Origin of the sequence: Pseudogulbenkiania sp. MAI-1 (genome assembly GCF_000527175.1) — a bacterium.
Taxonomy (GTDB): domain Bacteria; phylum Pseudomonadota; class Gammaproteobacteria; order Burkholderiales; family Chromobacteriaceae; genus Pseudogulbenkiania.
The window spans coordinates 1,589,748-1,646,330 of record NZ_AZUR01000001.1 but is presented as its reverse complement, the minus strand read 5'-3'; the positions used below and the strand labels follow the sequence as shown (position 1 = coordinate 1,646,330).

At 63.7% G+C, this 56,583-nt stretch carries 52 protein-coding genes and 2 pseudogenes (2 of these 54 running past the window's edge); 13 read left to right on the top strand and 41 right to left on the bottom strand.

What is annotated here, in order from left to right:
• The 3 genes from speA to PSEMAI1_RS0107640 all read right to left on the bottom strand — a co-directional run.
• Positions 1-608, bottom strand: the 5' portion of a protein-coding gene (gene speA, locus PSEMAI1_RS0107650; protein ID WP_024302309.1) for an arginine decarboxylase. It extends 1,282 nt beyond the left edge of the window; the window shows 608 of its 1,890 coding nt (coding positions 1-608); its start codon is at positions 606-608; its stop codon lies off the left edge, out of view.
• 414 nt (positions 609-1,022) lie between these two features.
• Positions 1,023-1,868, bottom strand: a complete 846-nt coding sequence (locus PSEMAI1_RS0107645; RefSeq protein WP_029770550.1) for a CPBP family intramembrane glutamic endopeptidase — start codon at positions 1,866-1,868, stop codon at positions 1,023-1,025.
• A gap of 64 nt (positions 1,869-1,932) precedes the next feature.
• Positions 1,933-2,568: a LysE family translocator gene (locus tag PSEMAI1_RS0107640; protein WP_024302307.1), complete on the bottom strand. Its 636-nt coding sequence runs from the start codon at positions 2,566-2,568 to the stop codon at positions 1,933-1,935.
• A gap of 538 nt (positions 2,569-3,106) precedes the next feature.
• Between PSEMAI1_RS0107640 and can the strand changes: the two genes are divergently transcribed.
• Positions 3,107-3,754, top strand: a complete 648-nt coding sequence (gene can, locus PSEMAI1_RS0107630; RefSeq protein ID WP_024302306.1) for a carbonate dehydratase — start codon at positions 3,107-3,109, stop codon at positions 3,752-3,754.
• Between the two features lie 61 nt (positions 3,755-3,815).
• On the opposite strand, the gene PSEMAI1_RS0107625 is transcribed toward can, so the two are convergent.
• The 21 genes and pseudogenes from PSEMAI1_RS0107625 to PSEMAI1_RS0107520 all read right to left on the bottom strand — a co-directional run bounded on the left by PSEMAI1_RS0107625 (position 3,816) and on the right by PSEMAI1_RS0107520 (position 25,402).
• A complete protein-coding gene (locus tag PSEMAI1_RS0107625) occupies positions 3,816-4,412 on the bottom strand; it encodes a hypothetical protein (protein WP_024302305.1) in 597 nt (198 codons plus the stop codon).
• Positions 4,413-4,568: 156 nt separating this feature from the next.
• Entirely contained in the window at positions 4,569-5,456 is an 888-nt protein-coding gene (locus tag PSEMAI1_RS0107620) for an ABC transporter permease subunit (protein ID WP_024302304.1), read from the bottom strand.
• Positions 5,449-6,369: an ABC transporter permease subunit gene (locus PSEMAI1_RS0107615; protein WP_024302303.1), complete on the bottom strand. Its 921-nt coding sequence runs from the start codon at positions 6,367-6,369 to the stop codon at positions 5,449-5,451. Before PSEMAI1_RS0107615 ends, PSEMAI1_RS0107620 begins: the two co-directional genes overlap by 8 nt.
• Before the next feature lie 10 nt (positions 6,370-6,379).
• Positions 6,380-7,525 (bottom strand): ABC transporter ATP-binding protein, encoded by a 1,146-nt coding sequence (locus PSEMAI1_RS0107610; RefSeq protein WP_024302302.1) that lies wholly within the window; start codon positions 7,523-7,525, stop codon positions 6,380-6,382.
• A 694-nt stretch (positions 7,526-8,219) separates the two neighbouring features.
• Positions 8,220-8,465, bottom strand: a complete 246-nt coding sequence (locus PSEMAI1_RS0107605; RefSeq protein WP_024302301.1) for a DUF2274 domain-containing protein — start codon at positions 8,463-8,465, stop codon at positions 8,220-8,222.
• Positions 8,462-9,754 carry a TrbI/VirB10 family protein gene (locus PSEMAI1_RS0107600; protein WP_024302300.1) on the bottom strand — a complete coding sequence of 431 codons (1,293 nt, stop codon included), beginning with the start codon at positions 9,752-9,754 and terminating at the stop codon, positions 8,462-8,464. The genes PSEMAI1_RS0107605 and PSEMAI1_RS0107600 overlap by 4 nt, the downstream gene beginning before the upstream one ends.
• Before the next feature lie 2 nt (positions 9,755-9,756).
• Positions 9,757-10,770, bottom strand: coding sequence for a P-type conjugative transfer protein TrbG (gene trbG / locus PSEMAI1_RS0107595; protein ID WP_024302299.1), 1,014 nt, complete (start codon positions 10,768-10,770; stop codon positions 9,757-9,759).
• The gene (trbF, locus tag PSEMAI1_RS0107590; protein WP_024302298.1) at positions 10,767-11,471 is read right to left on the bottom strand and encodes a conjugal transfer protein TrbF; all 705 of its coding nucleotides are present in this window, start codon (positions 11,469-11,471) and stop codon (positions 10,767-10,769) included. The genes trbG and trbF overlap by 4 nt, the downstream gene beginning before the upstream one ends.
• Positions 11,472-11,495: 24 nt before the next feature.
• Positions 11,496-12,875, bottom strand: a complete 1,380-nt coding sequence (trbL, locus tag PSEMAI1_RS0107585; RefSeq protein ID WP_024302297.1) for a P-type conjugative transfer protein TrbL — start codon at positions 12,873-12,875, stop codon at positions 11,496-11,498.
• A gap of 11 nt (positions 12,876-12,886) precedes the next feature.
• On the bottom strand, positions 12,887-13,615 hold the full coding sequence (gene trbJ / locus PSEMAI1_RS0107580; RefSeq protein WP_024302296.1) for a P-type conjugative transfer protein TrbJ: 729 nt from the start codon (positions 13,613-13,615) through the stop codon (positions 12,887-12,889).
• Entirely contained in the window at positions 13,612-16,062 is a 2,451-nt protein-coding gene (gene trbE, locus PSEMAI1_RS0107575; protein ID WP_024302295.1) for a conjugal transfer protein TrbE, read from the bottom strand. The genes trbJ and trbE overlap by 4 nt, the downstream gene beginning before the upstream one ends.
• Positions 16,063-16,072: 10 nt before the next feature.
• Positions 16,073-16,342 carry a VirB3 family type IV secretion system protein gene (locus PSEMAI1_RS0107570; RefSeq protein ID WP_024302294.1) on the bottom strand — a complete coding sequence of 90 codons (270 nt, stop codon included), beginning with the start codon at positions 16,340-16,342 and terminating at the stop codon, positions 16,073-16,075.
• Positions 16,339-16,716 carry a TrbC/VirB2 family protein gene (locus PSEMAI1_RS0107565; RefSeq protein WP_024302293.1) on the bottom strand — a complete coding sequence of 126 codons (378 nt, stop codon included), beginning with the start codon at positions 16,714-16,716 and terminating at the stop codon, positions 16,339-16,341. The genes PSEMAI1_RS0107570 and PSEMAI1_RS0107565 overlap by 4 nt, the downstream gene beginning before the upstream one ends.
• On the bottom strand, positions 16,713-17,753 hold the full coding sequence (gene trbB / locus PSEMAI1_RS0107560) for a P-type conjugative transfer ATPase TrbB (RefSeq protein ID WP_024302292.1): 1,041 nt from the start codon (positions 17,751-17,753) through the stop codon (positions 16,713-16,715). The genes PSEMAI1_RS0107565 and trbB overlap by 4 nt, the downstream gene beginning before the upstream one ends.
• Positions 17,750-18,214: a ribbon-helix-helix protein, CopG family gene (locus PSEMAI1_RS0107555; RefSeq protein ID WP_024302291.1), complete on the bottom strand. Its 465-nt coding sequence runs from the start codon at positions 18,212-18,214 to the stop codon at positions 17,750-17,752. Before PSEMAI1_RS0107555 ends, trbB begins: the two co-directional genes overlap by 4 nt.
• A complete protein-coding gene (locus PSEMAI1_RS0107550) occupies positions 18,211-20,214 on the bottom strand; it encodes a conjugal transfer protein TraG (protein WP_024302290.1) in 2,004 nt (667 codons plus the stop codon). Before PSEMAI1_RS0107550 ends, PSEMAI1_RS0107555 begins: the two co-directional genes overlap by 4 nt.
• 220 nt (positions 20,215-20,434) lie before the next feature.
• A complete protein-coding gene (locus PSEMAI1_RS0107545; protein WP_024302289.1) occupies positions 20,435-20,710 on the bottom strand; it encodes an EexN family lipoprotein in 276 nt (91 codons plus the stop codon).
• Positions 20,707-21,273 (bottom strand): annotated as a pseudogene (locus PSEMAI1_RS21185) (LysR family substrate-binding domain-containing protein); the annotation flags it as partial. The gene PSEMAI1_RS0107545 and the pseudogene PSEMAI1_RS21185, both read right to left, overlap by 4 nt.
• A gap of 33 nt (positions 21,274-21,306) precedes the next feature.
• A protein-coding gene (locus PSEMAI1_RS21180; protein ID WP_156943102.1) for an IS3 family transposase occupies positions 21,307-22,472 on the bottom strand; the annotation gives its coding sequence in 2 pieces (ribosomal slippage) (positions 21,307-22,208 and positions 22,208-22,472; 1,167 coding nt in all).
• Positions 22,473-22,532: 60 nt separating this feature from the next.
• Positions 22,533-23,408 (bottom strand): annotated as a pseudogene (locus tag PSEMAI1_RS0107525) (tyrosine-type recombinase/integrase); the annotation flags it as partial.
• A 227-nt stretch (positions 23,409-23,635) separates the two neighbouring features.
• On the bottom strand, positions 23,636-25,402 hold the full coding sequence (locus PSEMAI1_RS0107520; RefSeq protein ID WP_024302285.1) for a GGDEF domain-containing protein: 1,767 nt from the start codon (positions 25,400-25,402) through the stop codon (positions 23,636-23,638).
• 228 nt (positions 25,403-25,630) lie between these two features.
• On the opposite strand from PSEMAI1_RS0107520, the gene PSEMAI1_RS0107515 reads away from it, so the two are divergent.
• The 3 genes from PSEMAI1_RS0107515 (at position 25,631) to astE (ending at position 28,482) form a co-directional block, all read left to right on the top strand.
• Complete coding sequence (locus tag PSEMAI1_RS0107515; RefSeq protein ID WP_024302284.1) at positions 25,631-26,419, top strand: alpha/beta fold hydrolase; 789 nt, start codon at positions 25,631-25,633, stop codon at positions 26,417-26,419.
• Positions 26,420-26,444: 25 nt separating this feature from the next.
• The gene (locus PSEMAI1_RS0107510) at positions 26,445-27,230 is read left to right on the top strand and encodes an enoyl-CoA hydratase-related protein (protein WP_024302283.1); all 786 of its coding nucleotides are present in this window, start codon (positions 26,445-26,447) and stop codon (positions 27,228-27,230) included.
• A gap of 238 nt (positions 27,231-27,468) precedes the next feature.
• Complete coding sequence (gene astE, locus PSEMAI1_RS0107505) at positions 27,469-28,482, top strand: succinylglutamate desuccinylase (protein WP_024302282.1); 1,014 nt, start codon at positions 27,469-27,471, stop codon at positions 28,480-28,482.
• A gap of 72 nt (positions 28,483-28,554) precedes the next feature.
• Here the strand turns inward: astE and flgL are convergent, their stop codons facing one another.
• From flgL to PSEMAI1_RS0107445, 12 genes are all read right to left on the bottom strand, one after another.
• Positions 28,555-29,469 carry a flagellar hook-associated protein FlgL gene (gene flgL, locus PSEMAI1_RS0107500; protein WP_024302281.1) on the bottom strand — a complete coding sequence of 305 codons (915 nt, stop codon included), beginning with the start codon at positions 29,467-29,469 and terminating at the stop codon, positions 28,555-28,557.
• 21 nt (positions 29,470-29,490) lie between these two features.
• Positions 29,491-31,287, bottom strand: a complete 1,797-nt coding sequence (flgK, locus tag PSEMAI1_RS0107495) for a flagellar hook-associated protein FlgK (RefSeq protein WP_024302280.1) — start codon at positions 31,285-31,287, stop codon at positions 29,491-29,493.
• A gap of 48 nt (positions 31,288-31,335) precedes the next feature.
• Positions 31,336-32,310: a flagellar assembly peptidoglycan hydrolase FlgJ gene (gene flgJ / locus PSEMAI1_RS0107490; RefSeq protein ID WP_029770547.1), complete on the bottom strand. Its 975-nt coding sequence runs from the start codon at positions 32,308-32,310 to the stop codon at positions 31,336-31,338.
• A gap of 189 nt (positions 32,311-32,499) precedes the next feature.
• Positions 32,500-33,600 (bottom strand): flagellar basal body P-ring protein FlgI, encoded by a 1,101-nt coding sequence (locus PSEMAI1_RS0107485; protein WP_024302278.1) that lies wholly within the window; start codon positions 33,598-33,600, stop codon positions 32,500-32,502.
• A 36-nt stretch (positions 33,601-33,636) separates the two neighbouring features.
• Entirely contained in the window at positions 33,637-34,320 is a 684-nt protein-coding gene (locus PSEMAI1_RS0107480) for a flagellar basal body L-ring protein FlgH (protein WP_024302277.1), read from the bottom strand.
• 30 nt (positions 34,321-34,350) lie between these two features.
• Positions 34,351-35,133, bottom strand: a complete 783-nt coding sequence (gene flgG, locus PSEMAI1_RS0107475) for a flagellar basal-body rod protein FlgG (RefSeq protein ID WP_024302276.1) — start codon at positions 35,131-35,133, stop codon at positions 34,351-34,353.
• 36 nt (positions 35,134-35,169) lie between these two features.
• A complete protein-coding gene (flgF, locus tag PSEMAI1_RS0107470; protein WP_024302275.1) occupies positions 35,170-35,910 on the bottom strand; it encodes a flagellar basal-body rod protein FlgF in 741 nt (246 codons plus the stop codon).
• 22 nt (positions 35,911-35,932) lie between these two features.
• Complete coding sequence (flgE, locus tag PSEMAI1_RS0107465) at positions 35,933-37,192, bottom strand: flagellar hook protein FlgE (protein WP_024302274.1); 1,260 nt, start codon at positions 37,190-37,192, stop codon at positions 35,933-35,935.
• A gap of 35 nt (positions 37,193-37,227) precedes the next feature.
• Complete coding sequence (locus PSEMAI1_RS0107460) at positions 37,228-37,923, bottom strand: flagellar hook assembly protein FlgD (protein WP_024302273.1); 696 nt, start codon at positions 37,921-37,923, stop codon at positions 37,228-37,230.
• Between the two features lie 17 nt (positions 37,924-37,940).
• Complete coding sequence (flgC, locus tag PSEMAI1_RS0107455; protein ID WP_024302272.1) at positions 37,941-38,351, bottom strand: flagellar basal body rod protein FlgC; 411 nt, start codon at positions 38,349-38,351, stop codon at positions 37,941-37,943.
• Positions 38,352-38,353: 2 nt separating this feature from the next.
• Complete coding sequence (gene flgB, locus PSEMAI1_RS0107450) at positions 38,354-38,764, bottom strand: flagellar basal body rod protein FlgB (protein WP_024302271.1); 411 nt, start codon at positions 38,762-38,764, stop codon at positions 38,354-38,356.
• 218 nt (positions 38,765-38,982) lie between these two features.
• Positions 38,983-39,402, bottom strand: a complete 420-nt coding sequence (locus PSEMAI1_RS0107445) for an OsmC family protein (RefSeq protein ID WP_024302270.1) — start codon at positions 39,400-39,402, stop codon at positions 38,983-38,985.
• Between the two features lie 104 nt (positions 39,403-39,506).
• Here PSEMAI1_RS0107445 and tsaD point away from each other — a divergent pair, with 104 nt between their 5' ends.
• The gene (gene tsaD / locus PSEMAI1_RS0107440; protein WP_024302269.1) at positions 39,507-40,532 is read left to right on the top strand and encodes a tRNA (adenosine(37)-N6)-threonylcarbamoyltransferase complex transferase subunit TsaD; all 1,026 of its coding nucleotides are present in this window, start codon (positions 39,507-39,509) and stop codon (positions 40,530-40,532) included.
• 197 nt (positions 40,533-40,729) lie between these two features.
• The gene (locus tag PSEMAI1_RS0107435) at positions 40,730-42,637 is read left to right on the top strand and encodes an ATP-binding cassette domain-containing protein (protein ID WP_024302268.1); all 1,908 of its coding nucleotides are present in this window, start codon (positions 40,730-40,732) and stop codon (positions 42,635-42,637) included.
• 21 nt (positions 42,638-42,658) lie between these two features.
• Here the strand turns inward: PSEMAI1_RS0107435 and PSEMAI1_RS0107430 are convergent, their stop codons facing one another.
• Together PSEMAI1_RS0107430 and PSEMAI1_RS0107425 are read right to left on the bottom strand one after the other, a co-directional pair.
• Entirely contained in the window at positions 42,659-43,306 is a 648-nt protein-coding gene (locus tag PSEMAI1_RS0107430) for a response regulator transcription factor (protein ID WP_024302267.1), read from the bottom strand.
• Positions 43,307-44,656, bottom strand: coding sequence for a cache domain-containing protein (locus PSEMAI1_RS0107425; protein ID WP_024302266.1), 1,350 nt, complete (start codon positions 44,654-44,656; stop codon positions 43,307-43,309).
• 270 nt (positions 44,657-44,926) lie between these two features.
• Between PSEMAI1_RS0107425 and PSEMAI1_RS0107420 the strand changes: the two genes are divergently transcribed.
• From PSEMAI1_RS0107420 to PSEMAI1_RS0107410, 3 genes are read left to right on the top strand one after another with little or no spacing between them, the layout of a single operon-like run.
• Positions 44,927-46,993 (top strand): carbon starvation CstA family protein, encoded by a 2,067-nt coding sequence (locus PSEMAI1_RS0107420; protein WP_024302265.1) that lies wholly within the window; start codon positions 44,927-44,929, stop codon positions 46,991-46,993.
• Between the two features lie 10 nt (positions 46,994-47,003).
• Positions 47,004-47,207, top strand: coding sequence for a YbdD/YjiX family protein (locus PSEMAI1_RS0107415; RefSeq protein WP_024302264.1), 204 nt, complete (start codon positions 47,004-47,006; stop codon positions 47,205-47,207).
• 50 nt (positions 47,208-47,257) lie between these two features.
• The gene (locus PSEMAI1_RS0107410; RefSeq protein WP_024302263.1) at positions 47,258-48,247 is read left to right on the top strand and encodes a GTP-binding protein; all 990 of its coding nucleotides are present in this window, start codon (positions 47,258-47,260) and stop codon (positions 48,245-48,247) included.
• Between the two features lie 46 nt (positions 48,248-48,293).
• Here the strand turns inward: PSEMAI1_RS0107410 and PSEMAI1_RS0107405 are convergent, their stop codons facing one another.
• A complete protein-coding gene (locus tag PSEMAI1_RS0107405; protein ID WP_232219860.1) occupies positions 48,294-49,250 on the bottom strand; it encodes a LysR family transcriptional regulator in 957 nt (318 codons plus the stop codon).
• Positions 49,251-49,372: 122 nt separating this feature from the next.
• On the opposite strand from PSEMAI1_RS0107405, the gene PSEMAI1_RS0107400 reads away from it, so the two are divergent.
• Together PSEMAI1_RS0107400 and PSEMAI1_RS0107395 are read left to right on the top strand one after the other, a co-directional pair.
• On the top strand, positions 49,373-50,542 hold the full coding sequence (locus PSEMAI1_RS0107400; protein WP_024302261.1) for a M20 aminoacylase family protein: 1,170 nt from the start codon (positions 49,373-49,375) through the stop codon (positions 50,540-50,542).
• 115 nt (positions 50,543-50,657) lie between these two features.
• The gene (locus PSEMAI1_RS0107395) at positions 50,658-51,974 is read left to right on the top strand and encodes an MFS transporter (RefSeq protein WP_024302260.1); all 1,317 of its coding nucleotides are present in this window, start codon (positions 50,658-50,660) and stop codon (positions 51,972-51,974) included.
• A gap of 83 nt (positions 51,975-52,057) precedes the next feature.
• On the opposite strand, the gene PSEMAI1_RS0107390 is transcribed toward PSEMAI1_RS0107395, so the two are convergent.
• The gene (locus PSEMAI1_RS0107390) at positions 52,058-52,798 is read right to left on the bottom strand and encodes an alpha/beta hydrolase (RefSeq protein WP_156943101.1); all 741 of its coding nucleotides are present in this window, start codon (positions 52,796-52,798) and stop codon (positions 52,058-52,060) included.
• Positions 52,799-53,540: 742 nt separating this feature from the next.
• Positions 53,541-54,224, bottom strand: coding sequence for a helix-turn-helix transcriptional regulator (locus PSEMAI1_RS0107385; RefSeq protein ID WP_198019589.1), 684 nt, complete (start codon positions 54,222-54,224; stop codon positions 53,541-53,543).
• Between the two features lie 131 nt (positions 54,225-54,355).
• On the opposite strand from PSEMAI1_RS0107385, the gene PSEMAI1_RS0107380 reads away from it, so the two are divergent.
• Complete coding sequence (locus PSEMAI1_RS0107380; protein WP_024302257.1) at positions 54,356-54,562, top strand: DNA-binding protein; 207 nt, start codon at positions 54,356-54,358, stop codon at positions 54,560-54,562.
• Positions 54,563-54,775: 213 nt separating this feature from the next.
• Positions 54,776-56,583, top strand: partial view of a Mu transposase C-terminal domain-containing protein gene (locus PSEMAI1_RS20515; protein WP_024302256.1) — the 5' portion only. Its footprint extends 382 nt past the window's final position; only the first 1,808 of its 2,190 coding nucleotides appear in the window; its start codon is at positions 54,776-54,778; its stop codon lies off the right edge, out of view.

Genomic DNA, 56,583 nt, shown 5'->3' with positions numbered 1-56,583 from the left:
GAGTTCAGCGACGACAGCCGCACGCGCACGCCGACCAGCGGACGTACGCCGAGCTTCTGCGCCTCCTCGATCACCAGATCGACCTCGACCTCCTTCTCGATCACGATGAACACCTTGTGGCCGAGCTTCTGCCCGATCAGCGCCAGGCGCACGAAATCGCGGTCCTTGTAGCCGTTGCAGGTGATGGTGCAACCCTTGGGCGCCAGCGCCAGCACCGCCATCAGCTCCGGCTTGGAACCGGCTTCCAGGCCAATCGACACATCCGGCGTGGCGATGATGCTCTTGATCACCGCCTCCTGCTGGTTGACCTTGATCGGATAAAGTGCGGTGTACTGGCTACCATAGCCGATCTCGGCGATGGCCTTGTCGAAGGCACCGCACAACCGCGTCACACGGTCTTGCAGGATGTCGGGAAAACGAACCAGCAGCGGCAGATCCAGGCCCTTGTCGGACAGCGCGTGCACCAGTTCGTACAGATCGATTTCGCAATTTTGCTGGCGGGTGTTGGGACGGACCTTGACGTGACCATCATCCCCAACCTCGAAATACCCCGCCCCCCAATGCCGGATGCCGTACAGGCTCCGGCTCTCAGCCACAGACCAAGCCATGAGTTTTTCCTTCAATGATTCGATGGAGAACCCCGCTCCTTAGTGCGCGGCTTTCGGGCTTGCGAGCTTTTATGTGGGCCTGGGATGTCGGAGCGAAACAATCTTTTTGTGCGTTTATGCGTGTTGCTGCATGGCAAAACGAGCGCGGATTTTAGCAACATCACGCTCGAAAACAAGAAGAATTTGCAGTGAAGAACGTCGACGCCAATGCCGTCGCAAACCCCGCGCCGGCACGCCGGGCACAACCTGAACTGTAGTCCCTGTATCACGTGGACCAAAGAAACGCGCCATAGTGCCTTCCGCACTCGATTTTCACCGTCAGAGGGTAGGCCTGTTGGATGTCAGAACGATGAAAGCCGGACGACTTTGCAGCATCCCACCACCCGCCCGTCTCACACGGGAAGCCCGCCGCCCTCACCCTGCCAGCATCGGGTAGGTAAAGAACAGGAAATGCACGACGTTCACGCCGTAGTGGGTCAGTAACGCCGCCTCGATGCGGCGCGTCTTAGCATAGGCCAACCCATACCCCAGCCCGGCGATGGCCGCCAGGAGCACGTAGCGGCTGCCACCGGCAGCATGCACCATGGCAAACAGCACGGCCGACACCACCACCGGCAGCCAGGCCAGACTGCGTCGCCCCCCGACCCAATGCGTCAAACGCTCCTGGATCAGGCCACGAAAAAACGCCTCCTCGGCCACGCAGGTAAACAGCAGGTTGATCGCCAGAAACGCTGGCGCAAAGGAAGGAAACTTGAACTCCGGTTGTACCACCACCATCGCCCACGCCGAACCGATGACGGCGACGGTGGTGCCGATTGCAACCAGCCAGACAGCCCGGACCGCCCGCCCCGCCTCTTGCCACGAGCCGCCGCGCTGGCAATAAAACGCCAGCAAAAACAGCCCGGCCGTCGCCTTGTCGAAGTTGGCGTACAGCGTGAACGGCACCGCATCCGGCGTGATGCGCTGGCCATCCACTACCAGCAGGTTGTTGAAGCCCGGCAGGGCATGCACCGCCAGCAACAAGGCGAGGCCGGACGCCACCAGCGTGGCGAGCCCCCTCAGCCTGCCCGCCTCTAGGCGAACCGACAGCAGGCATGCCAGGGTCAGTGCCGCGAGACTGACCAGAGCAGCCGGAGCCAGCACACCTTCGGCCACAGCGACCACAACTGAGGCGGCGAACAAGACACCCCACAGCGGCAGCCTTAGAGCCGAAGGCCACAGGTGAGCCGGCCACCAGACGGCCAGGATGGCGATGCCCATTATTACGAAAGCCGCTATGACAACCCCTCCGATGGCAGCGAAGAGGTACAACGCACCAGTCCAATCATGGCCGACTAGTGGACGAAACCAGCTTCAGCCCCAAAGCCACCATCACACCCCCTGCGGCTCGATCAATCCAGGCCTTGTAGCGCAAGTAAGCGCTGCGGGGGCCGTGCGAGGAAAGAGCCAAGGCAACCATGGTGTACCACCCGGCCTCAATGACAAAGACGAGGCCCGCGACCCCGAGATTGAAGGCCAGTGATGACGTAGCGGGGAGAAAGGCAGCAAAGACACTTGCATACACGATGGCAGTCTTGGGGTTGCTCACTTGCGTAGCGAATCCCAAAGCAAAGGACTTGGCCGCTGTCGTCGTTTTTGCGTCAGACTCGACGACGCCACTGACGAGCGGCTGTTTCGCCCCCAGCCAGATACGCAGCCCCAAATACGCCAGGTACAAACCGCCGACGACCTTGAGCACCCAATATAGCGATGGCACCGCGAGCAGGAGCCCATGAAGTCCCAGCAAGGCGGCAAGGGCAAAAACCAGACCGCCAGCCCCCATGCCAAGGGCAGCCCCAACGCCATCCGTCCGGGATGAAGAAACAGCCGTTCGCGCGACCATGATGAAACTCGGGCCAGGGCTGGCCGCACCGATCGCAAGGGCCGTTGCAATACCGATTAGAGAGGTCATTTCTTGCATGGAAGTCCTTATGGATTGTTAGGCATTGAGACACTCAAACTGCTGCCGCGTCATTTGCTTTCGTGCTTCATGACGTTCCAGCGTCACCGAGAAGACAGAGTCAAAGACGGTAGGAAGCATGGCTTCTGATCGGTGCGGTGCTGATGGAGCAGAACGAAGAATGGCAGCTGCAGCACCGCGACATGCCGCAGCACACCATGGCGGAGCCTGCAGAGGGCTTGCCTGACAACTCCCAGCTACTGGGCGTGTAACCCAGGAAAATCGGACCGGAGTTCGTCCCTGAAATTTACACCATCTTGACGGACGCTATCCGGCTCCGCGTGGTACGAAACCGAGGGCCGCCGCCGCTACGCACGCAAGAACTACATGGACTTCTTCCACTGAACGCCAAGCCCCGCGACGCAAGGTGCCGGCACGATGGCATTCCGCCGGACTGTCCGACACGGGTAGCCGCTTGGTGAGGCATTGGTTACACTGCCCGGACTTGCCGTCGCCATCCCCGTCCGTCGATCCGATACCCGATATCTTGAGAGAAACCATGGCCCAACCGCTACAACACCTGTTCGAAAACAACCGCCAGTGGGCGGAAAAGATCACCCGCAACGAGCCCGGCTTCTTCGAGAACCTCGCGCGCCAGCAGGCGCCCGAGTACCTGTGGATCGGCTGCGCGGATAGCCGCGTACCGGCGAACGAGCTGATCAACCTGTTACCGGGCGAGGTGTTCGTCCACCGCAACGTCGCGAACCTGATCGTCCATTCCGACCTGAACTGCCTGTCGACGCTGCAGTTCGGCGTCGACGTGCTGAACGTAAAACACGTGATCGTCACCGGCCACTACGGCTGCGGCGGCGTCGCGGCGGCGCTCGAGAACAAACGCGTCGGCCTGGTCGACAACTGGCTGCGCCACATCCACGACATCAAGCAGAAGCACGAAGAACGCCTCGCGGCGCTCGACCCATCCGAACGGCTCGACCGGCTGTGCGAGCTGAACGTGATCGAGCAGGTGCTCAACGCGTGCCAGACCACCGTGGTGCAGGACGCGTGGCAGCGCGGCCAGGAGCTGTCGGTGCACGGCTGGGTGTACCGGCTGACCAACGGCCGGTTGCACGACCTGAACGTGTCGATCAGCAGCACCGAGGAAGCGATCGACCGCTACCGTGACGCGCTGGACGCGCTCAGCCGCTAACAAAACCTCCTTGATGTCGACCACATGAAGCCCCATCTGGTCGGCATGAAGCGAAGTGTCATCAGCCAGAAACTCGGGAAATCGTTGCAGCCACTGTTGCCCGCCGGTTGGGATGCCTGATTGCAGTCAGGCTGGTGCTGAACAACATGTGGAGGTCACTGCTTGCGGTCCCGACGCGGACAATCTCTCCGTCCACATGGCTGAGACGCGCATAGACACCCGCCTTCAGCGCACCGCCATGGGCAATGGTCTGCTGGTACACCGACGTAGCGTAGAAATGGTTCACCTCGAACGGCTTCCCGCCGACGACGATACGATCACCTCCCGAATGTCCGTGTGCGGGCTGCTCGTAGAGAACCGCCACGATTCCTTCGGAAACCTCGTAGTGTCCCTTTTCGTAAGCCTCGGCCAAGTGGTCGATGCGCTGGAACATCTGTGGAAAATTATGCATTACCAGCCACAAGATGGCCCACGCCGTAAGGAACAAGCTCGGAATCAGCCCCCTGCGCGGTCGTGCCTCGGGCTTGCGCCATACATAGACCACGCCGGAGAGGCCGCTAACCAACGCAGCTACGCCGACGAACAATCGGAACAGCTCGTCCGCCAGAAGCCCGTTGCCCCAGCAATTGATCTCGAATACCGTGACGAAGTCCATCATAACCATTCAGTGAGGCGACGCACGCGACTTTGCCGTGGCAGCACGGCAGCGAGAGGCGTGGCGGTCGACCAACAACACCGCGGCCCGCCGGATCAACCCATAAAAAAACGGACAGATCCTCTCGAATCTGTCCGCCTTCATCTTGCCTACTGACAATCAGGACGCCGTCGCCACCGCCCCGCCGGCATCGCCCGGCTTGGCCGGTTCGCGCATGGCCGCTGCCACCGCCTTCATCCGGGTGCGCTGGGCGCTGAGCATCAGGTAGTTGGCAATCAGCACGAAGATGCCCACCAAGAGCACGGTGATCGCCGCCAGCGCGTTGATCTCCGGGTTCAGGCCCAGGCGCACCTTGGAGAAGATCACCATCGGCAGCGTGGTCGAGCCCGGGCCGGACAGGAACGAGGCCGTCACCAGGTCGTCCAGCGACAGCGTGATCGACAGCAGGAAGCCCGAGGCGATGGCCTGGGACACCAGCGGCAGGGTGATCAGGAAGAAGATCTTCAGCGGGCGGGCACCGAGGTCCATCGCGGCTTCCTCCAGGCTCTTGTCGATCTCGATCAGGCGCGAGCGCACCACCACCGCCACGTAGGCCATGCACAGCGTGGTGTGGCCGACCCAGATGGTGAAGAAACCGCGTTCAGACGGCTGGCCGAAGAACTGCTGCATCGAGATGAACAAGAGCAGCATCGACAAGCCGGTGATCACTTCCGGCATCACCATCGGCGCCGTCATCATGCCGGCGAACAGCGTGCTGCCGCGAAAACGCCCGAAGCGCGCCAACACGAAGCCGGCGATGGTGCCCAGCACCACCGCCGCGACAGCCGTCGACAAGGCGATCTTGATCGACAGCGTCACCGCCGAGATGATCTGCTCGTTCTGCACCAGCGAGACGTACCAGCGCGTGGAGAAACCGCCCCACACCGTCACCAGCTTGGAGGCGTTGAACGAGTAGATGATGAGGCTGACGATCGGGATGTAGAGGAACAGGAAACCCAGCAGCAGCACCCCTTTGAGCGACTTGGGAAGCGGATTGCCGTTATACATTTTTCCCCTCCAGCTGACGGGTTTCATAGCGGTGGAACAGCGCGATCGGCACGATCAGGAACAGCACCATGATGGTGGCGACGGCCGAGGCCATCGGCCAGTTGTTGTTGTCGAAGAACTCGTTCCACAGCACCTTGCCGATCATCAGCACGTTCGGCCCGCCCACCAGTTCCGGGATGACGAACTCACCCACTGCCGGGATGAACACCATCATCGAACCGGCGATGATGCCGTTCTTGGACAAAGGCAGGGTGATGGTCCAGAAGGTCTTCATCGGGCGAGCGCCGAGGTCATTGGCGGCTTCCAGCAGGGTCACGTCCATCTTCACCAGGTGCGCGTAGAGCGGCAGGATCATGAACGGCAGGTAGGCGTACACCATCACCAGGTACAGCGAGAACAGGTTGTGGAACATCTGCAATGGCTCGCTGATCAGCCCCAGATCCATCAGCAGGTTGTTGATGATGCCGTTCGGCTGCAACAGCCCCATCCAGGCGTATACCCGCAGCAGGAACGAAGTCCAGAACGGCAGCATCACCAGCATCAGCAGCACGTTGCGCGAGGCCGGGTTGGAGCGGGCGATGGCGTAGGCGATCGGATAGCCGATCAACAGGCACGCCAGCGTGGTGAAGAACGCCACCTCCAACGACGACAGGTAGGTGTCAACGTACAGCTCGTTGGTGAAGATGAACAGGAAATTGGCCAGGTTGAGCGAGACATGCAGCATGCCCGCGTCGCCGTCGTACTGGAGCAACTGCGTGAACGGCGGAATCGCCAGGTCCTGCTCGGCGAAGCTGATCTTGAGCACGATCAGGAACGGCACGAAGAAGAACACCAGCAACCACAGGTAGGGCACCGAGATGACGGAGCCCTTGCCCGGTTTGAACCGGTCGAGAATGGAGCGCAGGATAGCCATCACCCTCCCCTTACATGGTCAGGACGACAGGCAGGTCGGAGCGCCAGCGGATGTTCACGCTCTCGCCCCAGGTCGGTGCCTCTTCGCCGGCCTCGTACCAGCGCGACGACGGCACCACCGACTTGACGATCTTGCCGGAAGGCAGGCGCACGTGATAGATCGAGTAGCTGCCGAGATAGGCGATGTCCTCGATCACGCCGCGCCCCGCGTTCGGTGCCGGGGTGAATTCGCCGCGATCCAGCCGCACGTCCTCGGGACGGATGCTGGCCCACACCTGCATGCCCTTGGGTCCGGTGATGCCGTGGTCGATATGGATGCGCCCACCCAGCTCGGGGGACTCGATCTCGACACAGTGAGGCTCGTCCACCACCACCTGGCCGGCGAAGATATTGGTCTCGCCGATGAATTCGGCGGTGAAGCGGCAGTTCGGGTAATCATAAATTTCGGTCGGGGTGCCCACCTGCAGCAGCCTGCCCTCGCTCATGATGCCGATGCGGCTGGCCATGGTCATCGCTTCTTCCTGGTCGTGCGTCACCATGATGCAGGTCACGCCGACGGTTTCCAGGGTGTTGACCAGCTCCAGCTGGGTCTGCTGGCGCAGCTTCTTGTCCAGCGCGCCCAGGGGTTCGTCCAGCAGCAAGAGCTTGGGGCGTTTGGCGAGGCTCCGCGCCAGCGCCACGCGCTGCTGCTGGCCGCCGGAGAGTTGGTAGGGCTTACGCGAGGCGAACTTGCGCAACTGCACCAGATCGAGCATTTCCAGCACGCGCTCGGCGATCTCCTTCTTCGGCAGTTTGTCCTGCTTCAGGCCGAAAGCGATGTTCTGCTCCACCGTCATGTGCGGGAACAGGGCGTAGTTCTGGAACATCATGTTGATGGGGCGGTCGTACGGCGCGAGGGCGGTGATGTCCTGGCCATCGAGAATGACCTTGCCGGCGGTCGGCTTTTCCATGCCGGCCAGCATGCGCAACAGTGTGGACTTGCCGCAACCCGAACTGCCCAGGAGGGCAAAGATTTCATTCTGGCGGATAGTGAGATCGACATGATCGACGGCGAAGTTGTCGCCGAACTTCTTCACGATCCCGGATATCTGCAGATAGGGCTTTTCTTCAACCTGAGCCCCAGCCGCCGTCTTGAGCTGCGCGACAGCATCCATCATGATGGTCAAACCTCCTCCGGCGCACCCCGGACCACCCCCGGTGTTGCGCCCATTCATCGACTGCACCCCGATCGCAGCGGGGTGCTGGTTCATGTTCCATTACCGGCGTTGGAATAGCCGGTGACCTCTGCCTGATGTCACGCGCCAGTTCACCCCCGACGCGCGCCAACTTAAACCGGGGAAGGATACCAAAACCGCACAAAAAGGGGCTGATTTTAATCCTCCGGAATGGATAAGAAATCGACAAGCGAAAGCCATGCCACCGCGGCCGACCGTATCGAGAAAAGAGTAGTGCCGTTCAATAAAATTGACAATCCAAACACATACGCGCTGTCGGGAAGGAAATGAAAGAGGACGATTTGCCACAAAAGACGGTACCCGATACCGGCAGCGCGGCAATAAAAAATGTCCGCTGTCAAGCCTTTTGTGAAACCGGACAGCAGCGCTAAAGGCTATATGGGGCAATGAGTTAGGCTAGATTCCAGCCGCCGTGCGCACTTGGCGCCCTACGGGCCAAGTGCCACATAGGGGCATCGCGGCAGCAAGCCTGAGAGCACTGCAGCGGGCGGGTCAGTTCATAACCCACTCACTTCTTACCCGCCATCATATGCCCCCTTGCCCCCGTTGGCCCCCCCAAAAGCGAAAGCGCAGCCATCGGCTGCGCTTTCGTGTATGGCAGGCGGATTTCATCCTGCTAGGTTGGTTTCTGCGGCACCAGCTTTGGGGAAGTACCTCTCCTGAATCCTCGATCCCCCGCCATGAACGCCTCCAGCATGTGCGGAATCAGCGTCGCCGCATCGACCGTCTCGCCATACGTCTGCGCATGCAAGGCGGCGTAGCGGTCAAGGTCAGCCTTGAGGCTGGTCGGACACGCGAAGGTCAGCTTGACGCTCTCGGTCTTGGGCAGCGGACCCAGCCGCAGCTTGCGCGTAGTGCTCATCGTGAAGTCCCCCGATTAAAGAACAGCGGCTGATAGGGCCGCAACACCAGATCCCGATTAACGATGATGCGCACCGGCAGGCCCGGCCGCTCCGTCAACGTGGGCTGGATGTTGAGGTTGCGCCGGGTCATCTCTTGGCCGACCTGGTTCACACTGTCCTGCAAGCTATTGCGCCCGGCGTTGATGACGCGATCGCCGTTCTGACGGTTCTCCGGCGCGGCCAGCTCGGCACCGACGCCCAGCAGCGTCGTCAGCGCAGCACCGGCGAAGATGCGATCCCAATGCCAATCAACGCCATCCTCCAGTCCAGAGTTGCCGGCCGGGTCGGCACCAGCCAGGTTGTCCAGCGTCAGCGAAAACGTGTCGGGCAGAATGATTCGGTTCCATACCACCTGTGCCCGGCTTTGCCCGTAGCTCACCTGGCTGTTGTAGCGGCCGAGGATGCGTGAACCCTGTGGGATCAGTACAAACTTACCCGTGGCCGTGTCATAGACCGGCTCTGTCACCGTGGCGATCACGTCGCCCGGCAGATCGGACTTGATGCCCGTAACCAGCGCGCCCGCGATCACCGTCCCTGCCATCACCTGGTACGGCGAAGTTGGCATTTTCAGGTTCCCGGAATTGCGGGTTTCCGTAGTTCCGGCTTTCAGGAACGCCTCTTTCTGGTCCTGCCGGTTCTGCACGGCGGTCGGATCGGCCGGCTGTGCTGCCGTCGAGGCTGGTCCTGCGGCCATCGGATCAAAGCCCGCAAGGCCAGACGCAGGACTGGCTGCAGCCACCTGCGTCGGCGCGGCAGCAGCGCGCTGGTTGCTGGAACGGAAGAATACCGATGCTCCTGCCGCCGCTTCCGCCTCCTTGCGCTGTGCGTCGTGCTCGGCATTCGCCGGAGCGTGGCCAGGCGGCGTGTAGGTGGGTGTTACTGGCTGCTGCGATTTCACGATGGCAGGTCCCAAGTCGCCCGGCAGCGGCGGCCCTAGCTCGGGGACTTGTGGAGGCAAAGCCCGCGGCAGCTTGGAGTAATCGGTCGGAAGCTGGTCAAGTCCTTCCGAGCGCGAAACGCGATCCACGTTGTAAAGCTCGGCCTGTTCGCCTGCACTGCGCTTGCGCGGTTGCAGCGACCACATGGTCGCGCCCAACACGGCTACGGCGAGGCCACCGGCCAGGATCGCCAATGTGCGCCGGTTCAAGCGTGTCACCGGACGCGGCTGGGCTCGCAACGCCACGTTCTCTGGCGCGACCTTTGGGGCGGGGTCGGGAATGGGCATGTCAGGGGTATCGTTCTGGCTCATGGTCAGTTCCCCCGCGCTGCGCCCACGATTCCATCCGTGCGCTCAATGCGCACCACTTCGCCCCCATCGCTTCCCTTTCCACCGCCCAGGCGCAGTTCGGCCGCACCGAACAGCCGATCCACGATGTAGTACGGCGGACGGAAACGATAGTTCACCAGTTGCCCGTCGCCTTGAGCGCCGATCACGAACAGCGGCGGCAGTTCGCCTTGGGCGATGCCTGGCGGGAACTGGATATAGACCTTTTCGCCGTCGTCGAAGGCGCGCAGCGGCTTCCATGGCGGCGTGCTGCCGCTGATGGCGTAGCGGAAGCGAATCTTCTCCAGCGACAGGCCGGCATCGATCGGTGCAGTCGCCTGCGCGGCCTGCGCCTGACGTTGCAGGGCCAGCATCCGATCTTTCGGGTATTCCCACGACACCGAAGCCATCCAGGCGCGTTCGGTCGAGGTCAGCTCGATCAGGTAGGTGCGCCGACTGCTGGTGATGACCAGATTGGTTTTGAGCCCCGAGCGGATCGGCTTGACCAATACGCTGACACGCAACGCGTCGCCTGTGCCGCTGGAGGTGTCACCGACGATCCAGCGTACCGTGTCGCCAGCGGCAACCGTCACCAGTTCCTCGCCGGGTTGGAGAGAAATCACAGTTACCCGCCCCGGCGCCGCATAGACCTGATACAGCGCACCGTCCGTGAAGGGCCAGACCTGGATGGCGTTGACGTAGCCCTCGCGCGTGGGCGCAATGCGCGCCTCGGCGTTGGCACGCGATACCCGCAGCTTTTCATCGGCGGGTTCAGGTGCAGTCTTGACCTCGATGCTCTCAGGCAAAGGATTCATCTGCGCCGGCATCGGCAGCACCTTCGGCACCTCCACCACCTCAATCGGCTTGGGCGGTTCGGGCAGCGGCTGGGCCTGCACTGGCTCATCGAGCGAGATGGCTGGTGGCGGCGTGCCCTGCGTGGCGCAGCCCGACAGGGATGCAAGCGTCAACACGAAAGCGTAAATGCGGAAAGACTGGTTCATGGCTTGGCTCCTTCGGTGGCATCGAGTTCGCGGCTCCACGACAGGCCGTTGACGTAGATGCCCAGAGGGTTCTTGCGCAACCGCTGCTCGGTGCGCGGGGTTTGCAGGACGGTGGAAATCACGGCGTTCCAGCGTTCGGTGCCGGCCGGTGCGCCGTTGACGAAGCGCTGCTCGGTCCAGCGCACGTTGAAAGACGCATCGCTGGCGCGCACGACGCTGGTGATCTGTACCGTGACCGACTCCTTACCGACGCGGGCAAACGGGTCATGGGTACGCGCGTACTCGTTGAGCACGCCTGCGCCGCGATCGGTGGTGTAGTCGTAGGCGTCGAGCCAGTTCTGCCGCACGACGATGGGATCGATCGACAACGAACGAACTAGCACGACAAAGTGCGCCAAGTGATAAGCGACCTGCGCATCGTTCGGTCGGTAAGGTGTGGCGGCCTCGCCGACCGCCCGCATCTGGCCGACCTGATCCACTTCCACCACGTAGGGCGTGACGATGGACTGCGCCGAGCGCCACACCAGGCCGCCCGCCATCAGCAACGCGAGCGACAAGCAGCCGAAAGCCATCAGCCGCCAGTTCTTCGCCTGTACGCGGGCCGAGCCGATGCGCTCGTCCCACACCTGGGCTGCGGATTGGTAGGGAGTGGCAGGCTGCGGCGTATCGGCATAGCGCACCTGCGGTCGTTTGAATCGCATGGTTTGTTCTCCTTATGAATGGCTTCAATCGTCGGAACTGTGCAAACTCGGGCCGCTGCTCGAACTGCCACCGTCGCCTCCACGCAGCGTGTGGGCGGCGGTCGTGGCGGCATGGCTGATCTGCTGGCGGCGATGCAGGCGCTTGGCCCAGGCGGGTTGTGCCTGTTGCTGCGGGTCGGCACTGCCGGAATTGGCTTCGCTGGCGGTGGATTGGCCTGATGCGGCGGCGCCTCCAGATGCCGGCCCCGCCTCGTCGGAACGGAAAGCAGATGCCGCGCGCTCCTTGAGCGAGCGCATCCCGGCGGCGGCCTTTTGCCCAACAGCTTGCGCACCGGTCTTGGCAACGTTGCCCACGCCGGCAGCGGCGCCCTTGAAACCACCGCCCGCTGCTGCAGAACCCGCTTGATAGGCCGAGCGCGCGCTGCCTGCGGTCGAGGCAGCGGCACGCGCGCCGCTGGCGGCCATCTTGGCGGCAGCCGGTGCCATGCGCGCCCCGGCCACCACTGCGCTGCCGACGCCGGTTGCGGCGGCACCGACCGCAACGGCCGTACCGGCTGCACCCATCGCTGCACCGGCCATTGCACCCGCGCCAAGCTGCGGCGCACCGGACACCAGGCCGGTGGCGATGCCGGGGCCGAAGATGCCGAGTGCCAGCATGGCGAGCGAGGCCAGCATCACCACCAGTGCATGGTCGACGGAGGGTTCACTGGGTGTGACCTGAAACTCGGCGAACAGCCCCGTTCCAATACCCACGATCACGGCCAGCACCAGCACCTTGATGCCCGACGACACCACGTTGCCGAGCACCTTCTCGGCGAGGAAAGCGGTCTTGTTCCAGAGCGCGAACGGCACCAGTACGAAGCCGGCGAGCGTGGTCAGCTTGAACTCGATCAGCGTGACGAAGAGCTGCACCGCCAGCACGAAGAAGCTGATGATGACGATCAGCCAGGCGAGGAACATCACGACGATGGGCGCGATGTTGATGAACACCTCCGGGAACCCGGCCATCTCGCTGATCTGCTGCAGGATGGGCGCAGCGGCGTCGATGCCGGTCTTGGCAAGGCGCCCCGGCTGCAGGAAGGTCGCCATGGTCAAGGTCGAACCGGAAGCCGTCAGGCCCAGGCCTGCGAAGGACCGGAACACGATGCCCGAGAGCCAGTTGAAGTTGCCGATGATGTAGGCGAAGGCGCCGACGTAGAGCACCTTGCGCAGGAGCTTGGCCATCACGTCTTCGCCCTGGCCGGTGGCATGACCCAGTGCCCAGTAGAGACCAGCCAGGGTCATGTCTATCGCCACCAGCGTCGCGGTCAGGAAAGCGACTTCACCGTGCAGCAGGCCGAACCCCGAATCGATGTACGTGGAGAAGACATTGAGGAAACGGTCGATGACGGAAACGTCGTTCATGGCCGCATCCGTCAGTTGCCGTAGAAGTTCACGGATTGCGGCGTGTACGCCGTGCCACCGCCGATGAAGCGGCGCGTCACCTCGCGTCCACGCTCGACGGCGGCGGCTTGCCGAGCCAGTTCCAGCGAGGCCGCGCGACCCTGCGTGAGCTGGAGCTGCTGGGTCTGGATGGACTGCTTGGCTTGCAGGGCCAGGAGCTGATTGGTGGCCTGCATCGCCTGCAAGGCGCCAGTGGCCGATTGACTCTGGTCGACCAGATCGGCCAGCACGCCCTCATCCTGGCTCAGGTTCTGCGACACTTGCGCCTGCATGCGCATGGCGGTCTGCAAGCCCTGGAGCGTGTTTTGCCAGCGCTGGTGTGCGTCCTGGAACATCTGGTTGCCGCTCACGGTGGCGGCGTACTGCTCCGGGTACTGTTGCGCGAACTGCTGGTCCATGTTCTGGATATCGAAGGCCAGCCCCCGAGCCTGGGCGATCAGTTGGCGCGTGGTGTCCAGGTTCGACCGCAGACGATTGACCACGTTGAACGGCAGGCTCGCGAGGTTGCGAGCCTCGTTCATCAAGGACTGCGCTTCGTTCTGGAGTTGCTTGATCTGGTTGTTGATCTGCTCCAGCGTGTGCGCGGCAGTCAGGATGTTCTGGGCCAGATTCGTGGGGTCGATGACGACCCATTGCGCGTGTGCGACGGGCATGGCACCGATCAAGGCGGCAACAGCGACGGCAAGAAGACGTTTCTTCATGGTGAAACCTCCGGAAGTTGAGAAGCAAGGAAGGACGCGGCCGAGGGAGCGGACGGCAACAGGTCGGCCGCCCAATCGAGGCCGCGATGACGCAGCCAGGCGCCGGCGAAGCCCGGTGTTTCGGCATCGCGCAGCACGCTGTCGATGGCGCGTTGGTCCTGCGGCGTCGAAGCGCCTGCAAAGGCGAGCGTGACCGGCCCGAGGTCCAGGTCGAACAGGCGGTTGCCCAGACGCGACTGGTAGTAGTAGTCGCGCTTGGGCTGGGCGGTGGCGACGATCTCGATTTGCCGGGCATTCAGCCCGAAGCCTTCGTAGATCGTGCGAATCTGCGGCTCGGTGGCCTGCGGATTCGGCAGGAAGATGCGGCTGGCGCAGCTTTCGATGATCGCGGGCGCGATGGTCGAGTCCTTGATGTCGGCGAGCGACTGCGTGGCGAAGATGACGCTGACGTTCTTCTTGCGCAGCGTCTTGAGCCATTGGCGAAGGCGCGCCGCGAACACCGGGTCGTCCAGGAACAGCCAGGCCTCGTCGAGGATCAGCAGCGTCGGCGCGCCGTCGAAACGCTCATCGAAGCGCGCGAACAGATAACCCAGCACGGCCAGCACCGCCGCCTTGCTGTGCATCAGCTCTTCCATCTCGAAGCACTGCACGTCCGCAGCACCCAGCCGGTCGCGGTCGGCGTCCAGCAGCTTGCCGTGTGCGCCGCCCAGCACGTAGGGTGCGAGCGCCTGGCGCAGCGCGTTGGATTGCAGCAGCACCGACAGGCCAGTGAGCGTGCGCTGCTCCACGGGCGCGCCCGCGAGACTGACCAGCGCCGACCAGATGGCCGCTTTCTCGTCCGGGCCGACGCTGATCCCCTCGTGCCGCAGGCGACCTTCAACCCATTCGGTCGCCCAGGTGCGATAGCCTTCCCGGTCGATGCGCGCGAGCGGTTGAAAAGCGATCGAACCGTCGGCACCCAGGTCGTAGTGCTCGCCGCCCAGGCCAAGAATGGTGGCGCGCATCGAGCGTCCCATGTCGAAGGCGAAGATGCGTGAGCCGGGATAGCGGCGGAACTGCATCGCCAGCGTGGCGAGCAGCACCGACTTGCCCATGCCGGTCGGGCCAGCCACCAGCGTATGCCCCACGTCACCGATGTGCGTGACCAGCCGGAACGGTGTCGCGCCTTCGGTGCGCGTGACGATCAACGGCGGGCCGTCGAGGTGCTCGTTCTTCTCGGGTCCGGCCCACACCGCCGACACCGGGATCAGGTGCGCGAGATTCAGCGTTGAGACGATGGGCTGGCGCACGTTGGCGTAGGCATTGCCCGGCACTGACGACAGCCACGCCTCCACCGCGTTCAGCGTTTCCGGGATGGTCACGAAGCCACGGCCCTGGATGACGCGCTCCACATGGCGCAGCTTCTCGTCGGCCATGTCGGCATCGGCATCGAGCACCGTCACGGTCGCGGTGACGTAGCCGAAGGCGACCTGATCGCTGCCCAGCTCCTGCAGGGCCGCATCGGCGTCGCCGGCCTTGTTGCTGGCGTCGGTATCGACCAGCGGCGATTCCTGCTGGAAGATCGACTCGCGCAGCAGCGCGAGGACGTTCTTGCGCTTGGCGAACCATTGCCGGCGCAGGCGGCCCAGCTCCTTCTCGGCCTCGGCCTTGTCCATGCAGAGGAAGCGCGTGCTCCAGCGGTAGGCGAAGCCCAAGCGGTTGAGGTCGTCCAGAATCCCCGGCCAGGTCGAGGTCGGAAAGCCACGCACCGTCACCACGCGCAGGTGCTGGTCGCCCAGCATGGGCGCCAGGCCGCCGATCAGCGGCGCATCGGCCAGCAGCGCATCAAGATGGAACGGCACTTCCGGCACCGCCAGCGAATAGCGCCGCGCCGAGACGGTCGCGTGCAGGTAGGTCAGCGTTGCGCCATCGTCCAGCCAGGCGATCTCCGGCATCACGCCATCGAGCAGGTCGTAGATGCGGTCGGTTTCGGCGATGAAGGCCGCGAGGCGTTCGCGCCAGTCCACGCCGACGCTGGGTGTGTTCTCGTACAGCAGCTTGGTCGCGCGGGCGCGGGATTCTTCCGGCGGCAGGTAGGCGAGCGTGAGGTGATAGCCGCTCTCGAAGTGGTGGCCGGAGTCCTCGAAGGTCGCGCGGCGCTCCTCGTCCACCAGCCAGGACAACGGTTCGGGAAAGGTCGAGTGCGGATAGTCCGCCGCCGGCCGGCGTTCGGCTTCAATAAACAGCGCCCAGCCCGAGCCCAGTCGGCGCAGCGCGTTGTTCAGCCGCGCCGTGGTGGCAATCAGCTCGCCCTGTGTGGCACTGTCCAGGTCCGGCCCACGAAAGCGCGCCGTGCGCTGGAAACTTCCATCCTTGTTCAGCACGACACCCGGCGCGACCAGACCGGCCCACGGCAGCCAGTCGGCCAACAAGGCTGGGCGCTGGCGGTATTCGGCGAAGTTCATCATGGCGCGGTCCTCACACGTCCAGCAGCGGCTTGTGCTTGATGTGGCGGGCGAACACCTGCATGAACTGCGCATCGACGCGCGCCCCCCAAACGGCGAGCGCGTGGCCGGCGATCCAGAGCGCCAGCCCGGGAATCCACATTTGCAGGCCCAGCCCAACAGCGGCGGCCAAGGTGCCGTTGGCGATCGCCACGGTGCGCGGCGCGCCGCCCAGCAGGATCGGCTCGGTCAGCGAGCGGTGCAGTGGCACTTCGAAGCCCGGCAGGTCGGTGGCCGTGCTCATACGACGGCACCACCGGAGAAGCTGAAGAACGACAGGAAGAACGAGGACGCGGCGAAGGCGATGGACAGACCAAAGACGATCTGGATCAGCTTGCGAAAGCCCCCCGACGTGTCGCCGAACGCCAGCGCCAGACCTGTCGAAATGATGATGATGACCGCGATGATCCGGGCCACCGGCCCCTGGATGGAGTCGAGGATGGATTGCAGCGGCCCTTCCCAGGGCATCGAGGAACCGGCCGCCTTCGCGGTGCCGGCCATCGTCAGCATCGCGGCTGCCAGCAGCAGGCCGTGATGCGCAGGCTCGGCCAGACGGCGCAGGTGAGCGCGGATCGAAGCCGGATTTACGGAAAAGCGGAAAGCATGGGCGTGCGTCATGGCAGTTCTCCAGAGTGGTTGAGGGACAGGGAAGGAATGTCGGAAGACAGCGGCAGCAGTTCTGGAAACGGCGTTTCCAGCACGTCCGCCAGGCGATAGCCCGCGCCGTCGAAGCCGGCGACACGGGCGATGGTTTCGATACGGCGTTTGTGGCCACGGCCGACGATGAACACGACGACGTTCACCGCCTCGGCAATCAGTGCGCGCGGCGGATTCACCGCGACTTCGAGAACCAACTGTTCCAGGCGCAGCAACGCGCCCAGCGCGGAACCGGCGTGGATGGTGGCGATACCGCCGGGGTGGCCGGTGCCCCATACCTTGATGAGATCCAGGGCCTCGCCGCCGCGAACCTCGCCGACCACCACGCGGTCGGGGCGCAACCGCATCGTGGCGCGCACCAGCTCGGTCATGGAGACCACGCCTGCGCGCGTGCGCAGCGGCACATGGTCGCGCGCGGCGCATTGCAGCTCTATGGTGTCTTCGAGCACCAGTACGCGGTCGCCGGTGACGGCGATCTCGGCGAGCAAAGCATTCGCCAGCGTGGTTTTTCCGGTGCTGGTGCCACCGGCGATCAGGATGTTCTGCCGCTCCCGCACCGCATGGCGAAGGAACTCGGCCTGTGGTGCGGACAGAATGCCGTCGGCCACATAGCGATTCAGGCCGATGATGTTCACAGCCCGCTTGCGCAGCGCGAAGGCAGGCCCCGGTGCAGCGGGCGGTAGGATGCCCTCGAAGCGTTCGCCTGTCTCGGGCAGTTCGGCAGTCAGAAGCGGTTGGCCGCGATGCACTTCGGCGCCGATGTGCGCCGCGACCAGCCGGATGATCCGCTCGCCATCCTCCTCGGACAGTTCCACGCCCAGCGGTGCGCGGCCGGAGGATAGGCGATCCACCCACAGTGACCGGTCGGGATTGAGCATGATTTCCACCACGTCCGGGTCTTCCAGCGCGGCGGCGATCACTGGCCCCATGGCCGTGCGCAGCATGCGGATGCGGCGGTCGAGCAATGTGGTGGTAAAGGACTCGGGTTGCGCGCTCATGAGGCGCGCTCCTGGACTTCAACCTGCGCCGCCGCTTCGTCCAGTCGCGCAGAATCGGGTTGAAGCTCCTCCACCACGTCGCGCACCAGACTGCGCCCACGCAACAGGTGACGGCCGAGCTGTTCGACGAACTGCTCGAAGCGCGCCTTGCCTTGGGCGCGGGCCGCTTCCTGGTGAGCCTCGGGAACCGGCGTGCTGACGGTCAGGAAGTAGCGAACAAATAGCGCCAGCGTCTCGATCTCGATGTTCTGATCGCGCTCCAGCCGCTCGAACTGCCGCGACAGCCGGTCCAGTCGCTTGGCGATGGCCGCCTCGCGCTGATCGCCCGCATCGGGCGACAACCAGGACGCCAGCGCCGCCGCGACGATGGACGACTTGGACACGCCTTTCTTGGCAGCCAGCTCGTCCAGGCGCTTGGCATGTTCGGGCGGAATGAACAGGTTGAGGCGGTATTGGCTCATAGCTGGATTCCGTCGTCAGGATCGAGGGATGCCAGCCGGGCCGTGCGTTGCATGGCCGGGTCGAGCTGGCGGGGAAGCGGCAGCGGCAAGTCGTCGTCATCGAGCAGCGCCAGGTCGTTGCTGGCAGGTTCCTGTTCGGGGTGGTACTCGGCGACTTCGGATAGCTCTGGCTGACGGCGCGGTCCACCGTCATCGGTGTTGCCGGCTTCGCCGTCGGTCGAGGCCGTGCAGACGGGTGCGATTGGTACGGAGGGGATCGCCAGACCACTCCAGTCGTCAGGCTGCCGAGGCGGTGCATCGGCGTAGCGCCCCGCCGCGAGCGCGGGCGGCGGCAGTACGCGCCGCTTGAAGTTCGCGTCGGCGTAGTAGCGCAGCTTCTTGGCCCTGATCGGCGCCACGCTGGACACCATCACCACGGCCTCGTCGGGCGGAAGCTGCATCACCTCGCCTGGGGTGAGCAGTGGCCGCGCAGTCTCTTGCCGCGACACCATCAGGTGCCCCAGCCACGGTGCGAGCCGGTGCCCGGCGTAGTTGCGCTGCGCGCGCAGCTCGGTGGCGGTGCCGAGCGTTTCGGAGATGCGCTTGGCGGTGCGTTCATCGTTGGTGGCGAACGTCACCCGCACATGGCAGTTGTCGAGGATGGAATGGTTCTGGCCGTAGGCCTTGTCGATCTGGTTGAGCGACTGCGCGATCAGGAAGCTGCGAATGCCATAGCCGGCCATGAATGCCAGGGCCGTTTCGAAGAAATCGAGTCGGCCAAGGGCCGGGAACTCGTCGAGCATCAACAGCAGCTTGTGGCGGCGTGCGATGCCGTCGCTGCCGTCCAGCGATTCGGTCAGGCGCCGGCCGATCTGGTTGAGGATCAGCCGCACTAGCGGCTTGGTGCGGCTGATGTCCGAAGGCGGCACAACCAGGTACAGCGATACCGGATGCTCTGCCGAAATCAGGTCGGCGATGCGCCAGTCGCAACGCGAGGTGACTTCGGCCACCGTGGGGTCGCGGTACAGGCCGAGGAAGGACATGGCCGTGGACAGCACGCCCGAACGCTCGTTGTCGCTCTTGTTGAGCACTTCGCGTGCGGCCGAGGCAACGACAGGATGAGGCGTGTCACCGAGGTGCCGCGTCGTCATCATCCGATGCAACGTCAGCTCGAACGGGCATGCCGGGTCGGACAGGAAGTTGGCGACGCCGCGTAGCGTCTTGTCCTCGCCGGCATAGAGGACGTGGAGGATGGCGCCGACCAGTAAGGCGTGCGAAGTCTTTTCCCAATGGTTGCGGCGCTCCAGCGCGCCTTCCGGGTCCACCAGGATGTCGGCGATGTTCTGCACGTCGCGCACTTCATGCGCGCCGCGCCGGACCTCCAGCAGCGGGTTGTAGGCGGCCGACTTGGGATCGGTGGGGTTGAACAGCAGGCAGTGCGAAAAGCGCGAACGCCAGCCGGCGGTGATGGACCAATTCTCGCCCTTGATGTCGTGGACCACGGTGGACGCGGGCCAGGAAAGAAGCGTTGGCACCACGAGACCGACGCCCTTGCCAGAGCGCGTCGGAGCAAAGGTCAGGACGTGTTCCGGTCCTTCGTGCCGCAGGTACTGGCCGTCATGCAGCCCGAGAAAAACGCCGGTTGGCTGATTCAGCCCGGCTTTGCGTATGTCCGCAGCATCGGCCCAGCGCGCAGAGCCATAGGTCGTGACCAGTTTCGATTGCCGCGAACGCCACACCGACATACCGATGGCAACCAGCACGGCGACCAAACCACTGGCGCCCGCGATCGCGCCACCGATGTCGAAGACATGCGGCGCGTAGGCATCGAAGAAGAACCACCACTCGAACAGCCGCCAGGGGTGATAGACCGGCGTGCCGAAGAAATCGAACCAGGGCGAGCCAAGGCGTAGTTGATAGCCCAGGACGGCGGCGGTCCATTGTGTGGCACTCCACACACCGGCGATCACAATGCCGAAAACAACGGCGATCTGCCCGAACAGCACACCTTGACCTTGCATTCTGGCCTCCGATTTCTCCCATGTGGCAAAAGGCACGAAGACGTGCCGTTGTCATCAGGATCGTGGTCAGAACAAGGCCGGTCAAAGACCGTTATCGGGACAAAGATGCCTCAGAAAGCATTAATTCAAGTAGGGGGAAAGCCAATAAAAACGCCGCAGGCGATGGCGCGCTACGGCGTATCGAGAAAATAAATGCAGTTTTTTTGCGAGTCGCCCCAAATCAAAACTTGGGAGGTTCCTTTGGCGGCGTATAGGGTGTTTTGCCGTCGCCAAGAAAACGTCGGTTCGTCGCTTCGGCGACTCGATTACAGAGTTCGTCGCCGAGCTTCGCACGGTCGGTCTTGCACTGCTGGCGCAATGCCTTCAATCGCTCTGGATTAGCGGTGAGCGAGTCGACCGTTTCGGTCGGACTGTACGTACTGGTCGTCGCGATCGGTTCGGATTTGCCGCAAGCTACCAGTATTGCGGCAAGCAAAAGCGGGATGATCTTCTTCATGGCTCGATTTCCTCCGACGGATCTGGTTTCACTCGTGCAGCAGATGTTTTTCCATTTGGTGGTTCAACGGCATAGACCCGTTCGATGAAGCGGGCCAGAACGTCCGACGGTTCCGCCCCCACACGCAGAAGGTAAGTCGTGAGCATGTGAGGGCCACCGGCCAGAGGTCGTGCTACGACACTTAGGTCTCGGTTCGGAGCTATATGAGAAGCGCCAGCCAGTCCCAGCGCAAAGCCAGCGGACACCAACGCCATCATCAAGTCGAAAGATGCGACTCGTTCGGCGATCAGCGGCTCCTGGTTTACTTGGCGCAGCACGCGTTCGATTTGACGTGCGTGTCCCTCGCATGTGTTCGAATCCGCGAGTGCCAAGGGGTAGCGCAGCACTTCATCCAGAGGCACATGCTTGTAGGCCAGTAAGGGGTGACGTGCGGGAACTGCCACCATCAATGGGTCATGCCATACGGGTTCCACAATAAGTCCGTCACCAGTCTCATCCAACTGGGCAAATCCTATGTCGTACAGATCGTCGTGCAGCCCTTTGATCTGCTGCGACAGGGGTACTGGGGTGTCCTGGCAAGAGCGGACAGCTCCGATTCAAGCGGCCTTGGCTGAATTCCAGTACCTCCGGGTAAATTCAGCCGGCGCCAAGTAGCCAAGCCGCGAGTGACGGCGTTGGCGGTTATAGAAGATTTCGATGTACTCCCTGATCGATGCCTCCGCCTCCGCCCGCGTTGCGTAACGGCGATGGTGGACGAGCTCGTTCTTCAACGTTCCCCAGAAGCTCTCTATCGGCGCATTGTCGAAACAGTTCCCCTTGCGTGACATCGAGCTATGCATCCTGAACTGCGTCAGCAAATCCCCGTAGGCCTTGGCGCAGTATTGGCTGCCACGATCCGTATGGTGGATCAAGCCGGCCGGCGGCCGCTGGTGCTGGACCGCCCGGAACAGCGCCTTGCTGACCAGTTCGGTCGTCATCCGCGCGCCCATCGCATAGCCAACGATCTCGCAGCTAAACACATCCTTCAGTGCCGCTAGGTACAGCCAGCCCTCGTCCGTCGGGATGTACGTTATATCACCCGTCCAGACCTGATTCGGGCGGGTCGGCTCGAACACCTGACCCAAGACATTCTCCGCGACCGGCAACGAGTGGGCCGAATTGGTGGTCGCCTTGAACTTGCGCTTCTGCCGGCACCGGATGCCTATCTGGCGTCGTAAACGGTCGATGCGATCACGCCCGGCCTCAAAGCCCATCGCCGCCAGTTCTGGCTGCAAACGGCGTACGCCATAGGTTTCCCGTGTTTTGGCATGTGCCGCCCGGATCGCCACTTTCAGCCGCTCGTCCTCTTGTTCTCGCTCAGATGGAGAACGTCCACGCCAGCCATAGTACCCAGCACGGGACACCGCTAGAACCCGGCAGGCCACCACCACCGGGAATAGGTTTCGGTGCTCTTCTATCCACGCGTACCGGGCAGTGATGCCTGAGCAAAGTACGCTGCAGCTTTTTTTATGACGTCTCGCTCCAGGCGTGCCTCTGCCAACTCCTTGCGCAGCTTGGCGTTCTCTGCTTCCAGCTCCGTGACACTGCGCGCCCCCGGCGCCGGTTGGTCACCGCCAGACCTCGCCGCTACAACCCAGTTAGCCAATGTACCCTTGGGGATACCCAGCCGCCTGGCCGCCCCTTCAAGGCTGAGCCCTTGCTCAAGTACCAGCTTTACCGCCTCAGAACGGAACTCTACTGGATATGTCTTTCTGGTCTTCATTTCACACTCCCGATTGTCAATGGTAACAATCGGAACTGTCCGCGGGAATCAGGCTACCCCACCTTCCTGCCTCGGCGCTGTCGAAAGCAGCCGGTAGGCTTCCTCGCTTATGGGCTTGGACATGCCGCCGGTCTTGCTGTCGGGCCAGACGACGCGGCGGTTTTCCAGATCGATCCATTCCCATTCGAGCGAGACGATTTCGCCACGGCGGCCGGCAAACTCGAATTGCAGGCGGATCGCCAACGGGATGACGTAGTTCTCCAGTCCCTCGGCCTCGATTTTGTCAAGCTGCCGGAACAGCTTGCCCATGTCCTCGTCGCTGATGAGGTGGGTGGACTTGCCGGCAGGGAACATCGGGACATGGCGGCAAGGATTGGTACCGTCAGGTCGATAGCCCCACACCTCAGCCAAGTTGAACATCTTGCGCAGGATACTAAACGCTTTGTTCGCCTCGGTCTGCTTGTACGAAAGCTTTTCCATCAGCCCGGCAATGTCAGGGCGCTTCACGTCGTGGACCTTCTTGCGACCCAGCAGCGGGATGATGCAGCGGTCGATGACGCCTTGATAGCCGACTCGGGTGCTGGGCTTGTTGCGCTTTTTGGAGTGATCCTCCATGAACTTCTTGCACAACTCCTCGACGGTGGGCGCTTTGCGAGCTTCCGCCTTGGCTGCGCCGGGATCACCACCCCGGCGTACCTGGGCCAGCCATTCCTGTGCGAGCGAGCGGGCCTGGTCGACGGTCAGTTCCCCGTACTGGCCCAAGGCAGGCTTGCGGCGCTCGCCGGCGTTCGTCCGGTACTGGAGCATGAACACCTTGCGGCCCGACGGGGTAATCTTGCACAAGAAGCCGGGTACCAGCGTATCCCGGAGTTCGACGGCCTGCGCCTGTGGTTGTGCCGCATCGACAGCGGACTTGGTGAGCTTGATTTTTGCCACGATGACTCCTCGGAAAGACCCGGTTCCCAGGAGCCTTCTAGGGGCCAGCAGACAGGAAGTCGGGTCAAGTTTCAGAAAGCACCGGCATATGATGAACTCGCCTAAGTTATTGATAAACCTGCTGTATCTAGCCTTGGCGTAGTCCAGCGAAGTGCCGGGCTGGAGTCATGGTGAAATAAAAAACCGGCGAGCGCCGGTCGGTCTTGTTTAACTATCAAGCACATCGCTCAGGGCTTGCCACGGCCCCGCCGCTCGATGAACAGGCTGCTGCCGAGCTGCTTCTTGGCCATCTTCTTGGCATCGGCCACGGCCAGCGACACCTCGTGATGAGACAGGAATTGCCCGCTGCCGGCGGGGAGCACGCCGATCGACACACTGGTCAACGGGAAGAAGGCCAGCTCGCCGTTGCGCGCCGTCACCTCGAAGCCATTCGTCTCGCGGTGCACCTCGTCGAAATGCGCCTGGACCTGACGGTCGAAGGAAGCGATCACCTCCATCAGCCGCGCCTCCCAGCCCTCGCTCTGCATCAGCAGCACGAAGTCGTCGCCACCGATGTGCCCGACGAGGTCGCGGGCCGGATCGGCCACCTGCTGCAGCAGATTCCCCAGCAGACGGATCAGGTCGTCTCCGGCGGCGTAGCCGTAGAGATCGTTGAACGGCTTGAAATGGTCAAGGTCGGCGTAGGCGACGACGAAAGGCTCGCCGCTGTCGAGCAGGCGGTCGATGGATTCGGAGATCGGCACGTTGCCTGGCAGGCCGGTCAGCGGGTTGGCGTAGCGCGCCGCCGAGATCTGCATCTCGGTGATCTTGCGCATCAGGTCGAAACCGGTGCCCATGCCGAGGTAGCGGCCGTTCTCGGTGATGATGAAGCCATCGATCAGATGCCGGCGTTCGGCCGCCACCACCAGGCTGGACAGCTCCTGCACCCCCATCTCGGCGCCGACGATCAGCGGCTCCTTGTCCATCAGCGTGCGGCACGGCTTCTTGCCGTACAGCTCGCGGTTGAAGGGGCGGGAAAAGCTTTCCAGGAAGTCATGCCGCCGCAGCAGCCCCACCGGCACCCCCTCATTCACCACCGGAATGGCGAAGCGTTCCGGCGATTCGGCGAACAAGCGGTAAGCAACCTCGTTCGCCACCGTCTGCTCCAGCGGCATGACCTCGACCAGCAGATCGCGCGCTATTGCCTGGCGCGGCCCGCCCAACCGCTCTCGCGCGTCGGCGTACAGCAGGGAGCGCACCTCGGACGGCACCTCGCGTGCCGGCAGCGGCGCCGGCCGGGCGAACAGATAGCCCTGCCCGTAGCGCACCCCCAGCCGGCGCAACACACGCAACTCGGCCACGGTCTCGATACCCTCGGCCACCAGCAGCGCACCGGACTGGCGCGCGATGTCGACCATCGAGCGCACGAACTGCTCCTTGAGCGGGTCATGCTGGATGTCCTGAACGAAATGCTTGTCGAGCTTGACCACGTCGGGGCGCAGCTCCGACCACAGCCGCATGTTGGAGAAGCCCTCGCCCAGGTCATCCAATGCGATGCGAAAGCCGCTGTTGCGGTAATGGCTGGCGGCCTCGCGCAACGCCTGGTAGCTGGCATCGGGGTGGGTTTCGGTCAGTTCGATGACGATGCACTCGCTGGGCAGACCCAGCATGTTGAGATAGGCCAGCGTCTCGCCCGGCTTGTGCTCCGGCGCCAGCAGGGCTTGCGGGCTGATATTGAGGAACAGGCAGCCGGGCAGTTGATGCTCGACAAAGGCCTCGGCCGTGACCCGGCGGCAGGCGCGGTCCAGCGCCACCAGCGAGCGGCATTGTTCCGCCGCGGCGAACAGGCTCACCGGCGAGTGCAGCGGGCTGTTGGACGGCCCGCGGATCAAGCCCTCGTAGCCCAGGATGCTGCCCTCCTCCATGTCAACGATGGGCTGGAAAACGGGCAACAGACGGCGCTCGTTGATGATGACATCCAGTTGATGGCAGAGGGAGAGATCGCAAGCCGACATAATGAAACGCCTTCCTGGCGCAACTGCTTTTTTAACAGCCGTGCAATATAACGTTAAACGATGACAGGATCGTGACGATGGCCATCTGATTATTCCCGATGCAGATACCCTCCCCCTGGCACGCACCTCGTCACGCCGACCGCCCCCTCCCGCCAGCATTGCAACTGGTCATCGGCCGAATCTTGGGAATAGAATGAAATCTGGATAACGCCAGTGGGAAGCACTGTCATGCCTCATGCCACACTGAACGGACATCGCATCTATTACGAACTGAGCGGCCACGGCGACAAGACGCTGGTGCTGTTCAACGGCATCACCATGTCCACCGCCGCGTGGACGATGATGGCGCCGCCGCTGGAGGCGCATTACCGCCTGCTCCGCCTCGACTTCCTCGGCCAGGGCCTGAGCGACAAGCCGGAGGCCGACGTCTACCTGCTGGAGCAACAGGCGGAATTGGCCTGGCATCTGCTGCAGCAGTTGTCGATCGACAAGGTGCACCTGGCCGGCCTGTCCTACGGCGGCATGGTGGCCCAGTACTTCGCTCACCGTCACCCGGAATGCATCGACCGGCTGCTCCTGGCCTCGACCCTGGCCTGGTCGGACGAGGTCAACGCCCGCATCAGCGACAGCTGGATCGCGGCGGAAGCGTCCGGCGGCCTCGACCTGCGCTACGACGTGAGCATCCCGTGGTTCTTCTCCAGCCGCTTCCTGGTCGGCAATGCCGCCCAGCTTCAGGAGTTGAAGATGATCGCCGGCATGGTCGACTGGCCCGCGGTCACCTGCCTGATCGCTGGAGTCAAGCGCCACGACGCCCGCACCTGGCTTGCCGAGATACGGGTCCCCACCCGCGTCATCGTCGGCAACGAGGATCGCCTGACACCGCTCTACCAGTCGGAAATTCTTGCCAACAGCATCCCCGGCGCCTCGCTGCACGTGCTGCCCGCCATCGGCCACGTCATGCACATCGAGGCCCCGGATATCTTCGCGCACGAGATTCTCCGCTTTTGCACGCCCTGACTCACAATAACAAGGAGACTCCCCTATGCTGCATCCCATCCTGCAATCGGTAGACGACAAGGGCATCGCCACCATCACCCTCAATCGGGCGGAACTACACAACGCGCTGGACGACGCCATGATCGTCCGCTTCACCGAGGCGCTGGAAAGCCTGATCGCCGACCAGCGCGTACGCGTCATCGTGCTGGCGGCCGCAGGCATCAGTTTTTGCGCAGGGCATGACCACGCCTGGATGCAGCGCATGGCCGGCTTCGACCAGGACGAAATCCGGCAACACGCCCGCCTCTTGGCCAAGCTGCTGACCACGCTCGACAACTGTCCCAAGCCGACCATCGCCCGGGTACAGGGCTCGGCCTTCGGCATCGGCGCCGGGCTGCTCGCCTGCTGCGACGTCGCCATCGGCGTGTCCGAGGCACTGTTCTGCTTCTCCGACGTCAAGCTGGGGGTGATCCCAGCTGCCGTCGCGCCATACGTGATGCGCGCCATCGGCGAGCGGGCGGCACGGCGCTACTTCATCACCGCCGAACGCTTCAACGCCGGCAAGGCAAAGCGCCTGGGGTTGATCCATCTGGTGGTGGAGGATGAAGAACTGGATATGGCCGTCGCGCAGATGTGCCGCCAGGTGCTGCTCAACGGCCCGCAGGCGATGGCGGCAGCCAAGCTGCTGGTGCGCGAACTGGGGGGAAAGGCCATCACCGCCGACACCATCGAGACGACCATCGAGCGGATCGCCCAGATCCGCACCAGTGCGGAGGGCCAGGAAGGCATCGCCGCCTTCCTCGAGCAACGGGCACCGTCCTGGCTAGACTGAAAAACCCTCCACGATCTGCCGCGCGCCCAATGCCGCCCGGGGCACAGCCCGGACGCCCGGGACAGGGCGCGCAGCAAGATCGTGAGAGGATTCCGCTCGTCCGGTTGCACCCCCTTGCCACGCCGACTGAAGCATTTCCGCAATTACGCCATCAAACTTCATCTCTGCGGCATCACTACAGACGGCGCCGACACTTTCGTGAAAAATGGGGCCATCCTTTTCACGACATGCCTGCCCGATGAACCTGCCCTCCCCTTCCTACGATTTTCTGACCAGCACCCTGCAGAACCTTCCCCCGGAGACTCCCGAATGGTCTCTGGCCAACGGCGCGACGGCACGCTGGCATGAGCGTGGCATTCTCGAACTGATCCCGTCACAGTTGAACGACGCCACCGACCGCGTGCTGGTTTCCTGCGGCGTACACGGCAACGAAACGGCGCCAATCGAAGTCGCCAACGGCATCCTGCTCGACATCCAGCAGGGACACCTGCCACTCGCAGCGCACGTGCTGCTGATGTTCGGTAACCCCGAGGCGATGCAGGCCGGCGAGCGTTACCTCGATTACGACATGAACCGCCTGTTCAACGGCCAGCACGCCAAGCACCCCGCCACCCGGGAAGCGCAACGCGCCGCGCTGCTGGAACAAGAGGCAGCGGCGTTCTTCGAGCGCGCGCCGGCCGGCTGTCGGCGGCTGCACTACGATCTGCACACGGCCATCCGCGGTTCGGTGTTCGAGCGCTTCGCCATCTACCCCTATCTGCACGAGCGCGACTACAACCGCGAGCAGCTGTGCTGGCTGGAATCGGCCGACATCACCACGGTGCTGCTGCACAGCCAGCCCGCCGCCACCTTCACCTATTACACCAGCCGCCACCACCAGGCCGACTCCTTGACGCTGGAGCTGGGCAAGGCCCGTCCCTTCGGCGAGAACGACCTGTCGCGCTTCGCAGGCATCGACCAGGCGCTGCGCCGGCTGCTGAGCGGCCGACGCGAACCGCTGCCGCCGTTTGCCAACGAGCGCTTCCAGCTGTTCCGCGCCAAGTACGACCTGGTCAAACACAGCGACGCGTTCCGCCTGCACCTGCACGACCAGGTCGAGAACTTCACCCTGCTGGAAGACGGCTTCGTGATCGCCGAGGATCAAGACGTGCGCTACCAGGCGCAAGGCGGCAACGAGCGCATCCTGTTCCCCAACCCCAAGGTCGGCAACGGCCTGCGCGCGGGCATCGTGATCGAGCCGGTCACGATCTGAGCGGGGGGATATATTGATAAAGACAAACAGCCGGGTTTGCCCGGCTGTTTTCGCCTGACCTTCCGGCGACGCTTACGACAGGTAGTTGAACAGCGACAAGCCGCTGACCTTCTGGAAGGTGAGCTGGGAATACTGCAGCGCCGTCTGTGCCAGGGTGAAGTCGCTGATGGTCTTGGCCAGGTCCAGATCCTCGAGGTTGCCGATGCGTGATTTGTACTGGACGTCCAATTCCTTGCCCACCGATTGCAGCGTTTCGTTCTCGCTGCGCCGTGCCCCGATCGAGGCCTGGGCCGTCGACATGTTCACCTGGGCCTCGTCCAGTCCGGCGACGATGGTCGACAACTGATCGGCATAATCCGCTGGCTTCGGGTCCTGCCCCAACAGGTTGTAGAGATCGCGCACCGTATCGAACACCGCCGTGTCGCTGTTGGCATCACCGTACACCGCCGAACCGACTTCGGTGATCGCCACCTGCCGGGCCGCGCTGATCTGCACGTCGCGCCGCCCGGTGTCGCCGTTGTAGGTGACGTTCAGCGAGCTGTCCGCCACGAAGGGAGCGCTGTCGATGATGTTGCCGCCGTACAGGTAGTTGCCGCGGCCATCGGTGGCATTGGCATAGCTCACCAATTGGTTGAAGCGCTCCTTCACGTCGATCTGGATCATTTGCCGTTGCTCGGCGTCCAGCCCGCCGTTGCCGGCCTGGATCGCCAGTGACTTCAGGTTGGAGAGCAGATCGTTGGCGCTGTTGAGTGAGGTTTCGGAAATGGCCAGGGTGGATTCGACGGCATCGCCGTTCTCGACGAACTGCAGGTTGCGCCCTTCCGATTGGGATACCTCGAGCATCTGCGCCGAGGCCACCGGGTCGTCCGAGGGCACCACGACCCGCTTCTGCGTGGAGAGCTGTTCTTGCAGCTTGTTGACGTTGTACTGGTTGTTCTGGATACCGGTGTACCCTTGCGTGAACACCATACTGGTACTGACTCGCATCGTTTACGCCTCCGGTATGAGCTAGCCGAGCTGCAACAGGGATGAGAAGAGTTCTTGCGCCATCTGGATGACCTTGCTCGAGGCCTGATAGGCCTGCTGGTACTTGATGAGATTGACGGCCTCTTCGTCGAGATTGACGCCTGAAACGGTGTCACGTGCTTCTTGCGCCTCTTTCAGCACGTTGCTTTGGGCGGTGGACGTGACCGATACCTCGTTGGTCACGCTGCCGACATAGCTGACCGTGGTCGCGTAGTGGGAAGCGAAGGAGGTCAGGGTCGAAGCGGTATCGGCACGGTCGTCGTCGACCAGGGGCCGGGTCTGCAGCTTGGCCATTTCCAACAGGTTGGCATTGTCCCCTTTGCCGACCGGCGCCGCGTTGGGTACCACGGACAAGGTCAGGCCGGTGGCGAGTTGGCCGGACAGCTTGAACGATATGCCGGCATCGACCGCCGGGCTGCCCGACACCAGCTTGTAGCCGTTCTCGACATTCGGTTCCGCCACCACGTTGTACGTGGTCGTGCCCGCGCCGTTGACCACGGTTGCGGTCATGGCCGTGCTGTCGATCGTGAGGCTGGTGAGGTTGTAGGACGGATGGGCCGTCACGTCCGGCGCACCGGCCGCACTGGCCGACGACCAGCCGTAACCGCCCGGCAAGGTGCTGTAAACCCCGCTGATGGTCAGACCGGTGCCGCTTGGCGTCACCGCCGGGCTGCCCGGCTTGAGGTTGGACGCCACCGCCAGACCTTTCGGGTCGGTCATGGTCACCTGCAGCATGCTGGCCGCCCCTTTCGGGTCGCTGGCATAGGCGCTGAGGTCGGTGAACAGTGGGTCGCCGGCCTGGCCGTTCAGGTCCAGCCCCAGTTGCTGCTGATAGTTGATCGCCGTGGCAAAGTCGAGGGCGAGATTGCCGAGCCGTGCCTGCGCTTCGGCCAGGGCCCCATCACGGAAGGCGAACAGCCCCCCCAAGGCTCCGCCCTGAATCAGGCTGGTCGGGATGACCGTGTCGTTGCCGCTCGAGCTCTTGTATATCAGTTGCAGTTGCTGCGGGTTAGCAGGATCCCGTTGCGTGTCCAGTTGGTTGGCCTGACTGCCCAGTACCAGCGTCTGACCGTTGCCGATGAACACGCTGTAGGAGCCGTCGGACTGCGGCACCACCGTGGACTTGACCTGCTGGTTGAGTTCGAGAATGGCCTGGTCGCGCTGGTCGAGCAGGTCGTTGGGCGCACTGGTAGTGGTACCGTCGGCCGTCTTGACCGTCAAGGCGGCAATCTTCTGGTTCAGCCCGGCAATCTGGGTAGCCAGGGCGTTGATGGTAGTGACCGAGGCATCGATGCGGCGATTCACGCCGCTTTCAATCTCCTGCAATTGGCCATCCAGCGTGCGAAACTTGGTGGCCAGCGCCTGGGCATCATTGATCACCGTCTGGCGGCTCGGAATCGATGAGGGATCGGACGACAGCGTTTGCATGCTGCCGAAGAAATCCTGCAGCGAGGGGCTCACGCCGACCGTGGAATCGGCCATCAGGGAGTCGACCTGCTTGAGCAGATCCAGTTGGCTCGAGTAATAGCTGTCGCTCGCCTGGGCGCTCTGCACTTGCTCGGTCAGGTAGGCATCGTAGATCCGGCTCACCTTGGTCAGGTCCACCCCCTGACCGATAAAGCCGAAACCGGCATTCTGTGGGTAGCGGGCAGCCTGTTGCGTGACCTGGCGGGTGTAACCGGCAGTGTTGACGTTGCTGATGTTGTGGCTTGTCACGGCCAGGGCGCCCTGCGCCGCATTCAGCCCGCTGACACCGATGGAAAATATACTCGAACCCATATTGCACCTCTGATCGCTATATCGGCCTGCCCGGCACGATCTTGAGCCTTACACCCCGCGGAAACGCTGGGAAACCGCATTCATCACGCCTACCAGCTTCTGGGCGTAATGGGGGTCGGTGGCATAGCCCCCGCTCTGCAGCCCGCGGGCGAACGCCAGCATGTCCCCACCCTTGTTCAGGGCGGACTGGTAGCGCGACGAACCGGACAGCAGATTGGCATAGTCGGCGAACGCGTCGCTGTAGGAGGCGTAGGCACGGAACTTGTCCACTTTCTTGATGGCGTTGCCGTTCACGTACTCGGTGGTCAGCACGTCGACCGCATCGCCCTGCCAGTTGGCGCCGGCCTTGATGCCGAACAGGTTGTGGCTTTCCTTGCCGCCTGCCGTCTTGATGGAGCGTTTCCCCCAGCCGCTCTCGAGTGCGGCATGGGCCAGGACCAGTTCCGGCGCCACGCCGAGCTGCTGGGCCGCCGCCTTGGCGTGGGGCAGCAGGGTAGACACGAAGGCTTCCGCCGAAGAGTTTGCCTCGCCCGCCGTGCTGCTTGCCGTGCCAACTGCCTCGGCGGCGGCCTCCTGGGCGGCCGTGGTCTTGGGCTGCATCGTCCGGTAGGCCTGGATGGCCCGATTCACCATCGGCAGCACCGACGAGACCGGAGCCAGCCGTTCGACCGTGGGAGAAACGTCACCGTCGATCTGTGCGGCTTGCGCCAGTTGCCGCGACAGCGCATCGGCCAGACCGACCCCGCCCGCCTTGCTCATGGTCTGGAGCAGTTGCTGGTCCAAGAGGCCACGGTAGGTGTCCAGGGCATTGCTGTCGTCCTCGCCGTCGAACGAGGTCTCGCGCATGGCTTGCAGCAAGGTCCCCATGAACAGGGACTCGAACTGCTGCGCCGCCTCCCTGATCGCCGCCTGCGGGTCTTTGCGCGCCGTAGCTTGCAACGCCGTGGCTTGGCTCGGGTCGACAGCCAGACGCTGGCTCACTGTGCTGCCGTCGCTCGGCACCGTTGGAAAACTGACACTCATTGCTGATCTCCTCGGCGCAGCAAAAAGCAAGAAGCGGGCCAACAAAAAAGGGAGGCACTCCTCCCTTTTTGCCGCCCTCGACGCAGCCTTCCTGAGTATGTAGAGATGGCTTCGCCGGCATTCGGAAGGCCATCCAGAACCCTGCCACGCCCCCTCCACAACCACATATGCGGCTCGCGTCGGAGGCGATCAGATGATCTGCAGATCGGCCTTGAGCGCCCCGGCGACCTTCATCGCCTGCAAGATCGACAGCAGGTCCTGCGGCGTGGCGCCCACGGCGTTCAGGGCGTTGACGACCTGCGACAGGTTGGCCCCGCGCGGCAGGTTGAGCACCTTGCCCCCCTCGCTCTTGATGCTGATATCGGCTTGACGGGTCACCACCGTCTGCCCTCCCGACAAGGGGGCCGGCTGGCTCACCTGGGGCGTGGTGCTGACCGTCACCGAGAGGTTGCCGTGGGACACGGCGCAGGGTTCGATGGTCACGGCCTGGTTCATCACCACCGACCCGGTGCGGGCGTTGAGGATGACCAGGGGGGAAGCTTCTGCCGGTGTGACGGCAATATTTTCCATCCGGGACAGGAACTGCACACGGCGGTTGGCGTCCTGCGGGGCGACGACTTCGACCAGGCGGCCGTCCATCGCCCGCGCCACGCCGTCGCCGAGCTCGCGGTTGATGGCCTGGACCACGCGGTTGGCCGTGGTGAAGTCGGACTCGAACAGTTCGAGCTGCACCACGCCGCCGGAGCCCAGCGAGGTCGGTACCTCGCGTTCCACCGTCGCGCCGCCCGGGATGCGCCCCACGCTGAGGTGGTTGACCTTGGCGGAGCTGCCGGCCGCCGACTCTCCCGCGCCCCCCACCAGCACGTTGCCCTGCGCCATGGCGTAGATCTGCCCGTCGGCGCCCTTCAGCGGCGACATCAGCAGCGTGCCGCCACGCAGGCTCTTGGCGTCGCCGATCGAGGACACGGTCACGTCGATGGCCTGGCCTTGCCGGGCAAACGGCGGCAGGGTGCCGGTCAGCGTCACGGCGGCGACGTTTTTCGGGTCGAGCTTGGTCCCGACTGGAATCTGCACCCCGAGCTGGTTGAGCATGCTCGACATCGACTGCGAGGTGAACGGCGACGAGGTGGCCTTGTCGCCGCTGCCGTCCAGTCCGACCACCAAGCCATAGCCGATCAACTGGTTGCTACGGACGCCCGCGATCGAGGCGATATCCTTGAGTCGCTGGGCAGCCCAGGCCGGCGACACAGCCAGCACCCCAGCCAGCAGCACGTAAAGAAAACGTTTCATTGCTATCCCACTAAAAACAGCCCGCCATCGCTGCGCTCAGAATGGCAGCACCGTCATGAAGAATTTGGTCAGCCAGCCCGGTTCGGCAAACGAACGGTTGTTGCCCTTGGACTGCTGCTCGATACGGGCATCGGCCACCTTGGTCGACGAGACCATATTGCCGGTCTTGATGTCACGCGGGTTCACCACCCCGGACAGCCGGATGTATTCGGTATCGCCATTCTGCCGTACCTGCTTCTCACCACTCACCACGAGGTTGCCGTTGGCCAGCACGTCGATCACGGTCACGGAGATCGAGCTGACGAACGAGGAACTGGCCTTGTTGGTGCCCTTGCCGGTGGATGACGCCGAGCCGTCCGCCGACAACGAGGTACCGGCCAGTTTCTTCTCGAGGGCGCCGGGGAAGAACGGCAATTGGACCCCGCCCTCCACGCCGGCGCTGAGCGACGAGGAGCGCTTGCCGGTGGTCTCTTCCGAGGCGGCCGTCGTGGTCTTCTCCTCGATCGTCACGGTCAGGATGTCGCCTACCCGCGCCGGCACGCGGTCGGCAAAGATTGGCTGGTAGCTGCCGGTTTGAAAGATCGAGCCGTTGCTCGGCAAGGCTAGCGGGGCGGGCTGGGGCCGGGCGCTCATCGGTTGCTGCACGATGGGCGGTTCGGGCACAGCGCATCCCGACAGCACGGCCGCCAGCATCGTCATCACACCGAAAGTCGCTTTCATCACCAAGCCCCTAGCTGATCGATGCCGGCATTATAACTGGGCAATCCGCTGCAGCATCTCGTCGGCAGTCTTGATCGCGCGGGAGTTCATTTCGAACGAGCGCTGGGCGGTGATCATGTTGACCAGCTCTTCGGTCACGTTGACGTTGGAGGCCTCCAGAAAACCGGAGCGCACGCTGCCGCGCCCGTCGGTCAGCGGATCGCCGTCCTGCGGATCGCCCGAGGCCTGCGTTTGCAGATAAAGGTTCTGACCGATGCTCTGCAGGCCCTGCGGGTTGATGAAGGTGGTCAGCTGGATGGTGCCCGCCGTGGTGGGAGTGGCGTTGTTGGGCTGGAAGTACTGCACGACGCCGGCTTCCGAGATGGTGATGCTGGTGGCGTCGGCCGGAATGTTGATCGCCGGGTCCAGCAGGTAGCCGGACGAGTTGACGATGTCGCCGTTCTCGTTGCGCCGGAATTCGCCGTTGCGGGTGTAGGCGATGCTGCCGTCCGGCTGCTGCACCCGGAAGAAGCCGTCGCCGTTGATGGCCAAATCCAGCGGCTGCTCGGTCGACTCCAGGTTGCCCTGGGAGTGGATGCGCGCCGTGGCCACCACGGTGGAACCGGTCCCCACCTGCAGGCCGGTCGGCAGGCTATTGCCGTTGGACAGTTGCGAGCCGGGCTGGCGCAGGGTCTGGTAGTACAAGTCCTCGAACACCGCGTGGCCTTTCTTGAAGCCCTTGGTGTTGGAGTTCGCCAGGTTGTTGGAGACCACGTCCAGCTGGAACTGACTGGAGTCCATGCCGGTCTTGGCGATGTAGAGTGCGCGCATCATGGCGGGTGTTCCTCGTTATTCTGTTCGGCCGACAGCTCAGTTGAGAGCCAGGAGCTGGCTGGCTTTCTGTTCGTTCTGGTCGGAGGTCTGCATCAGCTTGATGTTGAGATCGAACTGGCGTGCGTGCGAAATCATCTGCACCAGGCTTTCCACGGCGTTGACGTTGCTGCCCTCCAGCGCTCCCGACACCACCTTGACGTCGGTCGAGGCTTGGGCCGTACCGCCGCCATTCAAGCGGAACAGACCGTCCTCGCCCTTGTACACCGCCCGCTCGCCGGGGTTGACCAGTTTGAGCTGACCGGCGATCTGCGGCGTGCGGTCGACCCCGGTGGTCGGCGTCGTCACCACGGTGCCATCCGGGCCGACGACGACGCTGGAGCCCGCCGGCACGGTGATCGGACCGCCGTCGCCGAGGATGGCCAGCCCGCTGCGGGTGCGCATCATGCCGTTCTGGTCGATGGCGAAGCCGCCGTCACGGGTATAGGCTTCGCGACCGTCCGGGGCCTGTACCGTGAAAAACCCCGGCGTCGCCAGGGCGAAGTCGGTGTCGTTGCCGGTTTGCTGCAGGCTGCCTTGCGACAGGTCGTGACCGATGGTGTTGTCGACCACGTAGGTGCGGGTCGGCGCGCCCTCGCCCACCACCGGCAGCGCACGGAACGAGACCTGGTCGGCCTTGTAGCCGTTGGTGTGGACGTTGGCCAGATTCTGCGAGGTGGTGGCCTGCTGCGTCATCACGTGCTTGGCGCCGGTCATCGCCAGAAAGATCATGCGGTCCATGGTGCGTTTATCCGGTCAACGCTCAGCGCAGGTTGATCAGGGTCTGCAGGATGGCGTCCTGCGTCTTGATGGTCTGGGCGTTGGCCTGGTAGAAGCGCTGCGCCACGATCATGTCCACCAGTTCGGCGGTCAGGTCGACGTTCGACTCTTCCAGCGCCCCAGACTGGATTTCCCCCAGGTCCGACGACAGCGGCGTGCCGACCTTGGCGCCGCCGGTTGAGCTGGCCACATCCTTCCACAGGTTGCCGCCCATCGGCTGCAACCCCTGGACATTGGTGAAGTTGGCCAGCGCCACCTGGCCGATAGAGACGGTCTTGCCGTTGGAATAGGTCGCCTCGATGATGCCCTGGTTGTTGATGTTCATGCTGGTCAGCGTACCGGGGGCGTTACCGTCTGCCGACAGCGAATTGACCCCGAACGAGGAATTGAACTGGGTCGAGGAGGTCAGATCGACGCTGGTCACCTGGATGGTGGCGCTACCGTTGGGCGGCGTCACATCGTAGCTGACCGAGAACGCACCGCCGCTGACCAAGTTGCCGTCGGTATCGAAGCTCAGCGTCTGCGGCGTGGCGGGGGAACTCACCGCGGTGCCATCGATGAAGGGGGTTACGGTCCAGTCGGTACCGGTGGCGGTCGGCGTGCCCTTGATGAAATAGAAGCTCAGGTCGTGCGTGTTGCCGAGGCTGTCGTAAATCTTGACCGAGGTCGCCGAGGTGAAGGTAGTGGTATCGGTCGGGTCCACGGCGCCCACCGTGGCCAGGTCGTTGGCGGTGGCGCTGGAATTGAGGTTGACCCCCAGATCCACGTTGCTGGTGGCGGTCGGGGCGATCAGACTGGTCTCGAACTGCAGGTCGACCGGGGTGGCGGTGTATTGGATCACCCCGTCCAGGGCGTCATAACCCTGCAGCTTGTAGCCGTCGCCGTTGACGAGAAAGCCGTTGGCATTGACCTGGAAGGCACCGCTGCGGCTGTAGACATTCTCGGTGGAGGCGCTGCTGGGCGACTTCAGGATGAAAAAACCGTTGCCGGAAATGGCCAGGTCCAGGTTGTTGCCGGTCGAATTGATGTTGCCCTGCTCGAACATCTGGCTGACCCCGGAGGTACGCACCCCGATACCGGCCTGGGCGCTGCTCATGCCGTACAGGCTGGAGCCGTACATGTCGGCAAACTCGGTGCGCGAGCGCTTGAAACCACTGGTGCTGGCGTTGGCTACGTTGTTGCCGACCACTTCCAGCTGCTTCGACGATGCTGCCAGACCGCTCAAACCTTGCTGAAAACCCATTTCTTCTTCTCCTGCTAACGGTTAGTACTGCAGCATCAAGACAGTTGTACGATGTTGGCGATCGCCACGCGCTCGCCCTGCGGCGTCACGATATAGGGACTGCCCTTGTCCCAGACCACGGCATCGACGTGCTGGTTGGAGAGCGACTGGGTTGCCACGGTGGTGGTCTTGCCGCCGCTCACGTTGGTCGCCGCCACACTGAAGGTGTAATTGCCTGCGGCGACCGGGTTGCCGTCCTTGTCGGTGCCGTCCCAGTCGAACGTGGTGAGGCCGGCCTTGACGTCGCTCATGGTGAGGGTATCAATCACCTCGCCACTCGAATTCTTGACGGTAATCGCCAGGTTCTTGGCCGCGGCGTCGAGAATCACGCCGCCCTGCGCCGTCCCGCCTTCCGTCAGCGTGAGGGTATTGCCGTCGATCATCGCGGTCTTGCCGACCAGCGATGCCGCCAGCAGCGACTGGGTGCCGTACTGGCTCTGCAGCAGCGAGTTAATCATAGTGCTGAGATTCTCGAGCCCGCTCACCTGGCTGATCTGCGCCATCTGCGAGGTGATCTCGTTGTTCTCCATCGGATTCAGCGGGTCCTGCGCCTTGAGCTGGGTGGTCAAGAGCGTCAGAAAGCGGTTCTGGATGCTTTCCGACGAAGTCGCCGAAGACGACGAGGCGCTGCTGCCGGTATTCAGGACGGAGTACGGGTTATTGGAGGTGGAAGTGACGCTGCTGCTGGCCATGTCTCAGCTCTCCTGGCTTATTGGCCTAGCTGCAGGGTCTTCTGCAGCAGGTTCTTGGCGGTGTTCATCAATTCGACGTTGGTCTGGTAGGAGCGCGCGGCGGAAATCATGTCGGCCATCTCCTCCACCGGGTCGACGTTGGGCAGGTTCACGTAACCGCGCTGGTCGGCCAGCGGGTTGCCCGGATCGTATTTGAGGCGCGGCGGCGAGGTATCCTCCACCACCGAAGTCACGCGCACGCCGGCCACCTGCGGCTGGCTGGCCGACACCGGGATGGCGGAGAACACCACGTGGCGGCCCTGGTAGGGCTGGCCGGTCGAGCTGGTGGCGCTCTCGGCGTTGGCGATGTTGCTCGCCACCACGTTGAGGCGCATCGACTGCGCGGTCAGCGCCGAGCCGGCAATGGTGAAGACATTGTTGAGCGACATGCTTACTGGCCTCCCTTGATGGCGTCGTTCAGGCCGGAGATGCGGCGATTGAGGAAGGTCAGCGTGGATTGGTACTGCATGGCGTTGTCGGTGAAGGCGGCGCGCTCGACGTCCATGTCCACGGTGTTGCCGTCCAGGCTGCGCTGCACCGCGCTGCGGTACTTGAGTTCGGCGCCCACGCTGCCGCCCGTGGCCGGCTGCGAGGCGATGTGTGCCGGATCGGTCACGGTCATGGCCAGGCGCGACGGATTGCCCTGGGCCGATTGCAGCGCCGCGGCAAAATCGATATCGACCGCCTTGTAGTTGGGCGTGTCGGCGTTGGCAATGTTGCTGGCGATCACCTCGGCGCGCTTGGCGCGCAGATTGAGCGCCTGCTGCTGGAAATCGAAATAGTGGGCAATCTTGTCGAGCATGACCTTCTCCTGGATGACACCCCAAAAGCATTTTTCATGCCAACATGATCACCTCGGATAAGGGCTTGAAATGACTGGATTCCGCCTAGAGGACGATGGGGCGGCAACATGGACAGGGCGGCAAGGCGGCAACAATTGCCGCCCCGGCGGCAGACACGAAAACGCCACCCGGAGGTGGCGTGCGGCAAAGCGGCAAAGCGGCAGGTCGGCGGGGCAGCTCAGGCGGGATCGCGCAGCTCGAAGTCGTGGGTGATGTCGGCGGTCTTGCCCAGCATGATCGAGGCGGAGCAATACTTCTCGGCGGAGAGCTTGATGGCGCGCTCGACAGCGTCGGGCTTCAGTTCGCGGCCGACCACGACGAAATGGAAATGAATGCGGGTGAACACCTTGGGGTCGGTATCGGCGCGTTCGGCCTCGATGTCGACCCAGCAGTCGTGCACGTCCTGGCGTGACTTCTTCAGGATGCTCAGCACGTCGTAGCTGGTGCAGCCGGCGGTGCCCAGCAACAGCAGCTCCATCGGGCGCGGACCGAGGTTACGGCCGCCGCCTTCCGGCGCGCCGTCCATCACCACGGCGTGGCCGCTGCCGGTCTCGCCCATGAAACACACCCCGTCGATCCATCTCAGTTTGGCCTTCATTGTTGTTCTCCTGGTCAATCAAGCCTGCAAGGCTACCATCGCCGATTTGGGCTCACAAAGATTCGCCGGTAAAATGGAAAGATTTTCCCGTTATAACTTTCATCATGCTGGTACTGGGTATTGAATCGTCCTGCGACGAAACCGGCGTCGCGCTGTACGACACCGAACAGGGCCTGCTGGCCCATCAGCTGCACACGCAGATGGCGATGCACGCCGAATACGGCGGCGTGGTGCCGGAACTGGCGAGCCGCGACCACATCCGCCGCGCCATCCCGCTGACCGAATCCTGCCTCGCCGAGGCCGGCAAGACGCTGCAGGATGTGGATGCCATTGCCTACACCCAGGGCCCGGGCCTGGGCGGCGCGCTCCTGGTAGGCGCCAGTATCGCCAACGCGCTGGCCTTCGGCCTCGACATCCCGGTGATTGGCGTGCACCACCTGGAAGGCCACCTGCTCTCGCCGCTGCTGGCAGAGCCGAAACCGGCCTTCCCCTTCGTCGCACTGCTGGTCTCCGGCGGTCACACCCAGCTGATGGCAGTGCGCGGCGTGGGTGATTACGAGATTCTCGGCGAGACGCTGGACGACGCCGCCGGCGAGGCTTTCGACAAGACCGCCAAGCTGCTCGGCCTCGACTACCCTGGCGGCCCGACGCTGTCGAGGCTGGCCGAAAGCGGCGACCCGCAGCGCTTCACGCTGCCGCGCCCGATGCTGAAGTCGGACGATCTCGACATGAGCTTCTCCGGTCTCAAGACCGCCGTGCTGACGCTGGTGCGCCATCAGGAAACCGAGCACGGCCCGATCGACACCCAGACCCGCAACGACATCTGCCGCGCCTTCCAGGATGCCATCGTCGAGGTGCTGGTCGGCAAATCGCTGAAGGCACTGAAGAAGGCCAACATGGCGCGGCTGGTGGTGGCCGGCGGCGTCGGTGCCAACAAGCAGCTGCGCGCCGCACTGAATGCACTGGCCGCCAAGGGCCGTTTCGAGGTGTTCTACCCGCCGCTGGCGCTGTGCACCGACAACGGCGCGATGATCGCCTACGCCGGCGCCATGCGGCTGAAGTACGCCCAGCCGGCCGGCGGCTACAGCGTGAAGCCGAGGTGGGATTTGGGTAGCCTGCCACCTGCCTGAGCACCTGGAAATAAATCGGCTGCGCTCGCGGGCATAGGATGGGTGAAGGCGCTGACCGAGCAAGGTAGCACAGCGCTGTGAAGGAATAGGCGCCGAAACCCATCGACGATGGGTTGCGCTGTGCTCCACCCATCCTACGCCCCGGAACAGGCTCACACGATGATTCGAACCGCGCCGTCAGCGGCGCAGGAAACCTCATGATCCAACTGCAAAACCTCAGCCTGCGCCGCGGGCTGAAAGAACTGCTCATCAACGCCAGCGTCACCCTCAACCCCGGCTACAAGGTCGGCGTGGTCGGCGCCAACGGCGCCGGCAAATCCAGCCTGTTCGCCCTGTTGATGGGGCATCTGCACGCCGACAGCGGCGAGGCCTCGGTGCCGGCGCACTGGACCATCGCCCACGTGGCGCAGGAAACCCCGGCACTCGCCTGCTCCGCGCTCGACTATGTGCTCGACGGCGACGCCGAGCTGCGCCAGCTGCAACGCAAACTGGCCGAAGCCGAACACGCCAACGACGGCGCCGCCATCGGCCAGCTGCACGGCGAGCTCGACCACATCGACGGCTACGCCGCCCCAGCACGCGCCGCCAAGCTGCTGACCGGCCTCGGCTTCGCCCCGGAAGCCCAGCAGCGCGAAGTGGCGAGTTTCTCCGGAGGCTGGCGCATGCGCCTCAACCTGGCGCAGGCGCTGATGTGCCGCTCCGACCTCTTACTGCTCGACGAACCGACCAACCACCTCGACCTGGAAACCGTGCTGTGGCTGGAAGACTGGCTCAAGGCCTACCCCAGCACGCTGCTGGTGATCTCGCACGACCGCGATTTCCTCGACGCCGTGTGCGGCCAGATCGTCGAAGTGGCCAACCAGACGCTCACGCTCTACACCGGCAACTACAGCCAGTTCGAGACCATGCGCGCCGAGAAGCTGGCGCGCCAGCAATCCGAATTCGACAAGCAGCAGCGCCAGATCGCCCACCTCGAATCCTTCATCAACCGCTTCAAGGCCAAGGCCACCAAAGCGCGCCAGGCCCAGAGCCGGGTCAAGGCGCTGGAGAAGCTGGAGCGCATCGCCCCGGCCCACGTCGATTCGCCGTTCGACTTCACCTTCGCAGCGCCGGCCTCCCTGCCCAACCCGCTGCTTCGACTTGACAAGGTCGCCATCGGCTACGGCACCACGCCGATCCTGCAACGCGTCTCACTGTCGGTCGAGGCCGGCAGCCGCATCGGCCTGTTGGGCGTCAACGGCGCCGGCAAATCGACACTGGTCAAACTGCTGGCTGGCGAGCTGAAGGTGCTGGAAGGCGAGGTAATCGGGGCTCAGATGCTGAAGATCGGCTACTTCGCCCAGCACCAGCTGGAAACGCTGCGCATGGACGACACGCCGCTGCAGCACCTGGCGCGGCTCGCCCCGCAGGCGCGCGAGCAGGACCTGCGCACCTTCCTCGGTGGCTTCAACTTCCGCGGAGACGCCGCCACCAGCCCGGTGGGGCCGATGTCCGGCGGCGAGAAGGCGCGCCTGGCGCTGGCGCTGATCGTCTGGGAAAAGCCCAACCTGCTGCTGCTCGACGAACCGACCAACCACCTCGACCTGGAGATGCGCCACGCCCTGACGCTGGCGCTGCAGGACTTCCCCGGCGCGCTGGTGGTGGTCTCGCACGACCGCGCGCTCTTGGAATCAACCACCGACCTGTTCTGGCTGGTGGCCGACGGCACGGTGCGGCCGTTCGACGGCGATCTGGAAGACTACCGCCAGTGGCGTCTGGAGCAACTGGCCGAAGGCGCCAAGCCCTCCGCCGGCGATGCGCAGAGCGTCAACCGCAAGGAACAGAAGCGACTGGAAGCCGAGCAGCGCCAGCGCCTGTCGGCACTGAAGAAGCCACTGCAAAGCAAGCTCGCCAAGCTGGAAAAGGAGCTGGAGAAGCTGTCCGGCGAGAAAGCCGAACTGGACGCCTTCCTCGCCTCGGAAGAGGCCTACCAGGACGTCAACAAGGCCAAGCTCGCCGACAGCATCAAGCGCCAGGGCGAGGTATCGGCGCGGCTGGCCGAGGTCGAAGAGGAATGGCTGCTGCTGCAGGACGAGCTGGAGGGGATTACAGCCAACCTGGCGTAAGGGCCGGCCCTGACGGGCGATTTACCCCTTGATCCAGCCGCGCTCCATCGCATACTTCACCAGCGCCGCGACATTCTCCACCCCGAGCTTGCGGCGCAGGTTCAACCGGTGCGCCTCGACGGTACGCACGCTGATCGCCAGATTGGCCGCCACCATCTTGTTGCTCTGACCGGCCGCCAGCAACAGCAGCACCTCGCGCTCGCGCTCGGTCAACGGATCGGCCTGCGGAGCCGGTTCAACCAGGGCATGGGCGACGGCGTGGCTGTAGTAGCTGCCGCCGGCCACCGCCGCCTCGATGGCGGCGATGATCTCCTGCGACGGCGCGTCCTTCAACACGTAGCCACGCGCGCCGGCGCGGATCGCGCTGGTAACGTACTCGGCGTTGTCGTACATGCTGAGGATCACCACCACTACGCCGGGATGGCGCTCGTGCAGCGCGGCGGTGAGCTGGATGCCGTTCATGTCGCGCATGCCGATGTCCACCAGCATAAGGTCGGGCCGCAGTGTGTCGGCCAGCTCCAGCGCCTCGCGCCCGCTGCCGGCCTCCCCCACCACGTCCAGACGCGGCACGCTGCCCAGCCGGGCGCGCAGCCCGTCGCGCACCAGGGGGTGATCATCCACCAGCATGAGACGGATGCGGGACTCGGTATTCGCTTCTTGCAGACTCATTCAAACTCCATAAACCGGCAATGTGACTTCCAGCACCGTATGCCCCGGCTGGGAGGTCAGTTGGCACAGCCCTCCCAGGTGCTCGACACGCTCGCGGATATTGCGCAGCCCGATGCCGCGGGTCTGCGACCGGTCGACATTCTCCACGTCGAAGCCGCGGCCGTCATCCACCACCGCCATGCGCACCCCGTACTGCACCCGCGATAACTCCAGCGTCACCCGCCCTGCCTGGGCGTGCCGCTCGACATTGGTGAAAGCCTCCTGCGCGATGCGGAACAAGGCCACTGCCTGACGATCCTCGAGGCAGGCGTCGTCCAGGGTGTTGGCGAACGCCACGTGGATGCCGGTGCGTTGGCCGAATTCGGCCGCCAACTGGGTCAGCGCCGCTGATAGTCCCAGCATGTCGAGCACCGACGGCCGCAGATCGTGCGAGATGCGCCGCACCTCGCTCAACGCCTCGCCGAGCCCCGCCAACCCCTTCTCGACCTCCGCCAGCGCCGGCTCGCCGGCCTCCAGCTTGTGCTGGGCCAGCTCGAACTGGAACTTGACCGACACCAAGAGCTGACTGATGCCGTCGTGCAGCTCGCGCGACACCCGCGCCCGCTCCTGTTCCTGCGAATTCACCAGCCGCTGGGCCAGCGCCTTGAGCTTGGCGTCGGCCACGCGGTGCTCGCTGACGTTGAGCACCACCCCACCAGCGAACACCAGCAATACCGCGGCGGCGGCCACGGCGGCGATGCCCCACAGCGTATCGTGCACGTTGGCCGAAGCCCGACTACGCAGCTGGGCAGTGGCGCGTTCGATGTCATCGATATAGACCCCGGTCCCCAGCACCCAGCCCCAGCGCTCCAGCAGCACCACGTAGCCGAGCTTCTCGGTCATCTGGTGCGACGACGGCTTCTCCCAGTCGTAGCGCTGGAAGCCGCTGCCGCTCCTGGCCGCCGTCAGCAGCGAGCGGATCACGTGGCGGCCGTGCGGGTCGGTCAGGTTCCACAGGTTTTTGCCCACCAGTCCCGGCTTGCGCGGATGCACCAGGTTGTTGCCGGCCAGATCGTAGACGAAGAAATAGCCGTCCTCGCCGTAGCTGATCCCGCGCAGGATGGCCTTGGCCTGCTCCTTGGCTTCCGCGTCGTTGCGGCCGGAGGCGTAGAGCGGGCCGATCGCCGTCATCGCCAGCTGGGTGTAGTGCTGCAGCTCCGCCTGCTTGGTGGCGAGCAAGGTCTCCTCGATCAGCCGACTCTGCTGCTCGGTCAGGCTCTGGCTGCGATGCACCAGCAAGCCCCCCAGCGCCAGCATGGCCAGCAGCAAGGGCAGGATGGTCAGGAGCACGACTTTGTGTTTGGTCTGCATGATGGTGATGGCGTGATGCAGGCGGCCGAAACGCCGCGCTGCCGATGACGCATTGTAACGCCGCTGCTACGCCATGCACCGTCAAAACAAGGGATACCAGCCCCATCTACGCAGTACTACGTAGATCGGCTGCGGTAGTAGTGCGAATTTTCCTTTGCATCGACATGGCGAATAGTAGAGCGGTCCGCCGACCGTCCCGCACAGACGGTGTCGGACCCCACACACAAGAAGGCATGTTCACACGCCATGCCGTCACACTGGAGAGACACTATGCAACGCCTTGCCGGCCACCTCGGGTGGTTTCTGGTGGCGCTTGTCGGCGCTTTTGCGCTCGGCACCGTCGCCCTGCATCGCGGCGAAACGATCAACGCACTGTGGATCGTCGCCGCCGCGATTTCCGTCTACCTGATCGCCTACCGCTACTACAGCCGCTTCATCGCCACCAAGGTGATGCAGCTCGACCCGCGCCGCGCCACCCCGGCGGTGCGCCTCAACGACGGCCTCGACTACGTGCCGACCAACAAGAACGTCCTGTTCGGCCACCATTTCGCCGCCATCGCCGGCGCCGGCCCGCTGGTGGGCCCGGTACTCGCCGCGCAACTCGGCTATCTGCCCGGCATGCTGTGGATCCTGGCCGGCGCGGTGTTCGCCGGTGCGGTGCAGGACTTCATGGTGCTGTTCATCTCCACCCGCCGCGACGGCCGCTCGCTGGGCGACCTGATCAAGTCCGAGCTCGGCCCGATCCCGGGCGTGATTGCACTGTTCGGCACCTTCATGATCATGGTGATCATTCTCGCCGTGCTGGCGCTGATCGTGGTCAAGGCCCTGGCCGACAGCCCGTGGGGCACCTTCACCGTGGGCGCCACCATCCCGATCGCGCTGTTCATGGGTGTGTACACCCGCTACATCCGCCCAGGCCGCGTCGGCGAAATCTCGCTGATCGGCTTCGTGCTGCTGATGCTGGCCATCGTCGGCGGCGGCCAGGTCGCAGCCGACCCGGCGCTCGCCAGCCTGTTCACCTTCAGCGGCAAGGAACTGACCTGGATCCTGATCGGCTACGGCGCCATCGCCTCGGTACTGCCGGTGTGGCTGCTCTTGGCCCCGCGCGACTACCTGTCCACCTTCCTCAAGATCGGCACCATCGTCGGCCTCGCCATCGGCATCGTCATCGTGATGCCGGAACTGAAGATGCCGTCGGTCACGCGCTTCATCGACGGCACCGGCCCGGTGTGGTCGGGCAATGTATTCCCCTTCCTGTTCATCACCATCGCCTGCGGTGCGGTGTCGGGCTTCCACGCGCTGATCTCCTCCGGCACCACGCCGAAGCTGCTGGAAAACGAGACCCACGCCCCGTTCATCGGCTACGGCGGCATGCTGATGGAATCGTTCGTCGCCATCATGGCGCTGGTGGCCGCCGCCTGCATCGATCCGGGCATCTACTTCGCCATGAACAGCCCGGCCGCGCTGCTCGGCAAGACCGCCGAATCGGCCGCCCAGGCCGTGTCGCAGTTCGGCTTCGTTATCACCCCGGAAATGCTGACCCACACCGCCAAGACGCTCGGCGAGAACACCATCATCTCGCGCGCCGGCGGCGCCCCGACGCTGGCCGTCGGCATGGCCGAAATTCTCTCCAGCGTGATCGGCGGCGATGGCATGAAGGCGTTCTGGTACCACTTCGCCATCCTGTTCGAAGCCCTGTTCATCCTCACCGCCGTCGACGCCGGCACCCGCGCCGGGCGCTTCATGCTGCAAGACCTGCTGGGCGTGTTCGTACCTTCCTTCAAGAAGACCGACTCGCTGCCGGCCAACCTGATCGCCACCGGCCTGTGCGTGGCGGCCTGGGGCTACTTCCTGTACCAGGGCGTGGTCGACCCGCTGGGCGGCATCAACACCCTGTGGCCGCTGTTCGGCATCTCCAATCAGATGCTGGCAGGTGTGGCGCTGATTCTCGCCACCGTGGTGCTGTTCAAGCTCAAGCGCGAACGCTACGCCTGGGTGACCGGCGCACCGGCCGCCGTGCTGCTGACGTTCACCCTGTACGCCGGCTGGCTCAAGGTGTTTGCCGACAACCCGAAAGTGGGCTTCCTCGCCCACGCCGCCAAATACCAGAACGCCATCGCCGAAGGCAAGGTGCTGGCCCCGGCCAAGAGCATCGAGCAGATGCACCAGATCGTGTTCAACGACCGTCTGGACGCCGGGCTCGCCATCCTGTTCATGCTGGTGGTGCTGAGCGTGCTGGGCTTCGGTCTGCGCGCCTGCCTGCAAGCCTGGCGCACTGCCCACCCCACTGCCAAGGAAACCGCTCCTGTGGCGGTGGCCGAAGCCGGCCGCGCCTGACGGACGCGCCATGTTCGACCAGCTTGGCAAACTGGGTAAGTATCTCGGGCAGGCCGCCAGCCTGATGGTGGGCCTGCCCGACTACGACACCTACGTGGAGCACATGCGCACCACCCACCCGGACCAGACGCCGATGACGTACGAGGAGTTTTTCCGGGAACGCCAGGACGCCCGCTACGGCGGGGGGAATGGCAAGGTGGGACGCTGCTGCTGACTCCTATCGGGCGCCATCACCACGATGGCGCTCTTCCCATGGAAATACCCATGACCCATACCCCCATCCCCGTCACCCTGCTCACCGGCTTTCTCGGCGCCGGCAAGACCACCCTGCTCAACCACCTGCTCGCCGAGGCCGGCGAGCGCATCGTGGTGATCGAAAACGAGTTCGGCCCGGTCAGCATCGACAGCGAACTGCTGATCCGCGAGCGCGACGAGCTGGTGGAAATGACCAACGGCTGCCTGTGCTGTACCATCCGCGGCGACCTGTCGCGTCACCTGCACTCGCTCTACCAGCGCCGCCGCGACGGCGAGCTGAACTTCACCCGGCTGGTGATCGAAACCACCGGGCTCGCCGACCCAACGCCGATCGCCCAGACCTTCTTCAGCGACGAAACCCTGGCCGAAGCCTACGCCCTCGACGGCGTGCTCACCGTCGTCGACGCCGTACACGGCGCACAGCAACTGGACGAGCATCTGGTCGCACGCAAACAAGCCGGCTTCGCCGACCGCCTGCTGATCTCCAAGACCGACCTCGTCGACGAGGCCTGCCTCGAAAGCCTCAGAGCACGGCTCTCCGCCATCAACAGCCAGGCTGAACAACACCGGCTGGAGCAGGGCCGCATCACCCCAGACGTGGCCTTCGGCGTGCGTGGCTTCCATCTCGACGAAAACCTGCTGCGCCCGGCGGCAAGCGAGCGCGGCCTGAGCTTCCGTCCGGCCAGCACACGCTCGTTCGCCGACGACATCGCCGCGCTGCATCTCTCCCATGACGGCCCGCTCGACCTGCAACGCATCAGCGCCTTCATGAACCGGCTGGTCGAGCGCCACGCCGAACAGCTGCTGCGCTACAAAGGCGTGCTGGCCATCGCCGGCGAGCCGCGCCGACTGGTGTTCCAGGGCGTGCATCGCATCACCGGCTTCGACTACGGTAGGGAGTGGCAGGACGGCGAAACACCCCGCTCCGACATCGTGCTGATCGGTCAGCAACTCCCGGCCGACGCCATCCGTGCCGAGTTCGCCGCCTGCCTGGCTTAGCGCCGCCTCCCCGGCTGGGGGCACCTACCGGTGGCCTTCTTCCTGCTCACACCAGCAGCTGCAGCAGATCGCACAACTGACGGTCTTCCGCCTTGGCTGAACGGCTGCGCCGGCGGATTTCCTGCAGCAGGCAATCGACAAAGCACTGCGCCGCGGAGCTGCGCGTGGCGTCGCGCCGGCTGATCACGCCGAGCCGCCCGGTCTCGAAGCCTTCGGCCAACCTCAGCACCTGCACCCAGTCGCGCAGCGGCTCGGCCACGATCAGCGGCTCCGGGCAGTAACTCAGCATATCCACGTGCCGGATCAGCGAGAGCAGCAGGGCCAGCGAATGCGCCCGCACCAGTCGCCGCTCGTCAATCACCGCGCCGTGCTGCCAGAACAGGTTGTGCATGAAGGCGTCGTAGGCGCTGGGGGCGTAATTCACCACCCAATCCGCGTCCATAAGTTCATGCAGCGAGCGACACGGCGCCAGCGGATGACCTTGGCGCGCGATCACAACGTTGTTGAACAGCAGCAGATCCTCGCACTCGAACTCCGGCACCGGCATCGCGGGGATCATCGGGCCGACAACGAAGTCAAGCTCGCCATTGCGTAGCCGCGGCAGCGCCACTGCGGTCAGACCCTCGAACAGCTCCAGCCGGACCTCGGGCATTTTTTCTCGAAAGCGTCGCACCACCTCAGGCAGAAAGGTCAACTCGATGAACGGAGTCACCCCGATACTGAGCCGCCCTTCTGCCTGGCCACGCAGCCTGGCCAACTCGGTATCGGCGCGTTCCAGTTGCCCCACCACCAACCGCGCATGACCCAGCAGCGCATTGCCGTACTCGGTGAACGACACCCCGCTGGCATGGCGCACCAGCAGCGGCAAGTGTTGCTCGGCCTCCAACTCACGCACGGTCTTGGTCACGGCGGCCTGTGACAACCCCAGCCGGCGTGCCGCGGCACGGATACTGCCACTCTCGGCGATGGCCACTAACGCTTGCAATTGATGTAGTTTCATCATGCCATAACCGACAACCAAAGGTTATCACGATAACAAAATTGGTACTCCCATGATAGCCAGGCGCTGACTAAGATCAGTTCACTCCGCCATTCGCCCGGCGGGCCAAGCCTGAGGAGAAACCCATGACCGACCCCGTCCTGCCTGGCATCCGCGCTATCGAACAGGAAATGATCGTGCTGCGGCGGCAGATTCACGCCCACCCCGAGCTGGGGTTCGAAGAGTTCGCCACCAGCGACTTAGTGACCGAATGCCTCACTGCCTGGGGCTACGAGGTGCACCGGGGACTGGGCGGCACCGGCGTGGTCGCCACGCTGCGCCACGGCACCGGCGGCAAGCGTCTCGGCCTGCGCGCCGACATGGACGCGCTGCCGATTGTCGAGGCCACCGGCCTGCCCTACGCCAGCCGCCATCACGGCAAGATGCACGCCTGTGGCCACGATGGCCACACCGCCACGCTGCTGGCAGCAGCCAGATACCTGGCCGACACGCGATGCTTCAACGGCACGCTCAACCTGATCTTCCAGCCCGCCGAAGAAGGTCTGGCCGGCGCTAAGAAGATGCTCGAGGACGGCCTGTTCCAACGCTTCCCCTGCGATGCGGTGTTCGCCATGCACAACATGCCAGGCTTCCCCACCGGCCGGTTCGGCTTCCTGCCTGGTGCCTTCATGGCCTCGTCGGACACCGTCGTCATCCGCATCTTCGGTAACGGCGGCCACGGCGCCATGCCGCACAAGGCAGTCGACCCGGTGGTGGTGTGTGCCGCGCTGACCATGGCACTGCAAAGCGTGGTGGCTCGCAACGTGCCGCCGCTGGAGATGGCCATCGTCACCGTCGGCGCCATTCTTGCCGGCCAGGCGCCCAACGTGATCCCGGACAGCGCCGAGATGCGACTATCGGTACGCTCGCTCCACCCGGAAGTGCGCGATCTGCTGCAACAGCGCATCACGACGCTGGCCCAAGCCCAGGCCGAAAGCTTCGGGGCTCGCGCCGAAGTCGACTACAGGCGCGGCTACCCGGTGCTGGTGAACAGCCCGGAGGAAACCGCCCTCGCCCGCGATGTCGCACACGACTGGCTGGGGGAGGCCGGACTGATCGAGCACATGGTCCCACTCACCGGCAGCGAGGACTTCGCCTTCCTGCTGCAACAGTGCCCGGGCTGCTACCTGATCATCGGCAACGGGGACGGCGAAGGCGGCTGCATGGTGCACAACCCCGGCTACGACTTCAACGACGCCTGCCTGCCGCTGGGTGCGAGCTACTGGGTGAAGTTGGCCGAACGCTTCCTCAGTTGAAGAAACAAGAAGCCGGGAGGTGTCCGATCCGCCCTCCCGGCCTGCAACACACAAAAACTACAAAACGATCGGACCGAGATTTAGAGTCAACAAAGAGAGAGAGAGAGAAACCATCATGCCATCCAGCCTCACCTCGCAGGCCAGTCCGGCCGAGCGCCTTGCCGCCGTCCCACTGCGCAAAGAAAGCACCGCCCGCTCCATCGCCGCCATCACCCTGGGTAACGGCTTGGAGTTCTTCGATTTCACCGTCTACACCTTTTTCGCCACGCTGATCGGCCGCCTGTTCTTTCCGGTCGACACCGCCTTCGGCCAGTTGATGTTGTCACTGGCCACCTTCGGCGTCGGCTTCGCCATGCGCCCCCTGGGCGGCATCGTCATCGGCGCCTACGCCGACCGCGCCGGCCGCAAGCCGGCGATGATGCTAACGCTGTGGCTAATGGCCATCGGCTCGGCCATCTTCGTCGTCACCCCCACCTATGCCCAGATCGGCATGGCGGCACCGGTCCTGATCGTGCTGGGCAGGCTGATCCAGGGCTTCGCCATCGGCGGCGAACTGGGAGCCTCTACCTCGCTGCTGCTGGAATACGCCGATGACCGGTCGCGCGGCTACTACGGCAGCTGGCAGTTGTTCAGCCAAGCGCTGAGCATCCTACTCGGCTCGCTGTGCGGCCTGGCGCTGACCAATGGCCTGACACCGGCAGCACTGGAAAGCTGGGGCTGGCGCGTGCCGTTCGTGCTGGGCATGCTGATCGTACCTGTTGGCATGTACATTCGCCGCCACCTGCACGAAACCGCCGATAGCACGCACGCAGCAGAAGGCCTGGGCAGCGTGGCCACCGTTTTCGGCGCCCATCGCAAAGAGCTGATCGCCGGCATCCTGCTGGTGATCGGCGGCACCGGCGGCAACTACATCATCCTCAATTACATGACCAACTACGCGGTCACCATGTTGCACATGCCGCTGAAGCTCGCCATGTTGGCGGGTCTGACCGCCGCCGCGGTGTCGATGGCCATGGCGCCGTTCGCCGGCATGCTCAGCGACCGCATCGGCCGCAAGCCGTCCATCCTGCTGACGCGCCTGCCGATGCTGGCGCTGATCTACCCGGCCTTCATGCTGCTCAACGCCAGCCCGACGCTGCCCACGCTGCTGCTGGTGGTCGCCGGCCTGTCGCTGCTGCTGATCTTCAACAGCGTGCCGTCGGTGGTGATCCTGCCGGAACTGTTCCCTCGCCGCGTGCGCGCCACCGGCATGTCGCTGGTGTACTGCTTCGGCGTACTGATCTTTGGTGGCTTCGCACAGTTCTTCGCCACCTTGCTGATCAAGCTGACCAACGACCCCAACGCGCCGGCGCTATATGTGATCGCCTGCGGCCTGGTGTCACTGATCGGCTGGGCCATGGTGCGCGAGACTGCCGGCCGTCCACTGGACTAATCCCTCACACTTCATTCAGATCTCCTCCCCTGCCCGCGACGCCACCCGGCCTCGCGGGCTTTTTTACGCCCGGAAGGGCCCCGTCAGGATGTCAGCCAATGCGCCGCCAGCCAGGCGGCGAAATCCTGCGCCATCTCTGCTGTCAGCTGATGCCCCACCGGGTAGCGGTGCAACTCATGGGGCACACCCAGCTCCCCCAACCAGGCAGTCGCCTTCTCGGCCCAGGCAAACGGCAACTTGTCATCGGCCTCGCCGTGCGCGACAAAGCCGGCCAAACGCGCCAGCGCCGCCCGCTCGCCGATCAACGGCGCGATCTCCGGCAGAATGCGCCCGGACAGCAAACCGAAACCGCCCACCCTCTGCGGCTCGGTCAGCACCAGGCCGGCGCTCATGATGCCGCCTTGGCTGAACCCAGCCACCACAGTCCGGCCCGCCGCGATGCCGCTGGCGGCCTGCAGACTGTCGACCAGCCGACTCAACTGCTGCCGACTCGACTCGGCCTGCGCCGGGTCGATCGACGGCCCCTGCGGACCGAAGCTCACCTGGAACCAGCCGAACTGACTCGGCCCGAACGCCAGTGGCGCCCGCACCAACGCCACACGCAACCGCGCATCCAGCAACGGCCCCAACCCGGCCAACTGCAACTCGTTACCCCCCACGCCATGCAGCAACAACAGCAAAGCCTGCGGCTGGACAGCCGGTTCCGTCACGGGTAAGTCCAGGGTGCGGTAGAGCAAGCCAGAAGCGGCATCATGCTGCGGCTCGGACAATTGCGCGGAACGGAAGGTACGGGGAAACGGGGAAGCAGTGGACGAAGCAGTCATCGGAGAATCCTTGGGGGTGGACACGACCGCGGTAGCGGTCAATGGCAGGATTCTGGCGCTGCCGTCACGGCGGATAAACCCGTCCTCATGAAAATGATTGTCCCCTCTCGGGAAACAATCCAACGGCAGCACCCGTCAGATAACGGAGGACATCAAGCAGGGGTCATGATGTTGCCCTGTTGAAACCAGAGTCTTTTCCAGCGCTCTACCTTCTCGCTGGCGGATAGTATCTTCGGCGAAACCGGAATGCTCACGCCAAAGCGCACACCGCCATCGACAGCCCGGCTGTTTACGACAGTGAAACTCCGCCCCTCGCCTTGGTAATGAATGGCAACTAACACACCGCATGTCGCGCACACCAAACAATCCGCGATCCCCGCGCCTTGGCGATACCGCTTCACCATGTGCTCGTCTTGCAAAGGTTGGCCGAGGAACACTAAATGTTAATCGCAGCCCTGATCGATACAAGTGCGGAATGAATGCCATGTGTCAGGACCTCCACACAAAATGACAATGTCAAAATGCTTGCAAAATATTGCCAAAACGACTGTGGGGTGATGGGAGTATTGGCATAGGGAAAGCAGAGGGAACAAGCGGGACAAACTGGGACAAAGCGGGATGAACAAAGGCTTTCAGGGGTAGCGTTGCAAGAATTGCCAAAACGCGAAACGAAACCACAAAAAACAGCAAAGCCGCGACGATTCGCGGCTTTTTTGTCATCTATTGGCAAGCGTTGCAAAAATCAGGTCTGACGACCGAACCACACCACCTTGCCGATGATGGCCACGTCCTCAGCAGAGTTAGATAGGTCAACTTCAAACGGCGGATAGGCCGGGTTGGCACTGGACACCCTTATTTTCCCTGGGATGCGCTGTACCTGCTTGACCAGCAGCGCGTCATCCAGGCGAATCACATAGATGCCCTCTACGTTGGGATCACGGCGCGAGGTATCCAGCATGATCACATCGTGGTCCTTCAGCGTGGGCTCCATGGAATCCCCTTCCACGCTAATGATGGCCAAGTTGGCTGGATCGGCGTGCAGGTACTTAGACACCCAATATCGGCGGAACGCCATGGAGTGCATGTAATCCTCTTCGCTCAGCACCCTACCATTCCCGGCGCTGGCCTGGACACGGTAACGAGGGATGAACACGTACTCGGACAGATCAACCGGGCGCCCTTTGATGTCACAGACCTCTTCCTTAGCCGTGACAACACCCGTTTGAGCGTCATCGCCGAACAGAAACCAGTTCGCATCCACACCCAAAGTGGCAACAATCTTCCGTAAATTCTCGAAATTCGGCTCCCGCTCACCCGAAAAATAGTTCTGCATTGAACGATACGGGATGCCCGTCTTATCAGACAACGCCTTGATTGACATACCTTTTTCGGCAATCACCTGTTCCAGCCTAGCAGATACACTCATTTTTACACGCTCAATCTTGCACTTTTTGTTCATTCGGGTGTAATATCGCACTCAATCGAACGCATTCAACCGCAATCAAACGCATCCGCGCACAAGCGCAAAAGGACTTTTTACCACAAAAGGAGCAAGCCATGACCGGTAAGCAACTGAAGACAGCCAAGGAAATCAAGGCTGAGATGGAGGCAAAAGGCGTCAACCTCTCTGATTGGGCACGTCGTCACGACCTAGATCCACGCGTAGTCCTTGACGTGCTGAGCGGCCGCCGCAAGGGGAGAAATGGGGAAGCTCACAAAGCGGCAGTGCTTCTTGGCTTGAAGGATGGTGTTGTCGAAGAGTGATTGCCAACCCGGAAAGACAAGGTTGGCAATCAGGTTGGCAATGCTTCAGGGGTTTGCCAACCACGGTAAGACCATTGAATTTCAATGGGTAACGCAAAGGATACACGGCGAATGGGTACATCGAGCATGACTGAAGGTCGGCAAGAAAAACCTGCCGAACGCCCCGAGAGCAGTCTGCAAGGTTGGCAATCACCAGACAACCAATGGCTGACTTTGGAACAGGTAGCAGAACTGACAGGACTGGCAGACCGAACGATCCGCCACAACTGCAAACATGGCAAATACCAAACCAAGCTGGTCAACGCCAACGGCGGCGAGCAGTACCGCATCCTCGCGTCCAGCCTGCCGGAGGCGGCGTATCAGAAGTGGTGCCAGGAACAACTGGCCCGCATCGGCTACCAGACCGCCAGCCGGATGCCTGCCCTGCGGCCGGAGAACCAGGCCGACATGTGGAGCACCGACAAGCAACGCCTGACGGCCGACGCCCGCAAGGGAGTCGCCGCCCTGGTCGAGCGCACCATGGCCATGACCGGGCTGACCCAGCAGGCTGCTATCGCCTCGATCCTGGAACAGGCCGCCAAGGGCCAGCTCGACACGCACACCATGAAGCTGCTGTCGTGCGCCCGCGATCCACGCGGCAAAGCCGGCCTGCAGGTGGATGGTTATCTGCTGCCTTCGGCCCGCTCGCTGCTGCGCATGTTGTCGCAAGCCAAGCAGGTACTGACAGGCGACAACTCCACCTTAATTCCCAAAGTGCCTCAACCTAGCAGGCAGATACCGGCGTGGGCCAAAGCCTTCTTGGCAGCGTACCAGGTGCCGGCCAAGCCCAGCGTGGCGGCAGCCTACGAGGTGTTCAAGCAGGAGTGGCTGTCGCAGCACCCGCTGGGCACCCTGCCCTCGGTGCATCAGGTACGCCGCTTCCTGGACAAGCTAGGCAAGGTGGACAAGGAAACCGGGCGCAAGCTGCCGCGAGAACTGAAGGCAATGAAAGCCTTCGTGCGACGCGATACCAGCAATTTGTTGCCCACCGACGTGTACAGCATCGACGGCCATACCTTCGATGCCGAGGTGGAACACCCCTTCCACGGCCGGCCATTCCGGCCGGAGATCACGACGGTGATCGATGTGGCGACGCGCATGGTGGTAGGCATCAGCGCGGGGCTGAAGGAAGGCTGGATGAGCGTGCTGTCGGCCTTGCGCCATGGGGTGACGGTGCATGGCATCCCGGCGGTGGTGTATGTGGACAACGGGTCGGGCTACCAGAACGCCATGATGAAGAACGAGATCACCGGCTTCATGGGCCGCCTGGGCATCACGGTGACGCACTCGATTGCCTACAACTCGCAGGCTCGCGGGGTGATTGAGCGGGTGCAGAAGACGCTGTGGGTGGACGGCCTGGCCAAGCGCATGCCGACCTACATGGGCGCAGACATGGACCGCGAGGCGCGCCAGGTGGTGCACAAGATCACCCGGCAGGAGGTGAAGAAGCGCGGCGAGGCCATGACCAAGCTGCTGCCGAGCTGGAACCAGTTTTGGGAGATGGCGCTGGAGGAAGTGGATGGCTACAACCGCCGCCCTCACCGCAGCCTGCCCAAGGTGAGAGACGCCCAGACCGGCAAGTCGCGCAACATGACCCCGCTGGAAGCTTGGCAACGGGCGCAGGCGGACGGTTTCGAGGCGGTGACGGTGGGCAAGGACGAGGCCACCCTGTTGTTCATGCCGGAGGAAATCCGCGTGACGATGCGCGGCGAGCTGTCGCTGTTCAGCAATCGCTACTTTGCACCGGAGCTGGAGCCCTATACCGGTGAGCGGGTGCGGGTGGCCTTCGACCCTTACGACGCCAAACGGGTGATCGTCAAAACGATGGAAGGACGGGTGATTTGTGCGGCGCTGTTCGAGGCCAACAAGCGGGATTACTTCCCCACCTCCTTCGTCGAGCAGGCCGCCCGCAAGCGGGCTCAGAGCCGTGCCGACCGGCTGCAGAACCAGTTGGAGGAGGTGCAGGCCGAGCTGACCGCCGG

Coding starts and splice junctions, on each gene's coding strand:
- trbL (WP_024302297.1), bottom strand. CDS start 12,875: ATGAACGACGTTTCCGTCATCGACCGTTTCCTCAATGTCTTCTCCACG.
- PSEMAI1_RS0107400 (WP_024302261.1), top strand. CDS start 49,373: ATGACCGACCCCGTCCTGCCTGGCATCCGCGCTATCGAACAGGAAATG.
- PSEMAI1_RS0107570 (WP_024302294.1), bottom strand. CDS start 16,342: ATGAGCACGGCCACCGACCTGCCGGGCTTCGAAGTGCCACTGCACCGC.
- PSEMAI1_RS0107605 (WP_024302301.1), bottom strand. CDS start 8,465: ATGAGCACTACGCGCAAGCTGCGGCTGGGTCCGCTGCCCAAGACCGAG.
- PSEMAI1_RS0107625 (WP_024302305.1), bottom strand. CDS start 4,412: ATGATGGACTTCGTCACGGTATTCGAGATCAATTGCTGGGGCAACGGG.
- PSEMAI1_RS0107410 (WP_024302263.1), top strand. CDS start 47,258: ATGACCCATACCCCCATCCCCGTCACCCTGCTCACCGGCTTTCTCGGC.
- flgK (WP_024302280.1), bottom strand. CDS start 31,287: ATGGGTTCGAGTATATTTTCCATCGGTGTCAGCGGGCTGAATGCGGCG.
- PSEMAI1_RS0107555 (WP_024302291.1), bottom strand. CDS start 18,214: ATGAGCCAATACCGCCTCAACCTGTTCATTCCGCCCGAACATGCCAAG.
- PSEMAI1_RS0107425 (WP_024302266.1), bottom strand. CDS start 44,656: ATGCAGACCAAACACAAAGTCGTGCTCCTGACCATCCTGCCCTTGCTG.
- PSEMAI1_RS0107610 (WP_024302302.1), bottom strand. CDS start 7,525: ATGATGGATGCTGTCGCGCAGCTCAAGACGGCGGCTGGGGCTCAGGTT.
- PSEMAI1_RS0107600 (WP_024302300.1), bottom strand. CDS start 9,754: ATGAGCCAGAACGATACCCCTGACATGCCCATTCCCGACCCCGCCCCA.
- trbJ (WP_024302296.1), bottom strand. CDS start 13,615: ATGAAGAAACGTCTTCTTGCCGTCGCTGTTGCCGCCTTGATCGGTGCC.
- PSEMAI1_RS0107385 (WP_198019589.1), bottom strand. CDS start 54,224: ATGAGTGTATCTGCTAGGCTGGAACAGGTGATTGCCGAAAAAGGTATG.
- PSEMAI1_RS0107390 (WP_156943101.1), bottom strand. CDS start 52,798: ATGACTGCTTCGTCCACTGCTTCCCCGTTTCCCCGTACCTTCCGTTCC.
- tsaD (WP_024302269.1), top strand. CDS start 39,507: ATGCTGGTACTGGGTATTGAATCGTCCTGCGACGAAACCGGCGTCGCG.
- PSEMAI1_RS0107395 (WP_024302260.1), top strand. CDS start 50,658: ATGCCATCCAGCCTCACCTCGCAGGCCAGTCCGGCCGAGCGCCTTGCC.
- can (WP_024302306.1), top strand. CDS start 3,107: ATGGCCCAACCGCTACAACACCTGTTCGAAAACAACCGCCAGTGGGCG.
- PSEMAI1_RS0107435 (WP_024302268.1), top strand. CDS start 40,730: ATGATCCAACTGCAAAACCTCAGCCTGCGCCGCGGGCTGAAAGAACTG.
- PSEMAI1_RS0107615 (WP_024302303.1), bottom strand. CDS start 6,369: ATGGCTATCCTGCGCTCCATTCTCGACCGGTTCAAACCGGGCAAGGGC.
- PSEMAI1_RS0107460 (WP_024302273.1), bottom strand. CDS start 37,923: ATGGCCAGCAGCAGCGTCACTTCCACCTCCAATAACCCGTACTCCGTC.
- PSEMAI1_RS0107420 (WP_024302265.1), top strand. CDS start 44,927: ATGCAACGCCTTGCCGGCCACCTCGGGTGGTTTCTGGTGGCGCTTGTC.
- PSEMAI1_RS0107445 (WP_024302270.1), bottom strand. CDS start 39,402: ATGAAGGCCAAACTGAGATGGATCGACGGGGTGTGTTTCATGGGCGAG.
- PSEMAI1_RS0107645 (WP_029770550.1), bottom strand. CDS start 1,868: ATGGGCATCGCCATCCTGGCCGTCTGGTGGCCGGCTCACCTGTGGCCT.
- flgF (WP_024302275.1), bottom strand. CDS start 35,910: ATGGACCGCATGATCTTTCTGGCGATGACCGGCGCCAAGCACGTGATG.
- PSEMAI1_RS0107510 (WP_024302283.1), top strand. CDS start 26,445: ATGCTGCATCCCATCCTGCAATCGGTAGACGACAAGGGCATCGCCACC.
- PSEMAI1_RS0107550 (WP_024302290.1), bottom strand. CDS start 20,214: ATGCAAGGTCAAGGTGTGCTGTTCGGGCAGATCGCCGTTGTTTTCGGC.
- PSEMAI1_RS0107515 (WP_024302284.1), top strand. CDS start 25,631: ATGCCTCATGCCACACTGAACGGACATCGCATCTATTACGAACTGAGC.
- PSEMAI1_RS0107565 (WP_024302293.1), bottom strand. CDS start 16,716: ATGACGCACGCCCATGCTTTCCGCTTTTCCGTAAATCCGGCTTCGATC.
- flgB (WP_024302271.1), bottom strand. CDS start 38,764: ATGCTCGACAAGATTGCCCACTATTTCGATTTCCAGCAGCAGGCGCTC.
- flgJ (WP_029770547.1), bottom strand. CDS start 32,310: ATGAGTGTCAGTTTTCCAACGGTGCCGAGCGACGGCAGCACAGTGAGC.
- trbF (WP_024302298.1), bottom strand. CDS start 11,471: ATGCGATTCAAACGACCGCAGGTGCGCTATGCCGATACGCCGCAGCCT.
- PSEMAI1_RS0107620 (WP_024302304.1), bottom strand. CDS start 5,456: ATGTATAACGGCAATCCGCTTCCCAAGTCGCTCAAAGGGGTGCTGCTG.
- flgC (WP_024302272.1), bottom strand. CDS start 38,351: ATGTCGCTCAACAATGTCTTCACCATTGCCGGCTCGGCGCTGACCGCG.
- PSEMAI1_RS0107430 (WP_024302267.1), bottom strand. CDS start 43,306: ATGAGTCTGCAAGAAGCGAATACCGAGTCCCGCATCCGTCTCATGCTG.
- PSEMAI1_RS0107380 (WP_024302257.1), top strand. CDS start 54,356: ATGACCGGTAAGCAACTGAAGACAGCCAAGGAAATCAAGGCTGAGATG.
- PSEMAI1_RS0107640 (WP_024302307.1), bottom strand. CDS start 2,568: ATGCAAGAAATGACCTCTCTAATCGGTATTGCAACGGCCCTTGCGATC.
- PSEMAI1_RS0107480 (WP_024302277.1), bottom strand. CDS start 34,320: ATGAAAGCGACTTTCGGTGTGATGACGATGCTGGCGGCCGTGCTGTCG.
- flgL (WP_024302281.1), bottom strand. CDS start 29,469: ATGCGAGTCAGTACCAGTATGGTGTTCACGCAAGGGTACACCGGTATC.
- trbG (WP_024302299.1), bottom strand. CDS start 10,770: ATGAACCAGTCTTTCCGCATTTACGCTTTCGTGTTGACGCTTGCATCC.
- trbB (WP_024302292.1), bottom strand. CDS start 17,753: ATGAGCGCGCAACCCGAGTCCTTTACCACCACATTGCTCGACCGCCGC.
- flgE (WP_024302274.1), bottom strand. CDS start 37,192: ATGGGTTTTCAGCAAGGTTTGAGCGGTCTGGCAGCATCGTCGAAGCAG.
- PSEMAI1_RS0107520 (WP_024302285.1), bottom strand. CDS start 25,402: ATGTCGGCTTGCGATCTCTCCCTCTGCCATCAACTGGATGTCATCATC.
- PSEMAI1_RS0107405 (WP_232219860.1), bottom strand. CDS start 49,250: ATGATGAAACTACATCAATTGCAAGCGTTAGTGGCCATCGCCGAGAGT.
- trbE (WP_024302295.1), bottom strand. CDS start 16,062: ATGATGAACTTCGCCGAATACCGCCAGCGCCCAGCCTTGTTGGCCGAC.
- PSEMAI1_RS0107545 (WP_024302289.1), bottom strand. CDS start 20,710: ATGAAGAAGATCATCCCGCTTTTGCTTGCCGCAATACTGGTAGCTTGC.
- flgG (WP_024302276.1), bottom strand. CDS start 35,133: ATGATGCGCGCACTCTACATCGCCAAGACCGGCATGGACTCCAGTCAG.
- PSEMAI1_RS0107485 (WP_024302278.1), bottom strand. CDS start 33,600: ATGAAACGTTTTCTTTACGTGCTGCTGGCTGGGGTGCTGGCTGTGTCG.
- astE (WP_024302282.1), top strand. CDS start 27,469: ATGAACCTGCCCTCCCCTTCCTACGATTTTCTGACCAGCACCCTGCAG.
- PSEMAI1_RS0107415 (WP_024302264.1), top strand. CDS start 47,004: ATGTTCGACCAGCTTGGCAAACTGGGTAAGTATCTCGGGCAGGCCGCC.